43 protein-coding genes and 1 pseudogene (2 of these 44 cut by a window edge) are annotated in these 57671 nt (G+C 62.8%); 24 read left to right on the top strand and 20 right to left on the bottom strand.

All coding sequences use genetic code 11. The features are described from left to right. A protein-coding gene (locus AC15MQ_RS08705) for a LysR family transcriptional regulator (RefSeq protein WP_287654694.1) crosses the window boundary here: on the bottom strand, positions 1–87 show its 5' end (the start). It extends 825 nt beyond the left edge of the window; only the first 87 of its 912 coding nucleotides appear in the window; its start codon is at positions 85–87; its stop codon lies beyond the left edge, outside the window. 116 nt (positions 88–203) lie between these two features. On the opposite strand from AC15MQ_RS08705, the gene AC15MQ_RS08700 reads away from it, so the two are divergent. The 4 genes from AC15MQ_RS08700 (at position 204) to AC15MQ_RS08685 (ending at position 4938) form a co-directional block, all read left to right on the top strand. Beyond that, positions 204–1286, top strand: coding sequence for a class 1 fructose-bisphosphatase (locus AC15MQ_RS08700; protein WP_287654695.1), 1083 nt, complete (start codon positions 204–206; stop codon positions 1284–1286). A 43-nt stretch (positions 1287–1329) separates the two neighbouring features. Next, positions 1330–2205 (top strand): phosphoribulokinase, encoded by an 876-nt coding sequence (locus AC15MQ_RS08695; protein ID WP_287667909.1) that lies wholly within the window; start codon positions 1330–1332, stop codon positions 2203–2205. 57 nt (positions 2206–2262) lie between these two features. Next, complete coding sequence (gene tkt / locus AC15MQ_RS08690; RefSeq protein ID WP_287667906.1) at positions 2263–4296, top strand: transketolase; 2034 nt, start codon at positions 2263–2265, stop codon at positions 4294–4296. 117 nt (positions 4297–4413) lie between these two features. Beyond that, on the top strand, positions 4414–4938 hold the full coding sequence (locus AC15MQ_RS08685) for an OmpA family protein (protein WP_287654698.1): 525 nt from the start codon (positions 4414–4416) through the stop codon (positions 4936–4938). 66 nt (positions 4939–5004) lie between these two features. Here AC15MQ_RS08685 and AC15MQ_RS08680 read toward each other — a convergent pair whose 3' ends face one another. From AC15MQ_RS08680 to icmF, 3 genes are all read right to left on the bottom strand, one after another. Continuing rightward, entirely contained in the window at positions 5005–6306 is a 1302-nt protein-coding gene (locus AC15MQ_RS08680) for an MFS transporter (RefSeq protein WP_287654699.1), read from the bottom strand. 55 nt (positions 6307–6361) lie between these two features. Beyond that, positions 6362–8530, bottom strand: a complete 2169-nt coding sequence (locus AC15MQ_RS08675; RefSeq protein WP_483079898.1) for a bacteriohemerythrin — start codon at positions 8528–8530, stop codon at positions 6362–6364. Positions 8531–8743: 213 nt separating this feature from the next. Next, positions 8744–12010, bottom strand: a complete 3267-nt coding sequence (icmF, locus tag AC15MQ_RS08670; RefSeq protein WP_483079897.1) for a fused isobutyryl-CoA mutase/GTPase IcmF — start codon at positions 12008–12010, stop codon at positions 8744–8746. Positions 12011–12178: 168 nt separating this feature from the next. On the opposite strand from icmF, the gene AC15MQ_RS08665 reads away from it, so the two are divergent. Further along, a complete protein-coding gene (locus AC15MQ_RS08665) occupies positions 12179–13309 on the top strand; it encodes an AraC family transcriptional regulator (protein WP_483079896.1) in 1131 nt (376 codons plus the stop codon). Positions 13310–13346: 37 nt separating this feature from the next. Here the strand turns inward: AC15MQ_RS08665 and AC15MQ_RS08660 are convergent, their stop codons facing one another. From AC15MQ_RS08660 to AC15MQ_RS08650, 3 genes are all read right to left on the bottom strand, one after another. Then, a complete protein-coding gene (locus AC15MQ_RS08660) occupies positions 13347–14624 on the bottom strand; it encodes a GNAT family N-acetyltransferase (RefSeq protein ID WP_483080629.1) in 1278 nt (425 codons plus the stop codon). Positions 14625–14994: 370 nt separating this feature from the next. Then, positions 14995–16173, bottom strand: coding sequence for a CaiB/BaiF CoA transferase family protein (locus tag AC15MQ_RS08655; protein WP_483079895.1), 1179 nt, complete (start codon positions 16171–16173; stop codon positions 14995–14997). Between the two features lie 10 nt (positions 16174–16183). Continuing rightward, complete coding sequence (locus tag AC15MQ_RS08650; RefSeq protein WP_483079894.1) at positions 16184–17344, bottom strand: acyl-CoA dehydrogenase family protein; 1161 nt, start codon at positions 17342–17344, stop codon at positions 16184–16186. Positions 17345–17602: 258 nt separating this feature from the next. Here AC15MQ_RS08650 and AC15MQ_RS08645 point away from each other — a divergent pair, with 258 nt between their 5' ends. Then, entirely contained in the window at positions 17603–18100 is a 498-nt protein-coding gene (locus tag AC15MQ_RS08645) for a YbaK/EbsC family protein (RefSeq protein ID WP_483079893.1), read from the top strand. Between the two features lie 102 nt (positions 18101–18202). Then, positions 18203–19024, top strand: coding sequence for a bestrophin-like domain (locus AC15MQ_RS08640; protein WP_350497766.1), 822 nt, complete (start codon positions 18203–18205; stop codon positions 19022–19024). A gap of 31 nt (positions 19025–19055) precedes the next feature. Here AC15MQ_RS08640 and AC15MQ_RS08635 read toward each other — a convergent pair whose 3' ends face one another. Next, on the bottom strand, positions 19056–20456 hold the full coding sequence (locus AC15MQ_RS08635) for a sensor domain-containing protein (RefSeq protein ID WP_483079892.1): 1401 nt from the start codon (positions 20454–20456) through the stop codon (positions 19056–19058). Between the two features lie 99 nt (positions 20457–20555). On the opposite strand from AC15MQ_RS08635, the pseudogene AC15MQ_RS08630 reads away from it, so the two are divergent. The 3 genes and pseudogenes from AC15MQ_RS08630 to AC15MQ_RS08620 all read left to right on the top strand — a co-directional run. Further along, positions 20556–21116: pseudogene (locus tag AC15MQ_RS08630) on the top strand (IS91 family transposase); the annotation flags it as partial. A gap of 1502 nt (positions 21117–22618) precedes the next feature. Continuing rightward, positions 22619–23185 (top strand): hypothetical protein, encoded by a 567-nt coding sequence (locus AC15MQ_RS08625; protein WP_287654921.1) that lies wholly within the window; start codon positions 22619–22621, stop codon positions 23183–23185. Between the two features lie 340 nt (positions 23186–23525). Continuing rightward, complete coding sequence (locus AC15MQ_RS08620) at positions 23526–28607, top strand: NACHT domain-containing protein (protein WP_483079891.1); 5082 nt, start codon at positions 23526–23528, stop codon at positions 28605–28607. A gap of 351 nt (positions 28608–28958) precedes the next feature. On the opposite strand, the gene AC15MQ_RS08615 is transcribed toward AC15MQ_RS08620, so the two are convergent. Further along, positions 28959–30569, bottom strand: a complete 1611-nt coding sequence (locus AC15MQ_RS08615) for a methyl-accepting chemotaxis protein (protein WP_287663981.1) — start codon at positions 30567–30569, stop codon at positions 28959–28961. A gap of 248 nt (positions 30570–30817) precedes the next feature. On the opposite strand from AC15MQ_RS08615, the gene AC15MQ_RS08610 reads away from it, so the two are divergent. From AC15MQ_RS08610 to AC15MQ_RS08585, 6 genes are all read left to right on the top strand, one after another. Beyond that, complete coding sequence (locus AC15MQ_RS08610; RefSeq protein WP_332337495.1) at positions 30818–31822, top strand: cytochrome-c peroxidase; 1005 nt, start codon at positions 30818–30820, stop codon at positions 31820–31822. Positions 31823–31918: 96 nt separating this feature from the next. Continuing rightward, positions 31919–32611, top strand: coding sequence for a DUF599 domain-containing protein (locus AC15MQ_RS08605; protein ID WP_287654914.1), 693 nt, complete (start codon positions 31919–31921; stop codon positions 32609–32611). Positions 32612–32615: 4 nt separating this feature from the next. Further along, positions 32616–33503, top strand: a complete 888-nt coding sequence (gene rarD / locus AC15MQ_RS08600) for an EamA family transporter RarD (protein WP_287663983.1) — start codon at positions 32616–32618, stop codon at positions 33501–33503. 385 nt (positions 33504–33888) lie between these two features. Continuing rightward, complete coding sequence (ilvB, locus tag AC15MQ_RS08595; RefSeq protein ID WP_483079890.1) at positions 33889–35571, top strand: acetolactate synthase large subunit; 1683 nt, start codon at positions 33889–33891, stop codon at positions 35569–35571. A 3-nt stretch (positions 35572–35574) separates the two neighbouring features. After that, the gene (gene ilvN / locus AC15MQ_RS08590) at positions 35575–35883 is read left to right on the top strand and encodes an acetolactate synthase small subunit (RefSeq protein WP_287654910.1); all 309 of its coding nucleotides are present in this window, start codon (positions 35575–35577) and stop codon (positions 35881–35883) included. A 13-nt stretch (positions 35884–35896) separates the two neighbouring features. Beyond that, complete coding sequence (locus tag AC15MQ_RS08585; protein ID WP_483080628.1) at positions 35897–36847, top strand: LysR family transcriptional regulator; 951 nt, start codon at positions 35897–35899, stop codon at positions 36845–36847. A 21-nt stretch (positions 36848–36868) separates the two neighbouring features. Here the strand turns inward: AC15MQ_RS08585 and AC15MQ_RS08580 are convergent, their stop codons facing one another. Then, positions 36869–37669 carry a hypothetical protein gene (locus AC15MQ_RS08580; RefSeq protein ID WP_483079889.1) on the bottom strand — a complete coding sequence of 267 codons (801 nt, stop codon included), beginning with the start codon at positions 37667–37669 and terminating at the stop codon, positions 36869–36871. A gap of 233 nt (positions 37670–37902) precedes the next feature. On the opposite strand from AC15MQ_RS08580, the gene AC15MQ_RS08575 reads away from it, so the two are divergent. The 3 genes from AC15MQ_RS08575 to AC15MQ_RS08565 all read left to right on the top strand — a co-directional run bounded on the left by AC15MQ_RS08575 (position 37903) and on the right by AC15MQ_RS08565 (position 41522). Beyond that, positions 37903–38493 (top strand): hypothetical protein, encoded by a 591-nt coding sequence (locus AC15MQ_RS08575; protein ID WP_483079888.1) that lies wholly within the window; start codon positions 37903–37905, stop codon positions 38491–38493. An 88-nt stretch (positions 38494–38581) separates the two neighbouring features. After that, a complete protein-coding gene (locus tag AC15MQ_RS08570; protein ID WP_483079887.1) occupies positions 38582–40645 on the top strand; it encodes a M13 family metallopeptidase in 2064 nt (687 codons plus the stop codon). A 13-nt stretch (positions 40646–40658) separates the two neighbouring features. Beyond that, positions 40659–41522 carry a CPBP family intramembrane glutamic endopeptidase gene (locus AC15MQ_RS08565; protein WP_287667753.1) on the top strand — a complete coding sequence of 288 codons (864 nt, stop codon included), beginning with the start codon at positions 40659–40661 and terminating at the stop codon, positions 41520–41522. A gap of 35 nt (positions 41523–41557) precedes the next feature. Here the strand turns inward: AC15MQ_RS08565 and bioC are convergent, their stop codons facing one another. Then, entirely contained in the window at positions 41558–42445 is an 888-nt protein-coding gene (gene bioC, locus AC15MQ_RS08560; RefSeq protein ID WP_350497067.1) for a malonyl-ACP O-methyltransferase BioC, read from the bottom strand. Positions 42446–42583: 138 nt separating this feature from the next. Continuing rightward, positions 42584–43573, bottom strand: a complete 990-nt coding sequence (gene bioB, locus AC15MQ_RS08555; RefSeq protein ID WP_287667755.1) for a biotin synthase BioB — start codon at positions 43571–43573, stop codon at positions 42584–42586. Positions 43574–43796: 223 nt separating this feature from the next. Between bioB and AC15MQ_RS08550 the strand changes: the two genes are divergently transcribed. Continuing rightward, entirely contained in the window at positions 43797–44477 is a 681-nt protein-coding gene (locus tag AC15MQ_RS08550; RefSeq protein WP_483079886.1) for a double zinc ribbon domain-containing protein, read from the top strand. A gap of 58 nt (positions 44478–44535) precedes the next feature. Here AC15MQ_RS08550 and AC15MQ_RS08545 read toward each other — a convergent pair whose 3' ends face one another. The 3 genes from AC15MQ_RS08545 to AC15MQ_RS08535 form a co-directional block, all read right to left on the bottom strand. After that, the gene (locus tag AC15MQ_RS08545) at positions 44536–45429 is read right to left on the bottom strand and encodes an FHA domain-containing protein (protein WP_483079885.1); all 894 of its coding nucleotides are present in this window, start codon (positions 45427–45429) and stop codon (positions 44536–44538) included. Positions 45430–45495: 66 nt separating this feature from the next. Then, positions 45496–46383 carry a tRNA 2-thiocytidine(32) synthetase TtcA gene (gene ttcA, locus AC15MQ_RS08540; RefSeq protein ID WP_483079884.1) on the bottom strand — a complete coding sequence of 296 codons (888 nt, stop codon included), beginning with the start codon at positions 46381–46383 and terminating at the stop codon, positions 45496–45498. A 26-nt stretch (positions 46384–46409) separates the two neighbouring features. After that, entirely contained in the window at positions 46410–47147 is a 738-nt protein-coding gene (locus tag AC15MQ_RS08535; protein WP_483079883.1) for a pteridine reductase, read from the bottom strand. 134 nt (positions 47148–47281) lie between these two features. Here AC15MQ_RS08535 and AC15MQ_RS08530 point away from each other — a divergent pair, with 134 nt between their 5' ends. Both AC15MQ_RS08530 and AC15MQ_RS08525 read left to right on the top strand, forming a co-directional pair. Next, entirely contained in the window at positions 47282–48139 is an 858-nt protein-coding gene (locus AC15MQ_RS08530) for a hypothetical protein (protein WP_287654900.1), read from the top strand. 17 nt (positions 48140–48156) lie between these two features. Then, entirely contained in the window at positions 48157–49335 is a 1179-nt protein-coding gene (locus AC15MQ_RS08525) for a class I SAM-dependent methyltransferase (protein ID WP_483079882.1), read from the top strand. A 56-nt stretch (positions 49336–49391) separates the two neighbouring features. Here the strand turns inward: AC15MQ_RS08525 and AC15MQ_RS08520 are convergent, their stop codons facing one another. Genes AC15MQ_RS08520 through AC15MQ_RS08505 form a run of 4 tightly spaced genes read right to left on the bottom strand, consistent with a single transcriptional unit; the run spans position 49392 to position 54248 of the window. Continuing rightward, positions 49392–50615 carry a multifunctional CCA addition/repair protein gene (locus AC15MQ_RS08520; RefSeq protein WP_350497061.1) on the bottom strand — a complete coding sequence of 408 codons (1224 nt, stop codon included), beginning with the start codon at positions 50613–50615 and terminating at the stop codon, positions 49392–49394. A gap of 18 nt (positions 50616–50633) precedes the next feature. Continuing rightward, entirely contained in the window at positions 50634–51272 is a 639-nt protein-coding gene (locus AC15MQ_RS08515) for a glutathione S-transferase family protein (RefSeq protein ID WP_483079881.1), read from the bottom strand. Positions 51273–51290: 18 nt separating this feature from the next. Next, positions 51291–52256: a complex I NDUFA9 subunit family protein gene (locus AC15MQ_RS08510; protein WP_483079880.1), complete on the bottom strand. Its 966-nt coding sequence runs from the start codon at positions 52254–52256 to the stop codon at positions 51291–51293. A 39-nt stretch (positions 52257–52295) separates the two neighbouring features. Beyond that, positions 52296–54248 (bottom strand): lytic transglycosylase domain-containing protein, encoded by a 1953-nt coding sequence (locus AC15MQ_RS08505; RefSeq protein ID WP_483079879.1) that lies wholly within the window; start codon positions 54246–54248, stop codon positions 52296–52298. A gap of 68 nt (positions 54249–54316) precedes the next feature. On the opposite strand from AC15MQ_RS08505, the gene AC15MQ_RS08500 reads away from it, so the two are divergent. Beyond that, a complete protein-coding gene (locus AC15MQ_RS08500) occupies positions 54317–54916 on the top strand; it encodes a 5-formyltetrahydrofolate cyclo-ligase (protein ID WP_483079878.1) in 600 nt (199 codons plus the stop codon). A gap of 69 nt (positions 54917–54985) precedes the next feature. Here AC15MQ_RS08500 and AC15MQ_RS08495 read toward each other — a convergent pair whose 3' ends face one another. Continuing rightward, on the bottom strand, positions 54986–55828 hold the full coding sequence (locus tag AC15MQ_RS08495) for an HDOD domain-containing protein (RefSeq protein ID WP_483079877.1): 843 nt from the start codon (positions 55826–55828) through the stop codon (positions 54986–54988). Positions 55829–56119: 291 nt separating this feature from the next. Here AC15MQ_RS08495 and AC15MQ_RS08490 point away from each other — a divergent pair, with 291 nt between their 5' ends. After that, positions 56120–57671, top strand: the 5' portion of a protein-coding gene (locus AC15MQ_RS08490; RefSeq protein WP_483079876.1) for a UvrD-helicase domain-containing protein. Its footprint extends 626 nt past the window's final position; 1552 of the gene's 2178 nt are visible here — the first part of the coding sequence; it begins with the start codon at positions 56120–56122; its stop codon lies beyond the right edge, outside the window.

Below are 57671 nucleotides of genomic sequence, written 5' to 3'. Positions count from 1 at the left end.
ATGCAGGTTCTCGGCCGCCCGCGCAAACGAGAGATGGCTTGCGGCTACCGAAAAGATCTGGAGCTGACGGATGGTGGCGTTTCTCATCGATTAGCTTTTCTTAAATCAAATGAACAATACGTTTAACTAGCGCTTTTGCATCAGGCCGCTAGAATCCTAACAGTCCCGAGAACGACAAGACATTCATTTTCTGGAGTAACGCCATGCTATGCGGACGCACCAACGTTAACAAATTCCTGATCGAGGAACAGCGCCGGAATCCGGCGTTGGTCGGCGATTTTTCGATGCTGATCAGCGATGTGGTGCGTTCCTGCAAAGCCATTGCGCAAGGCGTTTCGCGCGGCTCGCTGGCTGGGGTACTCGGTGATGAGGGGCGCGACAACGTGCAGGGCGAAGCCCAGAAAAAACTCGATGTGCTGGCCAATCAGGCGTTCATTCACCATTGCGAGTGGGGTGGTCACCTGGCGGCGATGGCTTCGGAAGAAATGGACGATATTTATCCCATCCCCGCCGACAATCCTCGTGGCAAGTATCTGCTGGTTTTCGACCCCCTCGACGGTTCGTCGAACATCGACGTCAACCTGTCGGTCGGCAGCATCTTCTCGGTTCTGCGCTGCCCCGAGAATTGTAGTGGTGCCGCGCCGGGCACGGACGATTTTCTTCAACCTGGCAACCGTCAGGTTGCCGCCGGTTACGCGCTTTACGGACCCTCGACGATGCTTGTGCTGACTGTCGGCAACGGTACGCACGGTTTCACGCTCGACCGTGATATCGGCGAGTTCCTGCTGACCCACCCGAACCTGCTGATCTCGCCGGATACCCGCGAGTTTGCGATCAACGCTTCCAACGAGCGCTTCTGGGAACCGCCCGTGCAGCGCTACGTGAGCGAATGCCTGGCAGGCAAGACCGGCATTCGCGGCAAGGACTTCAACATGCGCTGGGTGGCATCGATGGTCGCTGAGGTGCATCGCATCCTGATGCGCGGTGGCGTCTTCATGTACCCCCGCGACAGCAAGGACCTGTCCAAGCCCGGAAGACTGCGCCTGATGTACGAAGCCAACCCGATGGCGATGATCGTGGGGCAGGCCGGCGGCCTGGCTTCGACCGGCAACGAGCGCATCCTTGATGTGCAGCCGACCAGCCTGCACCAGCGTGTGCCGGTAATCCTCGGCTCGCGCGATGAGGTCGAGCGTATCGAACGCTATCACCGCGAACATGAAAGCGGCGAGGATCAACCTTTCCGATCACCCCTGTTCTCAACGCGAACCCTGTTCCGGGTCGATTGAGGCGCGCAGCGACGATTTCCCCTAAAGCTACGGAGGCACTCCCATGTCGATCAAAAACCCGGTCATCGCGATTACCGGTTCTTCAGGCGCCGGTACGACGTCGGTGACGCGCGCATTCCAGCACATCTTCAGACGCGAGAAGCTCAACGCTGCGATCATCGAGGGCGACAGCTTTCATCGCTACGATCGCGTGGCGATGCGTGAGACGATGGCCCAAAGAAGCCTTGCCGGCGACCACCATTTCAGCCACTTCGGGCCCGAAGCCAACCTGCTGGCCGAACTCGAGGAACTGTTCCGGGAGTACGGTGAGAACGGCCGCGGCCGTAGTCGCCACTACGTCCACGACGACGCGGAAGCGAAGCTCTACGGATCTCCACCAGGCACGTTCACTGAATGGACCGACTTGCCGGCCGGCACCGATCTGCTCTTTTATGAAGGCTTGCATGCTGCCGTAACCACCGACAGCGTCGATGTCGGCCGTTATGTGGACCTGTGTATCGGCGTCGTGCCGATCATGAATCTCGAGTGGATCCAGAAGTTGCATCGCGACAAGGCCCAGCGGGGGTATTCGACCGAGGCGGTGATGGACACCATCCTGCGGCGGATGCCCGACTACATCCATTACATCTGTCCACAGTTCTCCAGGACACACGTCAACTTTCAGCGCGTGCCCACGGTCGATACTTCAAACCCCTTCATTGCCCAGGACATTCCGTCTCCGGACGAAAGCATGCTGGTGATCCGCTTCGCCAACCCGAAGGGCATCGACTTCCCCTACCTGCTGAGCATGCTACATGATTCGTTCATGTCGCGACCGAACATCATCGTCTGTCCGGGTGGCAAGATGGGCCTGGCCATGCAGATCATCTTCACGCCGATGATCATGCAGTTGATGGACAAGAAGCGCCGCACGCGCTGATGCTGAGCGCATATCATCTTGCTGTTTGATCCCGTGCCCTGTTTGAAGGAGGTTTCCGTGCCCACCGAATCCCGCAAGTTCCGCCGCCGCTGCGCCAACGCACTGCGTTTTCTCGCCATCGACGCCGTCCAGGCGGCGAATTCCGGCCACCCCGGAATGCCGATGGGTATGGCCGACCTGGCCGAAGTCCTGTGGCGGCGCCACCTGAAACACAATCCGGCCAACCCGCAGTGGGTCGACCGAGACCGTTTCGTGCTGTCCAACGGACATGGTTCGATGCTCATCTATGCCTTGCTGCATCTGAGCGGCTACGACCTGCCCATCGACGAACTCAAGCGCTTTCGGCAACTGCATTCCAGAACCCCCGGACATCCTGAACTGGGTATCACCCCCGGCGTTGAAACGACTACCGGACCGCTCGGACAGGGCCTCGCCAACGCCGTGGGGATGGCTCTCGCTGAACGTCTCCTGGCCGAAACCTTCAATCGCAACGGGCACACCATCGTCGACCATTACACCTACGCCTTCATCGGCGATGGCTGCCTGATGGAAGGTATTTCGCATGAGGCGTGCTCGCTGGCCGGGCGCCTGTCGCTGTCCAAACTGATCGTCTTCTATGACGACAACGACATCTCGATCGACGGCCATGTTCAGCCATGGTTTGCCGACGACACGCCGAAGCGTTTCGAGGCCTACGGCTGGCGTGTGGTAGCGCACTGCGACGGTCACGATGTGGACTCGATCGAAGCGGCCATCAGGATCGCCAAGACGCAGACTGGACGACCGACCCTGATCTGCTGCAAGACGATGATCGGCTTCGGTTCGCCGAACAAGGGCGGCACACACGACGTGCACGGTGCCCCGCTCGGCGCCGGCGAGATCGTCAACACCCGTCGCCAACTCGAATGGCCGTTTGCCCCTTTCGAAATCCCGGACGATGTACACGCCGGCTGGGACGCGCGCGCGCGCGGAGAAGCCGCCGAGTACGCCTGGGAGGAGAGTTTCTCCGCTTACCGTGCGGCCTATCCCGAACTCGCGGCCGAGTTCGCACGGCGCATGCGCGGCGAGTTGCCCGCCGACTGGGACGACCGGGTTGCCGCACTGCTCGACCGTGTGGCGGCGCAAACCGGTGCCGTGGCAACGCGCAAGGCGTCGCAGAACGTGATCGAAGCCATCGCCCCGGTCCTGCCCGAGTTGCTCGGTGGCTCGGCCGATCTGACCGGATCGAATCTCACCAACTGGAGCGGCACCCGCCCTGCCAACCGTGAAGCCGGCGGCAACTACGTCAATTACGGGGTCCGTGAATTCGGCATGACTGCGATCGCCAACGGCCTCGCACTGCACGGCGGCTTCATTCCCTACACGGCGACTTTCCTGGTCTTTTCGGACTACGCACGCAACGCCATCCGCATGGCGGCACTGATGAAACTGCGGCAGTTGATGGTCTATACGCACGATTCGATTGGTCTCGGGGAAGATGGACCGACACACCAGCCGATAGAGCACGCGGCATCATTGCGCCTGATTCCGGGTCTCGATGTGTGGCGTCCGGCCGATGCGGTCGAAACGGCGGTGGCCTGGACTGCCGCTCTGGGACGTCACGATGGCCCGTCATGCTTCCTGCTCTCCAGGCAGAACCTGCCGGCACTGCCGCGTACGGCGGCGCAGATGGCGAACATCGTGCGGGGTGGCTACGTCCTGTGCGAAGCCGACGCAGGGACGCCAGTTGTCGTGTTGATCGCTACCGGCTCCGAAGTCAGCCTGGCCCTCGCCGCCCAGAGCGTACTCGGCCAGGAAGGAATTGCCGCCCGCGTCGTGTCCATGCCTTGCACGCAACGCTTTGATCTGCAAACGCCGGCTTACCGCCAGGCCGTCCTGCCGCCATCGCTGCCGATGGTCGCCGTCGAGGCCGGACATCCCGATTTGTGGTGGAAGTATGTCGGACCGGACGGCGCCGTCATCGGTATCGACCGCTTCGGCGAATCGGCACCGGCTCCCGAACTGTACGAATTGTTCGGCATCAACGTGCCGAGCATCGTCGCGCAGGCGCGTCGACTGGTGAGGGAGAGCGCTGCAAGCACACCGGCGTGAGGGTTGGCGGACGGACCATTCCGGGCGATGCGACCAGCCACTCCTGGGCGGGAATCCTTGTTAGACTAGCAGGCTCTGAAACGCACGTTCGCGTCGCCACCTGCCGGTCCACTAGCCATGCTGTCTGCCTGTCGTTGCCTTGCCCCTTGCTGCCTGGCCATCCTCATTCTCACCGCCTGCGCTACCGCCGACAAACCGTCGGCGTCCGGTAATTCAGGGAAGGCGCCTGCGACGCATGAGGCAACACGTCCTGCGCAGGCCGTCAGGCCGGGAACAGGCAAGGCGCTGCCCTTCGCCGATGACGAGGCCCGGAGGACCGTCTACTTCGCCCTCGGCGACACGCTCATCGACTCTGACGGCGTCGAGGTTCTACGCCTGAACGCGCAGCGGCTGAAAGAGGACCCGCAACTGGTCGTGATTCTGGTTGGCTATACGGACAATCTGGGCAGCGCGGCCCTCAACCTTGCCGTGGCCGAGAAGCGCACCGAAGCGGTGAGCGAGAGATTGCGCTCGCTCGGCGTTCCGAGAAACCAGATTCGACGCCAACCTGTCGGCAGCGAACAAAGCAGCAAGTCGAAATGCGACAGTGAATCCTGCCGCTGGAGCATGCGGCGAGTCGAACTGGTCTACGAGCGGCGCTGAATCTTGACGGGCAGCCAGCGACACGAACAGGCCGTGGTGCTGGGTACCGCAGAGTCACGAAGGGGATCAGACGGGCGGCTGCCAGATGTTGCGGCAGCGGGTTTCCCGGATGCTCCACGACGCCAGCGCACCGAAGCTTGCCGTCCCGGCCAGTAGCAACAGGCCAGCCTGGAAATCCTGCGGCGTATACAGACGCGCCCCGGCTGCCGTGACTCCCCCCTGCCAGGTCCAATCCATCACCCGACCCACCAGCGGTTGCAGAATGGCGGCGGCGAGGAAACCGCCCATGTTGGTGACGCTGGTGGACATTCCCGAGAGCAGGGGTGGATTGACTTCCTTGGCGCAGGCCCAGGTCAGGGTAAAACTGGCGGTGACCAATCCCATCAGCGCGAACAGTGCATAACTCACACTCAAGGGCAGCGGACGGCCGGAAAGCCAGACCAGCCAGATCAGGGCATACAGATGGCTACCGACGATCAACACCGGTTTGCGCCGGCCGATCCGGTCCGAGAGCGTGCCGACAAACACGCATCCGACGGCAAAGGCTGCGAAATACAGGCTCACATGCTCGGCTGCAACGGCACGCGTCATGGCGTGTACCTGGGTGAGGAAGGGTGTTGCCCACAAGCCGGCAAAGGCAAAGAAACTGCCGCAGATGCCGAAATTGACGCAGGCCACCGGCCACGTAGCACGATTCTTCAGTACCGACAGCAGACCGGCGAGCACCACCGTGCGGTCGAAGCGCGGCCGCGCGGGCGTGCTCGCCGACGCAGGCGTACCCGGTTCCACGAGTTCCTCGCGCAGCAGGTGCCAACAAGCCAATCCGAGCAGAACCGATACTGCCGCGAGACCCACGAAGACACCTCGCCAACCGGTGATCTGTGCCAGCCAGGAGAGCGGCGCACCGGCCAGCACCGAGCCGAGGTTGCCAACCAGCATGCTGAGACCCACGAGGCTGGCAAAGCGGTGCTCGGCAAACGACAAGGCGATGATCTTGAGCATGGCGATGAAAGTCACCGACACACCGAGTCCGATCAGGGTACGTCCGATCAGCGCCAGATCCAGACTGGGCGCCATCCCGAACAGCAGGCTTCCGGCACCACCGACCAGCCCGCCAAGCAGGAGAATCAGGCGCGGCCCCAGCGTATCGACGAGAATGCCGGTTGGCACCTGCATCACCGTGTAGACGTAGAAGTAGGTCGCTGCCAGCACGCCGAGCGACGAGGCGGTGGTGTTGAACGCCGCGATCAGGTCCGGCGCGATCCCGGCCGGCGCAAAGCGCTGGAAGAAGGACAGCACGTAAGCCGCGACAACCACCGCCAGTGCCAGTGCACGGCGGCGTTGCTGGTCGGCGCGATCGCTGCTCATGTCGCTTGCCGGCGGCCCTGTTCCGCCAGCGCCGCGAGCACCCGGCCGGCGTTCTTCATGCAAGCCCACGGCTGGCCAGATCGCGCGCCAGAGCCCGGTCGACCTTGAGGAAATGGTTCACCAGCCAGTCGCGGATGAAGCCCATCAACTCGACCGAAATGGTTCCGCCGGCGTCGTACTGACGTTTGAACCTGGAGATCTCGTCTACCAGTTTGCGATGCGCTCCCAGGTGCGCCTCGCGGTCCGGATAGCGGTGCTTCTCCATCAGCTTCTGTTCGAAGCCGAAATGATTGACGGTATAGTTCACGAGTTCTTCGAGAATCGAGCCACAGGCCGCACGACCGGCTCCCGACTGCATGGCGGCGTTCAGGCGGTTGGCGATGTCGATCAGCACCTGGTGCTGGCGGTCGATTTCGGCATGTCCAACGGCCAGCGCACTCGACCACTCCATCAGCGGCTTGACTTTGGCGGCCTGACCACCCGCCGTTGTCGGCCGTCTGTCGCCCAGTTCGCCGATCTTGAAGCGCTGCACCATCGAGAACATCTCTCTGGACGCCGCTTCAAGGTCGGCTGCCGATTGCAGTGACTGCTTGATGACGTTTTCGGTCTGTCCGGAAGCGCTCATGACCTCGTCCACGTTGCTGACGATCTCTTCGATCCGCCGCGTCTGGTCGCGAGTCGCCTGCGACAGCGCCTGCATCTTCTGCAGCGTGTCCTGCGCCCCCTCCTCGATGGCATGCAAGGTTTCGGCAGCGTAGTTGGCCTGGGTCACGCCGCTGGCAATCACCGGTGCGGCCGCGCGCATGCCTTCCACCGCACTCTCGGTGTCGCTGCGGATGCCCTGCAGGATGCCGCCGATTTCGCTGGTGGCCTTGCTCGTTCGTTCGGCCAGCTTGCGCACTTCGTCGGCAACCACCGCGAAGCCGCGTCCCTGCTCGCCGGCACGTGCGGCTTCGATGGCCGCGTTAAGGGCCAGCAAATTGGTCTGGTCGGCAATCTCCTTGATCACCTGGGCCATCTGTCCGATCTCGCCGGTACTCGCCACCAGCCGGGAAACCTGGTCAGACGAAACGGCAACCGTGTCCGCGATGGCCTGCATTTCACCGGCGACTTTCGCCGCCACCGCAGCACCGTCATGGGCACGTCGCGCCACTTCGTGCGCGCCGTCCTCGGTGGCATGCACAAGTCCGTTCACGACCTCGACACTCGTCGAAACATCATCGATGGCCGAACGGGTATGACTGACCGCGCTGGCCTGTACCTGCGTGGCCAGATTGATCTCGTTGGACTGTGCGGAGAGCCGCTCGACGCTCGCCTGCAGTCTGTTCGCGTTGGTGAACACGGCCCGCAACATCGCCTTGAGGCTGTCCTGCATGTGCGCCAGAACCGACAGCACGCTCCCTTGATCGCCTGCCCGTAGCGGGATCTCGTGCGTCAGGTCACCTTCGGCGATTCGGTTGGTGACCCCCAGGGCGAGGCGGGGATCACCGCCGAACTCGCTGACGATGCTTTTCCTCACCACCCAGCCGGAGAGCAGCAGCACGACGGTGGCGGCCAGCGCCAGCAGAACGCTGTGCAGGGCTTCCTCGCGGAAGATCCGGTCGACGTCGTCGATATAGATACCCGAGCCGATGACCCAACCCCAGGGTTCGAACTTCTTGACGTACGACAACTTGGTAAACAGCTCGCTGGTCACGCCACCGCCGGCGAGTGGCTTCGGCCAGAGGTACTCGACGTAACCCTCGCCGGCCTTCTCGACCACTTCGTTGAAACTGACGAAGAGGTTCTTCCCGTCAGCCGGAAGCTTTTCGCCGTTCAGGCCGGCCTGCAGGAAGATCGCCTTGTTGAATCGCGCTTCATCGAGCACCTTGCCGTCGAGAGCGGGTACCGTCGGATGCATGACCATCTTCGGCACCGGTTTGCCGAGGTCGTTGATCCAGAAGTACTCGGCTTTTTCGTAGCGCAAGCGTTTCACCGCTGCGATGGCCTGCTGCTTGGCTTCTTCCTCGGTCAACGTGCCCGCTTTTTGCAGGCTGTAGTAATGATCGACGGCGCTGGTCGCCGTCTCGACCAGGTGCCGTGTCTTGACCTGCCGGTCGGAGTAAAGCAGGCCGTGCAGCGACAACAGGCTCTCCCAGACAATCAGCAACATGGCCAGAAGCGCCAGTACTGCCGTCAGCGACAGGCGGTTCATCAGACTCAGGCGACGCAACGCAGCAACCATCTCGACCCCCCCATTGTTTCACCAGCCCAACTGGTAACCAGTGATGCTGTACCAATCAAGCCAAAGATGCAACCATCTGTGGATTCGAGGAGACGCTGGAATGCAAATCACTCCCCGTGGGAACCGCCCAGGGAACCCGCCGCGTTGTCCTCCAGGCGGCACCACTCTCCCGGACGCGCCAGCCGAGCGGGCGTCCGGGAATCGCCCGTTGGACTACATGCTGCGCCGATACTGACCGCCCACTTCATACAGGGCGGTGGTGATTTGCCCGAGCGAACAGACCCGGACAGCATCCATGAGAACGGCGAAGACATTGCCGTTCTCGATGACTGTGTGCTTGAGGTGCTCGATCATCGGACCGGACGCTGCCGCGTTGCGACCCTGGAAGTCGCGCAGGCGCGTGAGTTGCGACTGCTTTTCCTCTTCCGTCGAGCGCGCGAGTTCAATCTCGATCTGGGCGTCGCCCCGCGGATTGCGGAAGGTATTCACCCCGACGATAGGGAACGAACCGTCATGCTTCTTGTGCTCGTAATAGAGTGATTCCTCCTGGATCTTGCCGCGCTGATAGCCGGTTTCCATGGCCCCGAGTACGCCCCCGCGCGCGGCAATGGCTTCGAATTCCTTGAGCACGGCCTCTTCGACCAGATCGGTCAGTTCTTCGATGATGAACGAGCCCTGGTTCGGGTTCTCGTTCATCGCCAGCCCCCACTCGCGGTTGATGATCAACTGGATAGCCATCGCGCGCCGAACCGATTCCTCGGTCGGGGTGGTGATCGCTTCGTCGTAGGCATTGGTGTGCAGCGAGTTGCAGTTGTCGTAGATGGCGATCAGCGCCTGCAGCGTCGTCCGGATGTCGTTGAACGCCATTTCCTGCGCGTGCAGCGAACGCCCGGAAGTCTGAATGTGGTACTTCAGCTTCTGGCTGCGCTCGTTGCCGCCATACTTGTTCTTCATCGCCACGGCCCAGATGCGGCGGGCGACACGCCCGATCACCGAATACTCGGGGTCCATGCCGTTGCTGAAGAAAAACGACAGGTTCGGCGCGAAATCGTCGATGTGCATGCCGCGCGCCAGATAGGTTTCGACATAGGTGAACCCATTGGCCAGGGTGAATGCCAGTTGTGAAATCGGATTGGCACCGGCTTCGGCAATGTGGTAACCGGAAATGGACACCGAATAGAAGTTGCCGATGTGGTTGTGTACGAAGAATTCCTGGATATCGCCCATCATCTTGAGCGCAAACTCGGTCGAGAAGATACAGGTATTCTGCCCCTGATCTTCCTTGAGAATGTCGGCCTGCACCGTGCCGCGAACATTGGCCAGCACCCACACGCGAATCTTCTGGATCTCGTCTTCGGTCGGGTCGCGACCGTTGTCGCTACGAAACTTCTCGACCTGCTGATCCATCGCGGTGTTGAAGAACATCGACAGGATGATCGGTGCCGGACCGTTGATGGTCAGCGAAACCGAGGTGGTCGGCGCACAGAGTTCGAAGCCGTCGAACAACACTTTCATGTCGTCCACGGTGGCGATCGAAACACCGGAGTTGCCCACCTTGCCATAGATGTCTGGCCGGGCATCGGGATCGCAGCCGTAGAGGGTGACCGAGTCGAAGGCCGTCGACAGGCGCTTGGCAGGCATCCCTTCGGAAACCTTCTTGAACCGCCGGTTGGTACGGAAGGCATCGCCTTCGCCGGCAAACATGCGGGTCGGATCCTCGTTCTCGCGTTTGAAGGCAAAGACCCCGGCGGTGAACGGGAAAGCCCCCGGAATGTTCTCCTTCATCAGGAAACGCAGCACTTCGCCGTCGTCCGCGTAGGTCGGCAAGGAGACCTTGCGGATGCGCGATCCGGAGAGTGAGGTGTTGGTCAAGCGGGTGCGTATTTCCTTGTCGCGAATCTTGACCACGTACTCGTCCTGCGCATAGAGTTCGACGGTCTTCGGCCACATGTCGAGCAGCTTCGTCGCCCGGGCGTCGAGTTGCGCATTCTTCCAACTGATCATTTCATCGAAATCGCCGGCGGCCTTGCCCTGTGCCTGGAAGAGGGTTTTGGCCGTCCTCAGTGCCTGCCGCTGGCGAGCGATCTCGGCCTGTTTGGCGGTATGGGCATGGTAGCTGCGCACCGCTTCGGCGATCTCGGCCAGGTAACGCACCCGCTGCGCCGGCACGATCGCCCGCTGGTTCGACGATTGCCGAACATTCACCAGCGGCAGTTTGCCGCGCTTGAACTTCAGCCCCAGCGCCTGCAACTTGGGCACGATGGCCTGATACAGGCCGGTCACGCCGTCGTCGTTGAAACGCGCGGCCATGGTGCCGAAAACGGGCATTTCGTCGGGGCTCTGGGTGAAAGCCTCGTGGTTGCGCTGATATTGCTTGCGCACATCCCGCAGGGCATCCTCGGCGCCCTTGCGGTCGAATTTGTTGATCGCCACAAAGTCGGCGAAGTCGAGCATGTCGATCTTTTCGAGTTGCGAGGCGGCGCCGAACTCCGGCGTCATCACGTAGAGCGAAACGTCGACCAGCGGCACGATCGCTGCATTGCCCTGCCCGATTCCCGAAGTTTCGACGATGACCAGATCAAAACCCGCCAGTTTGCAGGCGGCAATCACTTCCGGCAGTGCCGCGGAGAGTTCGGAACCCGTTTCGCGTGTCGCCAGCGAACGCATGTAGATATTCGGGTGCTCGATGGCGTTCATGCGGATGCGGTCGCCGAGCAAGGCACCGCCGGTGCGCTTGCGCGAAGGATCGATGGAGATGATCGCCAGCTTGACGGTATCACCCTGATCGAGCCGGAAACGGCGGACCAGTTCGTCGGTCAGCGACGACTTGCCGGCACCACCCGTACCGGTAATCCCGAGCGTAGGTACCTTGAGGCCGGCAGCGGCATGCAGGATTTTCTTGCGCAGGGCCTCGGGGTAGGCGCCGTTTTCGAGCGCGGTGATGGCCTGCGCCAGCTTGCGGCGATCACCCGCCTTCAACGCGCTGAGCACGTCCTCAGGATCCTGCGGCGCCAGCGCCGAGAGGTCGAAGTCGGACTTCGCCACCACCTCGTTGATCATTCCCTGCAAGCCCATCGACTGACCGTCCTGCGGCGAATAGACGCGGGTCACACCGTAGGCGTGCAACTCGTCGATCTCGCTCGGGACGATCACCCCGCCACCACCGCCGAAGACCTGGATGTTCTCGCCGCCACCGGCACGCAGCAGGTCGATCATGTACTTGAAGAACTCGACATGCCCCCCCTGGTAGGAAGTGATGGCGATTCCCTGCACATCCTCCTGCAGCGCCGCGTTCACAATCTCCTGCACCGAGCGGTTGTGGCCGAGGTGGATGACCTCGGCACCGGTCGACTGCAGAATGCGGCGCATGATGTTGATCGACGCGTCGTGCCCGTCAAACAACGAAGCGGCGGTGACAAAACGCACCTTGTGCTTGGGCTTGTAGGGCAGAAGCTTCTTGGCGATGGAAAGGTCGGTCATGTCGTTCGCGCTCCATGAAAATCAGAAAGGTCGTGGTTGCCGGGAAATGCACGGGGACATACATGGTAGGAAGTTGACGGCAAGAAAGCCATTACCCAATACGCCGCCGTCAATGTAAATATTGCCAACTTGAAATATGCTGTCAATACACCACCTTGCGAGAGGCCAATGCCATACCCTGAGAAGACTGCCAAGCCCGCGGCCAAAGACGGTGCGCCGCCAACCGCCGCAGGCCCGGCCCCGGCGCGCGCCACGGTGGCCATTGCCTTCGTGCAAGGGATGCTGGCGGGGCTTGAACACGCCGGCCGTGACACCACCGCGCTCCTTGAACATGCGCACATTCCGACGCAGGTGCTGCGCGACCCGCAGGCGCGTGTGCCCGTCGATCGCTATGCCGAGCTCTACAACCTGATCAACCGCGAACTCGACGATGAAGGCTTTGGCCTGTTCTCGCTGCCGATACGCATGGGCAGCTTCGAGTTCCTGTGCCGCAGCATCATTACCGCGCCGACGCTGGCCGACGCCATCGAACGCAGTGTCCGCTTTCTGCGACTGCTGCTGCCCGACCTCGCAGTCCATTTCGAAAGCCGGCCGGGGCAGGAGCAGGCCTGCCTGTGCATTACCGAGACCCGGCCGTTGCAGATCGGGCGGGTGTTCGCCTTCGAATGGCTGCTGCGCCTGCTGCACGGTCTCTTCTCCTGGCTGGTGGGGCGCAGCATCGTTCTCGATTCGGTCGCCTTCCCCTACCCGCGGCCACTGCATGCGGACGATTATGCGCTGATCTACACGGCGAACTCGACTTTCGACGCCGCCGCGCTGCGCGCGCTGTTTGCCGCCAACCTGCTCGACTTGCCTGTCCGGCGCGACGAAGCGGCGTTGCAGGGTTTCCTCGAAGGCGCTCCGGGCAAACTGAGCACACTCTATCGCCGTGACCGTGAAATGGTCCTGCGCGTGCGCAAGGCCCTGCGCGACGCGCTGCCGGCGTCCTGTACGCTCGGTGACGTCGCCCGCGCCTTGTATTTGTCGCCACGCACCCTGCATCGCCGCCTGGAAGACGAAGGATCCAGCTTTCAGGCGATCAAGGACGCCTTGCGCCGCGACCTGGCCACCAATCGCCTGGCCAAGACCCGCCAGCCGGTGGCCCAGATTGCCGCTGAACTCGGTTTTGCCGACACGGCGGCTTTCTACCGCGCGTTCCTGCGGTGGACCAGCATGGCCCCTGCGCACTACCGCCGCAGGCTGCAGGCAGCGACCGGCGGGGCGATGAACACCGCACAGCAGATTCCCAAGCCGCCCTGAAACGCGCGGGAGGGACAGCGGCGACGACCGGCGGACCTCAACGGTCGGTCATGAAGCGGGTGGCGTTTTCAAGGTCGGCGTGGGTACTGCCACTGTACAGGGCATTGACGAACTTGCGCCAGATCAGGTCGGGTTCGCCAAGACGGAAGCCGTACATGCCGCCGTTCGACTCCCGGGACGCCGAAACCTGGATACGCGAGACTTCGGCGGGTCCCAGCTGGATCGTGACTTCCCCCCAGACGTCGATCGGAACGGCAGTCAGTGCGTGCGCCTGGAAACCGTAGCGCGAAAGCTGCACGATCTCGAGGGCGACCTTGCTCTCCTTGCCGTCGGCACCGACCACTGAAAACCGTGCCGGACAGCGTACCGAAAAACGCCGGTGTCGCCTGCGCACGCTGCGATCCTGCTCGCCCTCCGCAATCACCGGCAGCACCGCTCGGTACGCCGGCAAATCGTAGATCGTATGCAGCAGGCACTTCTTGCGATCGCTCAGCTCACTGAAGACGCTGGTGCGTACATTGAAAAAGTAATCGAGCAGATCGGGGGTCAGTACCGGGTCGTTGGTGGTGTAAAAGCGGCGCGCCGGCATCTTGATGTTGGGCATCTCGAGCTGCCAGAAAAATGCATGCAGATTCCGCCGCGGCGGCTTCGACGCATAGTGTTTGCGGAAGATTTCCGGAGCGGCCCGCAGGTCCAGGGTTGCACCTACCGCCGGCGCACCATTCACAAAGTCGTAATTTTCGACCACATTCTGCGTCAGGCGCTGGAAGAAGAGCAGCGACTCGTACATCTGGATATGGCTGGGGTTGACGGCGATCACCAGATGCCGAACATCGAAGAAACTGGTGCAGTACTCGCGCATGAACTTCATCAGCGGAAACAGGATGCTGCCGCCGGTGCGGCGGAAACGCTTGTGGACCGCCAACGCCGACACCTCGGCAACATTTCCCTTCTTCTCGCGGATTGCCGTCAGATCGAAAATCCGCTGCAGCGGAAAGCCGAGAACGCTTTCCCTGATCAGCGACAGCGTCCCGACCACTTGCCCATCGTATTTCGCGCACAAGGTCGTGGTCGTCGGCAGGGCATGGTAAATGGTGACCCGCATCCCGGAAGGATGCGGCTTCATGAATCCGCTGCCGACATAGGCGTCGTGCAACAAGGTGAAGCACGCCTCCAGTTCCTCTTTCGTCTCGGCAATCTTCAGTACCAGCCGCTCGTCCGGCGCCGGGTCACAGTCGACAAAGTTGCGGTAGACCGCGAAACGCCGTTCGCGTGGGAGAAAGTTGAACAGCTTTCTCAGCGTCCCGCCCAGCATCTTCCGCACCGGCAGGATTAGCCTTCTGATCCTCACCATCCCATCCCCTCAGCAACGATTACGGTCCGAAATGCACGCTCTCCCCATCGATGCACGAAAACCCCCGGCTTTTCCTCCCAAAGACTGCCGGAACCCAATTAGTCTGGTGCAAGTGTACTGTACCCAAAATCCGGAAGAAAAGCGCAGAACAGCTTCACACCGCCCGGCAGGTCTCCTCCAGCCATCCCATCTTATCAAAGGGCAGCACCGCCACGGCGAATGTTTGACTCCTTGCGACAAACAACTGCCATCCCGATCGTCGGGCGCGCATTTGCCGCACCCAACGGAAGCCTTTGCGCGGGAAAAAGGGAATCCGCGGTTGCGGCTACATTCATATGGCCCCGATGGCACGCAAACGGGCAATCTCCGGCGGTTCCCAACCCAGTTCGCCTAGGATGGCGTCGCTATGTTCGCCCAGAGCAGGCACCGCATCCATCCGCGGCGTGAAGGCATCGACCTCGCCGGGAGGCAGCAGGGCCGGAATCGGGCCGGCCGGAGTCTGCACATGGATCCACCGCCGGCGTGCCGCCAGTTGCGGATGTTGCCAGACATCGTGCATGTCGTTGATGCGTGCGTTGGCAATCTGCGCGGCGTCCAGCCTGGCGATCAGTTGTTCCGAACTCAGGCCCGCGAAGCAGTCGACGATCAGCGGTTGCAGTTCTTCGCGGGCGGCCGTGCGCAAGGCGTTCGAGGCGTAGCGTGGATCGCCCGCAAGATCGGGACGTTCGAGAACCTGGATGCAGAACACCTGCCACTCGCGTTCGTTCTGCAGGCCGAGCATCACCATCCTGCCATCGCCGGCCGGGAACGGACCATACGGATAGATCGTCGCGTGCGCGGCACCGGCTCGCGGTGGCGGCGCCGCTCCTTCGAATGCGTAGTACAGCGGATAACTCATCCACTCGACCATGCTTTCAAGCATCGACACCTCGATGTGGCAACCACAGCCGCTCCTGCCGCGCTGCAGCAGCGCGGCCAGGATGTGGCTGTAGGCGTACATGCCGGCCGCGATGTCGGCAATCGAGCAACCGGCCTTGGCTGGCGCGTCTGGCCCACCGGTGACCGAGAGGAAACCTGACTCGCTCTGGATCAGCAAATCATAGGCCTTCCTGTCGCGATAGGGCCCGTCGCTACCGTAACCGGAAATGTCGCAGACGATCAGTCGCGGATGTTTCGCGTTCAGCGCCGCGTACGACAAGCCAAGACGCGCGGCGGCGCCCGGCGCCAGATTCTGCACCAGGACATCCGCCCGATCGAGCAGGCCAGCCAGGATGCCGGGTGCCTCGGCGTGCTTGACGTCAAGCGTCAGACTCTCTTTCGAGCGGTTGGTCCAGACGAAATGCGAAGCCAGACCGCGCACGCGCTGGTCGTAAGCGCGCGCGAAATCGCCACTGCCGGGGCGCTCGACTTTGATGACCCGTGCCCCGAGGTCGGCCAGTTGACGGGTACAAAATGGCGCCGCAATGGCGTGTTCGAGGGTGACTACGGTGATGCCATCCAGTGGACGCATGCGGCAAGCCTCAGAAAGAGCGCGGTAACCCGAGCAGATGCTCGGCGACGTAGGAGAAGATCAGGTTGGTCGAGATCGGCGCGACTTGATACAGGCGCGTTTCGCGAAACTTGCGCTCGATATCGTATTCGTTGGCGAAGCCGAAGCCACCGTGAGTCTGCAGGCAGACGTTGGCCGCCTCCCAGGAGGCTTTGGCGGCAAGGTACTTGGCCATGTTGGCCTGCGCGCCGCAGGGCTGCTGCGCATCGAACAGGGTGCAGGCCTTGAAACGCATCAGGTTCGCCGCCTCGATTTCGATGAATGCCTCGGCGATCGGGAACTGGACCCCCTGGTTCATGCCGATCGGCCGGTCGAAAACGATGCGCTCGCTGGCGTAGCGGCTGGCGCGTTCGATGAACCAGTAGCCGTCGCCGATGCACTCGGCGGCAATCAGCGCGCGCTCGGCGTTGAGGCCGTCGAGGAGATAGCGGAAGCCCTGGCCTTCCTCGCCGATCAGGTTCTCGGCGGGAACTTCGAGGTTGTCGAAGAACAATTCGTTGGTCTCGTGATTGACCATGTTCGCGATCGGTTGCACCGAGAGGCCATTGCCGACCGCGTCATGCAGATCGACGACAAAGATCGACAGGCCTTCGGATTTCCGGGGCGCCTCGGCAAGCGGCGTCGTGCGCGCCAGCAGGATCATCAGGTCCGAGTGCTGTACACGCGAAATCCAGACCTTCTGGCCATTGACCAGGTAACTAGCGCCCTTCCTGACCGCGGTGGTCCGGATGCGGGTGGTGTCGGTTCCGGTACTCGGTTCGGTGACCGCCATCGACTGCAGGCGCAGTTTGCCGGCGGCGATCGCCGGCAGATATTTTTCCTTCTGGGCGCGGCTGCCGTGGCGCAGGAGCGTGCCCATATTGTACATCTGGCCATGCACGGCGCCGGAATTGCCGCCGCAACGGTTGATCTCTTCCATGATCACGCTCGCCGCGGTCAGTCCCAGGCCCGAACCGCCGTAAGCCTCGGGAATCATCGCCGACAACCAGCCCGCTCCGATCAGCGCATCGACGAAAGCCTCGGGATAAGCGCGCTGCGCGTCGATCGCCCGGAAATACGCGTCCGGGAACTGACGGCAAAGGGCACGCACGGCATCGCGGATTTCCTGGTGTTCGTCGGGACGGTCGAGCATCGCTGTCTCCTGATCTGGCGTTGACTTGCGCCGGCAATTGCTGGCTACGGTCGGCGGCTAGCGCACCCGTCATTATCGCTGCTGGGCACCGCTGACGCAGTCGCCAACAATGAACCTTCGACGCGCCTGAAGGCACTTTCCCGGCGGCAGTACCACGTGCTGTCGCCGGCTTGGTGTGCGATACTCCTGCCGTTACCCACACGCAGCCCGAATGCCCCCCGGCGGCGCGCGCCGCCGCCCGAGCCATGGAAGGTACCCATGCCGCCTGAAAACAAACTCCCCGATGCGGCGCAGCGAGTTGCCGACCTGCTCGCCAGGAATGGCCACGCCGGACCGATAGTCATGCTGCCGGCAACCGGCAAAACATCTGCCCAGGCGGCAGCCGGCCTTGGGTGCACTGTCGCCGAAATCGCCAAGTCCATCGTCTTCCGCCGTCTTGCCGACGACACGGCGGTGATGGTCGTCGCCAGTGGCGCCAACCGTGTCGACGAGCAGAAAATCGCGGCGCTGGTCGGGCCTCTCGGCAAGGCCGACGCCGCCTTCGTGCGCCAGCACACCGGCTACTCGATCGGTGGCGTTTGTCCGATCGGACACCTCAGGGAAACGATCATTCTGGTCGACCAGGACCTGCTTCGTTTCGACAGCGTCTGGGCGGCTGCCGGCCACCCGCACGCTGTTTTCAAGCTGACGCCACGTGAACTGTTGGCCCTGACCGGAGCGCAGGCGGTCGATGTCGCCTCACGGCACTTGGCGTGAGCCCTGTGAAACACGCCAAGAGCAACCTGCGCATCGAACGGCGCCAGGCAACTGACGGCGTCATCCGGCACGCCTGAGCCGTCCTCCCCCCGCCCGACGCCCATGCTTCAGACCAGTTGGCAAACCTACGATCACTACGGCTACGCGATGGCCGCCGTGCTCGGCACGTTTGCCGCGACAGCAGCCCTGCAATGGTTGATCCAGCGGTCGCGCTGGGCGCCGTGGGCGCGTTCGCTGCATGGCGTTGCGCCGCCGTTCATCAACATCATCGGCGTGCTTTTCGCTCTCACCCTCGCGTTTCTGGCCAATGACACCTGGAGCGCACACGACCGCGCACTGCGTGCCGTCTACAAGGAAGCCGATTCGCTGCACAGTCTGGCGACACTGTCGCAGTCACTCCCGACTCCGCTCAGGGCGCAATTGCGCGCCGCCCTGGTCGGTTACGCCTCGGCCAGCGCCGCGGAATGGCAACTATTGGCCCGACGCGCCGAAAGCCGCGAGGTCGTCGAGCGTGCCGACGCCTTGCTGGTGCTGCTGGCCAGCAGCGAGATCGCTACGGCAGCCGGGGCGAACGTACAGGCGCTGATGCTGCGCAAGGTCAGTGAAATTCGCGACGAGCGTGATCAGCGGGTAGCGCTCAGCCAGACTCACGTCAATCCCCTGAAGTGGCTCGGGATGGCTTTTCTTGGCCTGCTGACCCTGCTGTCGATCGCCGTGGTGCACGTCGACCGGGCACGCGCGGCACTGGTGTCGATCGTCCTGTTCGCGCTGGCTGCCGCGCCCACCGCGGCGATCGTCCTGATTCAGGGCAACCCCTTCCAGGCGCCAACCGACGTGACACCAGCGCCCATCGAAGCGGCCGTGGCCGACATGTCGGAATGTTCTGGACAGGCAACGGCGTTCCGCCCGGCAGCACCCTGTTGATTCGGCTGTCGATGGCGGTCTGACGCGGCGGCTACGGCACGTGAATGTGGTAGGTATTGCGTCCGGAAGCCTTGGCAACGTACATCGCGGTATCGGCGTGGCCCAGCAGACTGGCCTGATCCGGGCCATGCTCCGGGTACAGCGCAATCCCGACGCTGCAGCCCACCTGCACCATCTGTCCGGCGACTTCGAACGGACGGCTGACCTCGGCGATGATGCGACGAACCACACCCTCGACGGCTTCCACAGACTCGGGAGCTGACAACATGACCACAAACTCGTCGCCACCGATCCGCGCAACGGTATCGACCTCGCGCACGGTCGCCGTAAGGCGGCTGGCGATTTCGCGCAGCAGGGTGTCTCCTGCCGCATGCCCGAGTTCGTCATTGATCGGTTTGAAGCGGTCAAGGTCGATGAACGCGACGGCGACCGCACGTTCGTCGCGCGCAGCCTGTGAGAGTGCCTGTTTCAGGCGCTCCTCAAGCACCCTGCGATTGGCCAGCCCGGTCAACAAGTCTTGCCGCGCCTGGCTTTCCAACTGGGCTTCGTATCTTTTTTGCTCGCTGATGTCCTGCAGCGTTTCGACGGCGCCGATCACCCGCCCATCGGCACCGTGCAGCGGTGCGGCCGTAAAATACAACCACCGCCCACCGCCCGGGAAATTGGGGAAGTGATCCTTGGCTTCCCAGGCGCCCGCCATCAGGGGGGAAGGCTGGTACTTTCCGGCATAGAACTTCGCCACCTCCCCAGCCGCGGCATCCAGAACCAGGTCGGCCATCACCGGCCGTGGTTCGGGATAAAATGGCCACCAATGCTGCCGGGAGCCGATCATCTGTTCCGACGGCACGCCAGCCATCGACTCGCAGGCCCGATTCCAGTGCGTGACCCGATGCTCGGCGTCAATGACGAACATCGGCACCGGGCAGCCTTGCACGATTTCCGACAAGAGCACGGCCACATCGCGCGCCGTCCGTTCCGCCTCCCGCTGCGCGGTGATGTCGCGAAAGGTTTCGACGGCTCCGACAATGCGACCACTATCGTCGCGCAGCGGCGACGCGGTGAAAGCCAACCACTTGCCGCCGGCCGGTAGCTGCGGGAAGAAATCCTCGAACTCCCAGCCATTCTCAATCAACGCCGAGGGATGATACTTGCCCGCGTAGTGGCGTTCGAGATCCTCTGCACGGCAGCCGGTCAATACCAGATCAGCCATCACCGGCCGCTCGCTCGGATAAAACGCCGACCATGCGCCAGTTCTGCCGATCATGAAGCGGGCGGGAATCCCGGTCAGCCGCTCACAGGGAACATTCCATAAAATGACGCGGTGCTCGTTGTCGACGGCGAACATCGGGATGGGCAAGGCATCGACGATGTGCTTCGCCAGTATTTCCGCTACCCCAGCCGCAAAGAGGCTTTCGCCCGTCGCGTCGGTCATGATCTGTGCCCCGTTCTGATGTGCATGGTTCGGGGCAACGACAGACCCCGCGAGTCGGGAATTATCGCCCGTGTTGACCGACAGCGCCAAGATTCGAGAGTCTTCCACTCGTGTCTCAACCGGCATTGCCCGCAATGCCAGACCCGGGCGAAGGAGGCGTGGCTTGCCGCACGGCGTCGCGAAGTGCTGCCCGTGCCTTACTTTCACCTGGTGTTCACGCTGCCGCATGACCTCAATGGCCTGATTGCCGCCGCGCCACGGCCGCTTTACGAGACGCTGTTCGCCGCGGTGTCAGCAACGCTCACCGAGTTCGCCGCCAGCCCGCGACATCAGGGCGGCGTGTCGGCGTTCTCGCTGGTCTTGCACGCGTGGAAGCAGGATCTCGGCCGGCACGTCCATCTCCATGCGTTGGTGGCGGGTGGGGCGCTGGCGGCAAACGGCGAATGGATCTCGCCGAAAAAGGGCTTCCTGTTCCCCGTCAGCGCTCTGTCGTGCGTCTTTCGTGGCCAGTTCGTTACCGGACTCAAGGCCTTGCGTAGCGCCGACCGCTTGCCTGGGCTGATCGCCACGCCGGCCGATTGGCAACGCTTGAGGCAACGACTCTACGTCCATGACGGGGTGGTCTATGCCAAACAACCGCTGGGCGGTCCCGAAGCGGTGCCACCCTCCGGCCACAACGTCAACCTCCGAAGCTGCGGGGGCCTCCGGGATGATCGATCGCGATTCCGGTCTTCCGCAGCAGTCGGACGGCGGCGCCATCCGCGGAGTCGTTCGGCTTCGCAGTAAGCGATCGCTCGCGCAAACTTCGTGTCACTTGTGCCGCCGCGGCCAGTCGGCTGTCTGCCAGCCTGGCTGCCCATCGGCGGGTGTGATCCTGACGCTCGACTCTATGCTAAACGATTGACTCCGCGTCGATCTACCTTACAATCCCCATAAGCACCGCCCTGGTGGCGGTTCAGTCCAACAAGGTTTATCTGCTGCGCGCCGCCTGCGATTGGTCCGCACGCCTTCTGGGCGGCAGATAAACGCTATTGGTTAGCGCCCATCCCTGTGGGACTACGGAGACCGCCGTGCTACCTGAACTAAATCGCCAGGCGACGCCCAACTGGCTTATGAGACCCAAATTAGCGCATGAGCCAATTCCTATCGTGGACCTCCTTCGAGGATCCGTCTTCTATCCAGCAAGCGCTATGGACGGTCGCCCTGTTAAGTACCTTGGCGGATATAGGCACAGCTTCGTTTATGCAGATTGCAGTGTTACACAGGTCTCGTTGAGAACTTACTTGGATACGTTCAAAGGCTACCGCCTTTACTATTCACGTTCAGTCGCAAGGGGGGAACTTAGTTTCAAATCTTTTCAACCAGTTCCGCTCGAAGCGAATGACGGCAATCCAAGGAGCCTGCATGTTCGGCCAGACTTCTCGCCGTATTCGATCTGGGCTGTGTACGAGCGTCAATCGGGGTTTGATGAAGATCATGGCCCGGAAAGGTTCAGTTTGCTCTTTGTTGGGTGCGAGGGTGCAGCTACGTTTCAATCTCTCTATTATTCAAATCAGTGTTCACCGTCTGCTATTGTGCTCATCAAGTGCGATGCATTCACGGGTAACTGGACGCAGTTTTACAATCCAAAGAGAATACTGGCTCGCAGCGTAATGCAGAATCCGCACGGAATCCCTGATTACCTGTTTTGTGACCACGGGCCAGAACCTCCGTGGCCTTGGTACACAACCCTCCAAAATAAGGTCGTTTCTGCCTTAAATTATGATGGAAAGACACATCAGCGACTTCACTTGTGGGGGCGTGGCGCAAGATCGATGGCTACCACATGATGTCCGTTTGGTTGTGCTGCGCGCTAACGCTGCGCTTCAAAGGACGCTGCGCGATTAGGCCGCGCTGCGCCCCTGAGCTTGGACGTTAGGCGTCATGCAATCACTCGATACCAGCGCTCTGCACAGTCTCCGCTTGACGATCTTCGACAACGCAGAAGAGTTGCACAAGGAAGCAAACGATTGACTCCGCGCCGATCTACCTTACAATCCCCATAAGCACCACCTTGGTGGCGGTTCAGTCCAACAAGGTTTATCTGCCGCGCGCCGCCTGCGCTTGGACCACACGCCTTCTGGGCGGCAGATATACGCTATTCGTTAAAACTCACACGCGTCATGAATGTAGGTCCCTGGAACTGGCTTGAGTTGGTGAAACTCGCTGTGGGCATCATGACGCCCCTGTCTGTGGCCGCGTTCGGGTGGTTCATTAGCCGGCGGCTCAAGCGCTTTGAACTACTGCAGTGGTCGAATCAGAAGTTGATCGAAAAGCGCATTGCTATCTACGACCAAGTCGGGCCTGCACTGAATCAGCTGTACTGCTTTTACGCCTGGGTAGGCAATTGGAAGGAAACCACGCCAGCGGAAGTCCTACGCCTCAAGCGAGACCTTGATCAGAAGATGTACGTCTATGGGCACCTCTTCGATGGCGACTTGCTTCGCAGCTATCGCGAGTTTATGCACACCCTTTTCGAGACTTTTCAGGGTGCTGGCGAAGATGCCAAGATCAGATCGCTGGTGCGCGGGCCAGACGGGGATCGGTCGAACCACACCTCTCATCCCTGGCATGCGGAGTGGGAGGACAGGTTTGCTACGTCAGCGCGCGCCGCATCTTTGGAGGAAGTGCAGCAGCGGTACGATGCGCTCATTCGAGAGTTCTCTGAGTCATGGGGAGTGCGGGAGTGAGTTTTAACATGGCAGTCGACTCGGACACGCTGCGGCAAGGGGCCGCGCGGCGCCCTCGCAAATTGTGCACCGCGCGGCCCCTTGCCGCAGCGTGCCGGTCACTTCTACGTTATGCGGTATTGAACGCACATGGCAGTCGCCCTTTGATGGCCCGCTATAGGACAAGACCGAATTCACCGTAGGAGCACCACCATGCCAATGAGACATCAAGCGTTCTTGCTACTCTTGGTCCGTGGAACCATCGGACGGGCCGTGAAACCACTCGCATGAGATCGTCATCGAACTAGGCTTTAAACGGCTTTCCCCGACTAGCGAAACAGTGGAACATTTGGTGGATTGCATGGATGGCCCAAGCCAGGAACGAGTTTCAAGTCCGATCTCCACCGGCGGCGAGGGCGTGTTCTTCGAGCAACACGTCGCGGCGTACTGGCTAGCGCAGCTGCTCGTCCGCAGCATCCCGCCGATCCTGACCGATACCAGCGTTACCGAGGTCCATCTCCAGACCGAGCATCTCGGCTTCAATACGGACGACGTCCTCGTCGTCTGTGCGCGCGCAGGCGCGGCAACTGCGCGCCTCGTCGGGCAGGTGAAGCGCAGCTTCACCATCAGTGCTGTCGACGACGAATGCAAGAAGGCCATTGGCGACTTCTGGAAAGATTTCAAGAAGGCCGACCCTTTCAATCCCCAGCACGACCGCTTTGTTCTAGTGACGCTGCGCGGCACGAACACGCTCCTTGAGAATTTCGTCGGGCTGCTCGACTGCGCCAGAGGCGCGGCTGACGGCGAGGAGTTCGTAAGACGGCTGTCCCTCGCCGGTCTTATCTCGAAGAAGTCCGTCCATCAGTGCAACGAGCTTTGCGAGATCGTCAGCAAACTGGAAGGGACGCCCGTCACCGCCAAAGACCTGTGGCCATTCCTGCGCGTGCTGCACGTCCTGAGCCTCGATCTGCACACCTCCACGCGCCAGACCGAGGCGCACATCAAGACGCTGCTCGCCCTCAAGTCAACCGATCTGGATCCTGTCGCGAGCGCGAAGGCCGCGTGGGACGCCCTTCTGAACTTCGCAAGCGAGGCCGGACCGGCCGCGCGGAGCCTGAAACGCGCCGACCTTCCAGCCGCTCTCGTCCAGGCGTACGGTGAGGTGGGCGCGACCGAGCAGCGCGTACTGACGGCACTGAAGAGCCACACTGACTTCGTTCTCCGGAAGATCCGCACCACGATCGGACCGACCTTCCACCTGCGGCGCCCCGGCATCGTCCAAAAGGTGCTTGCGGCTATCGAGGCGAAGCAAGTCGTCCTGATAACGGGGCCAGCCGGCAGCGGCAAATCCGTCATCGGGAAGGAAGCGGTGGCCTTTCTCTCCCGCGAATTCTTCGCCTTCGGGTTCCGGGTGGAGGAATTCGCCGTCGCTCACATCGACGAAACACTCCACAACAGCCAGATCCCGGCGCGAGCCACCGAGCTTCAGGCCATCCTCGGCACGCAGGGCCGCAAGGTCCTCATGATCGAGAGCGTCGAACGCTTGCTCGAAAAGCCGACGCGCGACGCGTTCAGCGACCTCTTGACGCTCGCCCAGGGCGACAATGGCCTCGGTATCCTCATGACCTGCCGCGATTATTCCGCGGAGCAGGTGCAGGCCAGCTTTCTTCAGGCGGCGGGGATTGATCACGCGGTCATCGAAGTTCCGCCGCTCGACGACACCGAATTGCAGGAGATCCAGGCCGCCTTTCCGTCGCTGGCAGTGCCGTTCGCTAACCCCGCCCTGTGCGAGATCCTGCGCAACCCGTACTTCATCGACAAGGCATTGCAGATCCCGTGGGATGCGGGACGTCCGCTTCCGGAGAACGAGCGCGATTTCCGCGCCGTCTTCTGGCGGCAGATCGTGCGCGCGGACCAGAATCCGGCCGACGGCATGCCGCGCCTGCGTGAAGTGGCTTTGCAAGAGCTGGCGGTGCGCAGGGCGCGTGCCCTGTCGGATTACGTGCCAGCTATGGGACTCAATGCCGCAGCCATCGCCGTCCTCAAACAGGACTCCGTCGTTGTTTCGCCCGACACCAGTGCTTTGCTCGTGGCCACGGCGCACGACGTCCTCGAGGACTGGGCCATCCTGCAATGGATCGAGGAACAGCATCTCACGGATGAGACAGCGTTCAAGGCATTGTCGTCAGCGATAGGGCCGCATCCTGCGGTGCGCCGCTCGTACCGGAAGTGGGTTGCCGAACTGGTCGACCGCGACGCACACGCAGCGGACCGGCTGTTCAGCGCGGCCATCGCACAGGCCGACGTGCCCGCCCAGTTCCGTGACGATACGTTGGTCTCGCTGCTCAAGGCACCGTCGGCGTCAGAATTCCTGACTCGGAACGAGGCCGAGTTGCTCGCCAATGACCGCGCCATCCTCAGGAGGGTCATCCATCTCCTGCGCGTCGCCTGTGTGGAGTCGCCCGCGTGGCTTGCCGACGTGCGCGGCCACAGCTCGATCCTGAGCGTGCCGGAAGGCGCGGTCTGGGCAACCGTCGTGAGACTGGTGCATCGCAGCATCGGCAGCTTCGGACCGGAAGACACACTGCTGCTTCTCGCATTGATCGAGGATGCCGTGCGCGGCGTCAGCTGGTGGGCACCTGACATCGACGGGGCCGAACATGTTTCCGGCATTGCCCATTGGCTCCTCCCGCGCTTTGACCACTACATGGGAGGAGACACGCGCAAACGCATTCTGAAGGTGATTGCGAAGATCCCGAAGGTTGACCCCGCGCGCTTCGAAACCGTCCTGCGCGGGCAGATCAGGGAAGGACGCCGCCGCGATCCTGTCGCCGAGGAGTTCCGCGACATCCTCCTTGCGGGCCTCGACGGTGCGGCCGCCGCGCGCGACCTGCCGGACGTATTGATCTCCGTCGCACTGGATACCCTCCTCGCCACTGAGGAATATCTTCGCGCGGAACCCTATGGCCGCTCATCCATCGACATTGACCTCTGCTTCGGCATCAAGGAACACCTGCGCCATGACTTCTTCCCTGCCAGCGCCTTCCGGGGGCCGTGGATCAACCTGCTCACGCACCATCCGAGAAAGGGCCTCGACTTCCTGATCCGGGTCTTCAATCACAGCGCCGAGTGGTACGCGCATCCTCGTCTCCGTGACCGCCTCGAACCCGCCTGGGGGGTCGAGCTCACGTTTGCAATCGGGACCACGCGAAAGCAATGGGTGAACCCGCGCCTCTGGGGCCTGTATCGCGGCATGACCGTCGGGCCTTATTCGCTCCAGTCGCTGCTGATGGCCTTCGAGAAGTGGTTGCTCGACTACGCCAAATCCCATCCTGAGGGGCTCGACGCGGTGCTGCTCGAGATCCTCCAGCGCAGCGATTCCGCCGCGCTCGCAGCCGTCGTCGCAAGCGTGGCGACCGCTCACCCTCACCGGTCAGGCGAGGCGCTTCTGGTGCTGCTGTCGGTGCAGGACTACATCGAGATCGATCGCAGCCGCATGGCCGGCGAACACCAGACTTCAAACCTCACGGGATTGTTTCCGACCCTCCGCGCCGAAAACAAGATCTACGAAGAGGAGCGGAAGAAGTCGAACGCGCTGCCGCACCGCAAGCACGACCTTGAAGCGGCCATCGCAAACCTGCAACTGGGCTCTCTGGCCCCGCGGGTTCAAGCCATCATCGATCGCTACATCGCGGCACTGCCCGCGCCGGATAAGCGCAACAAGCGGGACCTCACATGGCAGCTTGCCCTTCATCGGATGGACTTTCGGCAGTACGACGTGGCCGATACCCAGCCAGCAGTGGACGAGACGTCGGCGAGGGACGGCGAGGCCCCTCCGAAGAACTACATCCGCCTCGAACCCAAGCCTCCCGCTCCGGAAGTGCAGCAACTCATTGACGAAAGCACAAAGAGCCTAGGCGAAAGGAATGCCCGACTGGGTGTTTACATGTGGGGCCTCCAGACCTTCCAGCGCGAGGCCGGCTCTGCCGACCCTGCTCTGTGGCGCGAGAAGCTGGCAAGTGCCAAGGGCATGGACCGCACCGCGGAACATCCGGATAACAGCCGCAACGCTCCGGGATTTGTGGCCGCCGTCTGCGTCCGCGATCACTGGGACGAGATGTTGCCGGAAGAGAATGAGTGGTGCATCGATGTCATCTGCTCCGAAATCTCCAGGCACGCGGACCAGTGGGGAACCATCGACCGCGTGCAGCGGTTCTCGATGCTTGCGGATCGTCCGTGTGCTTTCGTCGTGCCGCTGTTGCTCTCCAAGACCCTGACAGAAACCCAGACACCACGCGTGCGCCAGGCCTTTATTGCCGCAGTGACCCATCCGATCGACGAGGTCCGCTCGTACGCCACCTGGGGCATCGACAACAAGTTCTGGGTCACGAACCCCGCCCTTGCCCTGCGCGCCGCCAACGCCATCGCGACCGAGGCCGCGCTTGCCGACCGCAACTGGAACGCCGAGGAGAAGAAGCGCTACGACAAGCGGCGCACGCCGGACTCGATCTCCGCCGCCGCAGCTGAAGACGTCCGCCAGTGGTTCTGGACCGAGGGGGAAATCGCCGCAGATGCGCACGTCAGGTTCGACATCACTGAGAGATTCGGAGCCGAGGCGAACGCGAAGGTTCTCGCGATCCTCGGCCAGGTGCCCAAAGAGCCTTTGGCGGTGGCCGCACACCGACGCGCCGGCGAAGTCCTGGTTGAGTGCTGGAACCGTGAGCACGATCGTTCTCCCGACCAGCGCGATAGGAACTTTCACAGGGAGCAGGCAATATCCGACCGCATACAGCAATTTGCGATGCGGGCGTCAGACGCCGATGCCGAGCAAGTCCTCCAGCCGATGCTCGACGCCGTCGACCGGCATCCGCGCGAAGTCCACAACGTCATCCAGGGGTTCACGACCAGCGAAGACAGCAATCCCAACACACCGCACTACTGGTTCTTGTGGAACCTGTTTGCCGAGCAGGTCAAGCGCGCCAAGTGGCTCGCGCACCTCGACAGGGAGCATCCGCACGGCAGCGAAGTGCTGTCGACGATCTTCCTGACTGCGTGGTGGAAGGACAACGTGCGGCACTGGCGGAGCCTGGAAGGCTATGCCCACAACGTCGACGGGCTCTTCGACGCGCTGCCGCCGGTCTGGATCGTGCTGTACAGCTACATCCGTTTCCTCTACCACATCGGCGAGCGTTCCATGCCTGCTGCCTTTGTGCGCATCGCGAACGCGCTTAGGCGCGGAAGTCCGGCCGACATGCTGCGCGAGTCCAACACGGTCTTCATGCTCGAAGTTCTTCTCCAACGGCATGTCTACGCACGGCCGCTGGAACTCAAGCGCGATCCGGCCCTGCGCGAGGCGATCCTGTATGTGCTCGATGTTCTTGTCGAGAGCGGTTCTTCCGCCGCGTTCAGGATGCGGGACGATTTCGTTACGCCGGCTGCTTGATGCTCCCCACTTTTGGCAAGGAACTGGCTGAAAGATGCGTCGTGGGCTGTCTCAACGATTGTCGCCAAGCACTCGGAGAACTGCTCGTAAGGCGGTCACCCTCTGGTCTCTTCGGGTCGAAAGTGGACAACCATTGGCTGCATCAACCAAGATGCCGTATAACGAATAAGGATAGATCGTGCGAAGCCACGATCTGATCCGTTTGTTGGACGAGCCCGTGGGGAATGGCTGGCCGAATCAAACTAACGGCGCCGCAGGACGAAGAAACGCGAATTCAATGCTGGCCGACACAGTGGCGTCGATTCTCGATGCCTGCTGATTTCCAGCCCGTGCCAGGCAGCTAATGCGTGTTCAGACCTGGAACTTGCCGACTGCCTGGTCGAGTTCTCTGGACAGTTGTTCGAGCCGGCGCACATCGCCGGCGATTTCGGCCAGGGTGTTGCGGTTCTGCTCGGCCATCTGCGCCACTTGCTCCACATTGTGGGTAATCGTCGTGCTGGCGACGCGCTGCTCTTCGGCGGCTCCGGTGATCTCGCTGATTTCGCCCTCAACCTTGCCCAGTTCCTGCGTGACCAGGGACATGGCCGCGCAGGCCTTTCCGGCCTGGGCGACCGTCTGGTCGACGGCGGCCAGGCTCTGGGTCATGCCTTGTACCGCCGCAGCCGACCGAGAACCGATCGCCGCGACCATGGCGGAGATTTCCTGTGTCGATCGAGTGGTACGTTCGGCCAGTTTTCGGACTTCGTCCGCAACCACCGCGAATCCGCGTCCCTGCTCGCCGGCGCGGGCCGCTTCGATGGCCGCGTTGAGCGCCAGGAGATTGGTCTGGTCGGCGATTTCCCGAATCGTGTGGACAATGGCGGTGATCCGCCGCGACTCATCCCCCAGCGCGCCGATGACCTTGCTCGCGAGATTCACCGAGTCGGCCACGCGGCCGATTTCCTCGGTGACCGCGCGGACTTCCTCGCCGCCATGATCGGCAAGTGCGCCCGCTTCACGGGCGTGGCTCCGGACCTTGTGCGCGAACTCGGCGGTATGGGTGATTGTGCTGGCCACCTGTTCGACCGATGCCGACATCGAGGCCGCCGTATCGCTCTGGGTCTGCGATATCTCGACGACATGGGCAGCATCGACGTCCAGTCGTTTGGCCGCCGCCAGCACGGCGTCGGAACCTTGCCGGATCGCCCGAACGGTTTCCCGCAAGCTCTGCTGCATGATGCCGATGTGGGCGAGCACGCTGCGCTGGTCGCCAGGATTGATCTGCAACTCCTGCGTCAAATCGCCCGCGGCCATCCTGCCGGCGATATTCCCCGCAAGCGCCGGTTCGCCACCCAGCAGCTTCATCAGTACCCTCGACAGCAACAGATACGAAAGCAGCACCGTTACCAGCGCCAGAGCGCCGACACCCATGCTTGAGCGCAGCATCCAGGTGCGCGTTTCCCGTTGCGCCGCTTCACTTCCGGCGCCCAGTGTTTCGAGTTCACCGGCCAGGGCGTCGAGTTGTTTGGTGACTGTTTCGACAGCGCTGTCGAAGCCATTTTCCCCCTTCATGATCGCGTTGCCGGCCTCGCGCCCCTGACCGACATAGGCGCGGACCATGTGCTCGCCAGTGTCGTAAAGCGGCTTGAGCGCCAGTTCCAGATTCCTGATGGCGCCCTGTTTCTCGGGCAGCAGTCTGGCCAGGCTTTCGAGTCGGGACAGCGCCCGGTCACGCTCCCGCGCGGCCTCCGAAAAGCTGGCCTCGCCGACGGCCGCGGCATCGCTCATGAACTGCTGGATCTGCACGACATGGAAACGCGTATCCTTGAACGCCAGGATGCCTTGTTCGATGCGCAAGGCCTCCTCCGAGGCGGCGTTGAGCGAAGCGTTGCTGTTCCAGACGATCAGATTTCCCAACAGCAGCAGCGCGCCGACGAGCGTCGCCGAGAGCATGAGGATTTGTTTGATTGACAGTTTGTACATGAGGTTTGCGCTCGAAAACAAAGAGTTCCGGAGGCGGATGGCGCCACCTGGCAAGGGATCAAGTGGGAAGTGGTGAAGGTGACAGGTGTTTTCTCGACGCGCAACGTTTGAAACGTGCCCAACCCGGAAACCATTTTACAGGAATGGTCGGCGACCGCAGGAACGCGGCCGAAACTTCGTTCCGCCAGTGCCCCGCAGCTTGACTCGATGTTACGCTGTTGCCGGTGATCAACCCAGAAGGAGAAAAGATGAAAGCGATATCCAGGCGTTGGCTTCTGGCGGCCGGCATTGCCGCCGCACTGATCGGCTGCATCACGGTACCGCAGGATGGCGCCGGCTATGCCCGCTCGTCGGCCTTGCCGGCGCCGCCGGATCCGGCCGATAACCCGACGACGCCCGCCAAGGCGGCGCTCGGCAAGCAACTGTTTTTCGATGCGCGGCTTTCCGGCGACGGCAGCATGGCCTGCCAGGGTTGCCACTTCCGTCATCTCGGATGGACTGACGGGCTGGCGCTGTCACGCAAGGTCGGCGGTGGCATGAACACCCGTCACACCCCCAGCGTCTACAACACCGGCTACTACACGGCCTGGTACTGGGACGGGCGCGCGACGACGCTCGAAGGCCAGGTCACCGCCGCCTGGAAAGCACAGATCGGTGCCGACCCGGTCAAGGCTGCTGCGGTTATCGCCGCTGTTCCTGGCTACCAGGTCGAATTCCAGAAGGTCTTTGGCGCCCCGCCGGACGCGGACAACATTGCCAAGGCGCTGGCCGCGTTCCTGCGCACCCTGAACAGCGGCGAAGCGCCGTGGGACCGCCATGCCGCCGGCGACAAGACCGCCGTTTCGGCCGCGGCAGCGGCCGGTTACGAGTTGTTCGTCGGCAAGGGCGGTTGTGTCGCCTGCCACAAGCCACCGTTGTTCAGCGACAGCCAGTTTTACAACATCGGGCTGGAAGCCGGCAAGCCCAAACCCGATGTGGGCCGGAACGCGGTGACCAAGAACCCCGCGGACCTGTCGGCGTTCAAGACACCGACGCTGCGGTCGGTCGGCATTTCCGGGCCGTACTTCCACGACGGCAGCGTCACCAGCCTGGAGGGTGCCGTGCGCTACATGGCTTCCGGTGGCCGGGCGGACGCCAACAAAAGCACGCTGTTGATCGACCGCAAGCTTTCCGACCAGGAGATCGGCCAGATCGTCGCCTTCCTGAATACGCTGACCAGCGAGGAGCGTTTCGAGCCTCCGAAGCTGCCGTAAGCCGACCCCGCGCCGCCGGCACGTCGCGCAGCGCGCCACGGTGCCGGTGGCGCCGCGCTGACCTGGACGGCTGCGCGTTCTCTGGAGCATGGGCGGATGCACGCACTCCACCGTCTCTCGACCGCCGACTGGCTGGCCCTGTTCGTCTTCATTGCCTGCTGGGCGGGCTATGCCTGGTTCTCCGAGCATAGCCGCTGGGCTTCCGCGGGACTGATCCGCAGCGGCCACGGCTTCCGGCTCGAATGGGCCTATCGCATGCTCGAGCGCGAGGTGCGGGTGACCGACTCGACGCTGATCGGCAATCTGGTGACCAGCGTCACTTTCTACGCCAATACCACGATCTACATCATCGCCGGTCTGGTCGCCGCGCTCGGCGCGGCGGACAAGCTGCTGACCTTCACCGTGGACATGGCGTTCGGCGGTGCCGGCAACCGCGAACTGCTGGAGATCAAGCTGATGCTGGTTCTGGCCAGTTTCGTCTACGCCTATTTCAAGTTCACCTGGTCGCTGCGTCAGTTCAATGTGCTCTCGATCCTGGTTGGCGCGGCACCGCTCGGCCAGCGGGATGAGCCGGCCATCGAGAGTTATGCCCGACGGGTGGCGGCGGCCAATAATCTGGCCGGCGACGACTTCAATCGCGGCATCCGCGCCTACTATTTCGGCCTGGCCGCATCCGGCTGGTTGCTCAGCCCGCTGAGCCTGGCCGTGCTTTCGGTGCTGATCCTCGTGGTGCTCTATCGGCGAGACTACCGCTCGGCGGTACTCGACGTGTTGCGCGAGACGCACTGAAGCGGTGACCGGCAACCGCCATCTGGCAGGGATCGTTTTCGGCCTGCTTGCCTATGCGATGTGGGGATTCTTTCCGCTGTTTTTTCGCCAGCTCGCGCACGTTTCGCCGATGGATGTGTTGAGCAACCGCGCCGTCTGGGCCTGTGTCTTCGTCGGCGTGCTGCTGAGCCTGCGTCGGCAGTGGCACAAGGTGGCGGCTGTCTTCAGGAGTGCGCGGCAGGTGCTGCTGTTGCTGATCGCGGCCCTGTTGATCGGTACCAACTGGCTGGTCTTCCTGTGGGCCGTCGCCAATCAGCAGGTCGTCGCCTCCAGCCTCGGCTACTTCCTGACACCGCTGGTCAACGTTCTGCTCGGACTGCTGGTCCTCAAGGAACGGCTGAACCGGCTGGAATGGCTTTCCGTCGCCCTGGCTCTGGCGGCGATGGCCAACGAGATCGTCGCCATCGGTCATCTGCCCTGGGTGTCGCTGGTTCTCGCCGGTACCTTCGGCACCTACGGCCTGGTGCGCAAGCAATTGCCGGTCGACGCGGTCTCCGGGTTATGGCTGGAAACCCTGGCAATGCTGCCGGTTTGCGCGCTGTATGCGCTGTGGCAGGCGCCGAGCGGCCATGCGGTGTTCACCGGTCACGATCCGGCGACCACGGTCTTGCTGGTGGGGTCGGGCGCGCTCACCGCACTGCCGCTGCTGGCTTTTGCCGCCGCCACGCAGCGGCTCGATCTGGCCAGCGTCGGCATGCTGATGTACATCAACCCGACGCTCCAGTTCGTGACCGCGATCTGGGTCTTCGGCGAACCGCTGCGGCGTGCGCAACTGCTCAGCTTCGGGTTGATCTGGCTGGGCCTCCTGGTGTTCAGCTACAGCGCGTGGAGAAAGTACCGCAGGCCGGCGTAGGCGCGGCGCACGGGTCGGCGATTCCTGACCACCATGGTCTGGAATCGCCGGCATCGACATGCTAACATTGCCCTCTTTGCGGCCCCGTCCGTGCCCTGATGTTTGGGTCTCACGTATGGCTGCAGGCTGACTTTCCCCGCTCGCATCTTCCAAGGTGATCTGCAAGACAACAAGCGCATTCAGGCTGGCAGGATGAACTCTTGCCGCGTGTGCGCCTCCAACTCCCCGCAAAGTCGTAGTGCGCAGCGCGCATGGCGCTTTCGGCGCCAGATGAACGACCACCGATTTCAGAAAGCCTCGCCGGTGCAAGCCGTGCGACGCTTGCGCTTTTCCGGACCCAAGCCTGGCGACACCGCAGGCGGCAGTCCTATCGAAGGAGATTGATTTGCCCAAGCAACCACGCGAAACCCTTACCGGCGCACAGATTGTCGTGCGTCTGCTCGAACGACAGGGCGTTCGTACGCTGGCCGGCATTCCCGGCGGCGCCATCCTGCCGATCTACGACGCCTTGTCGAAGTCGGAACTGATCCACCATGTCCTGGCCCGGCACGAGCAGGGGGGCGGCTTCATCGCACAGGGGATGGCGCGCGCCACCGGTCTGCCGGCCGTATGCATGGCTTCCTCGGGTCCCGGTGCCACCAATCTGCTGACGGCGATCGCCGATGCCAAACTGGATTCGATTCCGCTGGTGGCGATCACCGGGCAGGTGCCGCGGGCGATGATCGGTACCGATGCCTTCCAGGAAGTCGATACCTACGGCCTGAGCATCCCGATTACCAAACACAACTTCCTCGTCAATGCCGCCGTCGACCTGCTGGAGATCATTCCGCGCGCCTTCCGCATCGCGGCTTCGGGTCGTCCCGGGCCGGTGCTGGTCGATATTCCGAAGGATGTGCAGAATCAACTCGTCGAGGTCGCCGAATGGCCCGCGCCGGGTGGTGCCGAACAGGTTCCGCCACCGGCCGCCGCAGCGGTCGAACGTGCGGCGGCGATGATCAACACTGCCGCCAGGCCGATCCTCTACCTCGGCGGTGGGGTGGTGCATTCCGGGGCCTCCGGGCTGGCCGTGGCGTTCGCCGAAAAGTGTCGGTTGCCGACGGTCATGACCCTGATGGCCCTTGGAGCGATGCCGGTCGATCATCCGCTCTCGCTCGGCATGCTGGGCATGCACGGGGCGCGCTGTACCAATCTCGCGCTCGACGAGTGCGACCTGCTGATCGCCGTCGGGGCCCGCTTCGACGACCGGGCGACGGGCAAGGTGGCCGGCTTCTGCCCGCAGGCACAGATCATCCACATCGACATCGATCCTTCCGAACTCGACAAGATCAAGACCGCGCATGTGGGCATTGCCGGCGACGTGCGCACAGTGCTGGAGATGCTCCTGCCGGCGCTGGCAGTCGTCGAGCGGGACGACTGGCTGGCACGCGTGGCCAGTCTGAAAGCGGCCCAGCCTTTGCGCACGCCGGGCATCGATGACCCGCGCACCCCTTACGGCCTGATCCGCGCGGTCGCCGATTGCCTCGACGATGCGGCGACGATTACCACCGACGTCGGTCAGCACCAGATGTGGGTGGCGCAAGTCTACCCCTTGCGCCGACCCCGGCAGTGGCTCACCTCCGGGGGTCTCGGGACGATGGGCTTCGGCATGCCGGCGGCCATCGGCGCGGCCCTGGCCGAGCCGGAACGGACGGTGGTCTGTTTTACCGGCGACGGCAGCATTCTGATGAATGTCCAGGAACTGGTGACCGCCGCCGAGGAGAACGTCAACGTCAAGATCGTGTTGATGAACAACTCGTCGCTCGGCCTGGTTTTCCAGCAGCAGACGATGTTTTACGGCGAGCGCATCTACGCCTCGAAATTCAAGGGCATGCCCGACTTCGTGCGCGTCGCCGAGGGTTTCGGTGTGGCCGCCATCGACCTCGACCAGGAGGTCGAGCCGCTGGCCGCGTTGGCCAGGGCCCTGTCGACGCCCGGTCCGATGCTGATTCACGCCAGTATCGCCATGCACGAGCAGGTATTGCCGATGGTGCCGCCGGGCGCCGCCAACAAGGAAATGATCGGAGGCTGAACGATGAATTCGATTGCAAGAAGTGAAAACCAGGCGCTGGCGCGCACGGTGCTCGAACTGGACGTCAATAATCACCCGGGAGTCATGTCGCACGTCGTCGGCCTCTTTTCGCGACGGGCGTACAACGTCGAAGGCATCCTGTGCATGCCGGTAGGGAGCGGCGACACCAGTCGTATCTGGCTGCTGGTCAATGAGGACGAGCGCCTGGACCAGATGGTGAAGCAGGTGGAAAAGCTCGAGGACGTCCTGGCGGTGCGCCGTCATGGTGCCCAGCATGAGGTCTTCGTGCGGCTGGAGGAATTCTTTCTTTAATCGAACTTTGAAAATCAGGAATTTGCAGGATCTCCGCGTCTTCGTGCTGGCTGCTGACAGCGGGAGTCTCTCAACAGCGGCCCAGATGCTCGAATTGTCTCCTGCAGTAGCCAGTTCCAGCCTGAAACGGCTGGAATCCGATCTGGGCGCGATTTTGCTCGTACGCTCCACCAGGAGCCTGCGCCTGAGTCCGGAGGGAGAACGCCTGTTGCCGGCAGCCCGTTCCACCCTGGCTGAATTGAGCGCTGCGCTTGAGGATATTGCCCACGTGCGCAGCAACCTGCGCGAGGAGTTGCGCATTTCGATGCCCTCGGACCTTGGGCGGAATCATCTGCTGGCCTGGCTCGACAGCTTCCTGCTTCAACACCCTGACGTCACGTTGCGCACGCATGTTTCCGATCGCCCGGCAGACCTCTACCGACAACCGTTCGATATTGCCATTCGCTATACGCACACGGCGGATTCAGGGTTGGTCGCGCTGCCCATCCGGTCCGGCAACCGGCGTGTGCTCTGTGCAGCGCCGAACTACCTGGCGCGGCACGGCGTACCGACGGTTCCGGAGGAACTGTCTCGACACAATTGCCTGCGATTCCGTCTCGGGAACGCCCTGCACGAGCATTGGCGCTTCAGCCTGGCAGGGCAAAAGATTACGGTAACCGTCAATGGGAACCGGATCGCTGATGACGGTGATGCCGTGCATCGCTGGGCCCTTGCTGGCCACGGCATTGCCTACAAGTCGGCGCTGGATGTCGGCCGAAGCATTGCCGCCGGCCTTCTGGTACCGCTGTGTACCGAATGGACGACCGAGGCGGCGCCATTGTCGCTGGTCTGTGCCGATCGCCGCCAGCTGTCGCCGCTGGTCATACTGTTGCGCGACCATTTGCGGCTGTGCTGCGAGAGCCTGGTCGATGGCTTCAAGACCACCTGGCCATTCTCCACCGTTCAGTCATTGCCGACGCCTTGATCCAGAGCTTCGTCCTGCAGTCTACTTCCGACAGGCAGTCGCACTGGCCTCACCGACATAGCTGACCCAGGTATCGCGCGAGACAACCTCCACGCACTGGCGAGTGCTGTCGTTCCAGTACAGCCACTGATTGTCGCCATTGTTCAACTTCCGCTCGTTGGCCAGGCTGAACCCGCGACGCTCCAACTGCCCCCAGGTGTAGGTGGTCTCACTGTTGGACAGATCGCTGACATTCACATAGGCCCGATTGCCGCCGCGCGACCCGTAATCCGAGCGATAACTCGTTTCCTGGCGGCGTTGATCCACCCCCTTGGTATAGCCGTCGCTGTACTCTTTCGAGTCCTCGTAGTTGTGGAAGGGCTGGTTGTGCAGGCCATCCCGATAGCCGCGTTCAAACTGTGCCGTCTGACGTTCGTCGAGGTCACGGTCTTCCCGATGGTGGGACTTTGAGGCCAGCGCAGCCAAGCCCAGCAGGGCTGCGGCACCGATTGCGACAGCAGCCACCTTGCTGCCGCTATGGTCACGTTGATCGCAATCGCTGTTGCCTACGGCCTTGATCTGTTCATATCGGCCATCACGGGTGCGTACGCGCACGCAACGCTTGTCGCGATTGTTCCACCAGTAGGTGTAAGCGGCATCGTCGCCTTTCGAGGTGTGGTGACTGACATAACCACGCTCTTCCATTTGCGATTCCGCGTCGCGGCCACGCATGTCGACCAGATCGGACAAATCGCCGGGGGTCTGGGCCGCTGCGCCATTGCTGCCGACGATCATCGACACGGCAACGGTGAGGACTGTCGTTCGCCTGAATGACCGAAACATGGTGTGGGTTCCCGTAGTGGTTGATCAGAGGTAGACGCCTGCTGGAACGGACTGCGTTGGCGTCGCGCCGAAGTATCGGCGAAAGCAGCCGACGTACCAACCGCCAACCCGATGAATCAGTTTCACCAAAATATTGAGAAATTCCACCTGTTGCTTCGGATAGTATCCGAGTGTTAACCCACGCTTCCCGGCATGTGAACCCTCCCCCAACCCCTTGAACCAAGGTCAATCTCATGAAACATAGACGACTCGCCGCCCTGGTCATCGCGGCCCTGGCCAGTACCTCCGCGCATGCGATCGATGCGAAGTATCGGAAGCAACTCGAACGATCCGGTTGCACCCAGGTGAGCGAGGCACAAGGTTGCGATATCACCAAGACCAGGGCGGAAAACGCCAAGACCGGATTCGGCAGCGCCGCTGCCGATGCGCACGGCGGAATCAACTCGACCTACGCTCAACAGCTCGAACGTTCGGGTTGCACGCAGCTTACCGAGAACCAGGGTTGTGACCTCCACAAGACCAAGGCGCAGAATGCCAAGGCCGGATTCGGCGGCAGCGCCGCCGGCACTACCGGCCAGACGCCGTATGCGGGTCAATGGGTCGCCATCGGCCCAACCGGTGGCACGGTGGCCACCATCCGGATCGATCCGCAGGAGCATGTCTGGGTCAATGGCAAACGTGTCAATGCCAAACGCAGCGATGGGGCACTGGTCTTTCGGCAGGGCTTTGTCACCTACACCATCCAGGGTGATCGCCGCCTGAAGGGCGAGGACACCTGGCGCGATTCCGACGCCGGTTCGACTGGACCTATCTACGCCGAGTAACTGGCCTTATCCGGCGTGCCTGAGTTCGGGAAGGACCATTGGGTCACCGATGCCGGGGCAAGCCGATGGTCGTTCGAGAGGAGGATTCATGACGCGTTTAACCACGATTGCACTCGCCCTGGCGGCTGCCCTTGCGTCCAGTACAGCGACTGCACAGGAAGTACCGACCTTCGGTTTCCCGGCGGGATTTTCCCCGCGGAAGATGGATACCAGTGCCGATCCACGCAAGGACTTCACACGCTATGCCGCCGGCAAATGGTTCGATGCCCTGGTGATTCCCGACGACAGCGTGCGTATCTCCGGCCTCGATCTGATGAGCAAGCGCACGGATGTCGCTGTGCGCCAGACGGTTGAGGAGGCCGCGAGAAAAGCCCCGACCGCCGCGCAGGGCAGCCCGGCGCAGCAAGTGGGCGCCCTCTATGCCGCGGGCCTCGACGAGGCGCGCCTCAAGGCACTCGGCAATACCCCCCTGCAGCCACAATTCCTGCGCATCGACGCGATCACCGACAGGAATGACGTGGCGAAGGAACTGGCCCGCCTGTCGCTCGTCACCAACGAGATGCTCGTCATGGGCGGCACGATCACCGTCGGTATCCGCGACAAGACCCGATACATTGTCGCTGCCGGCGACGGCGGCCTGGGTTTGCCGAACTTCGAGGATTACCTGAAACCGGAAGCAGCGAGGTACCGCGAAGCCTATCTCACTTTCGTGGCCGAACTGCTGGTGCTGGCCGGCATCCCGCAGGCCGATGCGCAGGCCTTTGCCGTCAAGGCGCTGGCCATGGAGAAGCGGATTGCCGCAACGCGCCAGCCCCTGGCCGAGCACAAGGATCCGGACAAGCGCTTCGTCGAAATGTCCTATGCTCAACTCAAGGAACTGACCCCGGGATTCGACTGGGATGGCTACTACGCGACCATTGGCATCCCGCTGCCGACGGAAGTGACGGCGATCGAGGTGAATTCGATGCGCGAACGCGCCGCCATCCTCGCGGAACTGTCGCTCGAAGACACCAGGATGCTCCTGAAGTGGGAATACCTGCGCAAAAGCCTCGGTGGCCTGTCACAGGACTTCGCTCAACCGGGTCTCGAATTGACCCGCGTCTATTTTGGCGAGGGTTTTCAGTTGCCACCGCTCTCGAAGCAGGTTTTCAACACTATCGCCGCCAAGCTCGGTCACCCGCTGGGGCAGCTTTATGTCGAGAAGACCCTCAGCCCCGAGTCGCGGCGCGCGGTGGAGGACATGGTCGGTCGCGTGCGCGCCGAATTCCGCGTCCGCCTCGAAAAGAACCACTGGCTGACGGCAGCGACCCGGAAACAGGCGCTGGACAAGCTCGACAAGGTCAAGATCACGGTGGGCTATCCGGACCAGTGGATCGACTATTCATCGGTGGACGTGCGTCCCGGCGACTACTTCGGCAGTCTGGAGCGCATCACCGAATTCAGCTCGCGGCGCGATCTCGCGCGATTTGGCGGCCCCATCAGGGAAGACGAGTTCGTCGATCCCCGTTCGACTCTACCGACGGTGATCAATGCGGGCTACAATTCGTTGCGCAATTCGATCGAAATTCCTGCTGCCTTCCTGCAACCGCCGACCTATGACCCGAAGGGCGATCCGGCGACCAATTTCTGTGCCATCGGTGCCGTCATCGGCCATGAACTGACGCACGGCTTCGATTCCGGCGGTCGCCTTTATGATGAAATCGGACGTGCCCGCAACTGGTGGGTGAAGGACGACGAAGTCAAATTCGTCGCCCAGACCGGCAAACTGGTCAGGCAGGCGAATGCCTACCAGGTACTGCCCGGCCTGCACGCCAACGGCGCGCTGGCCGTCACCGAAAATCTCGCCGATGTCGGCGGCATCGCATTCGCTTATGGTGCGCTCGAAAAATACCTGCAGGCCCATCCGGAAGAGAACCAGGTGATCGATGGCCTGACCCAGGAGCAGCGCTGTTTCCTGGCCTGGGGGCAGATGTGGTCGGACAAGGCGCGCGCGGGCTATCTGCGCCAGGTGACGGCGACCGACGCGCATGCACCCGGCGGTTATCGCGCCTATGCAGCCGCGCAGCACGAGCCGGGGTTCTACAAGGCATTCGGCATCCGCAAGGGTGATCCGATGTGGCTTGATCCCAAGGATCGTGTGCGCATCTGGTGAGGATCGTCGAATCATGAGCCTTCATCAGGAATCTCGAAATACCGAACTGAGCACATCGAGACGCAAGCCATCTGTATGGATGGGGATTCTGCTGTATTTGGGTTATCTCGCCGTCTTCTTCTCCACATGGACTATCAATGGCGTCGATTACAACCGGATCGGCGAGAATGCAGAAACGACGAAGCTCTGGTATGCGTTTCCCACATTGTTTGGATGTGCCTTTCTGGTGGTTGCCATCAGCATCCTGGGTTGGTGGCGCATCGTTCTGTTCGACAAGTCGAAATCCGGCCCCCCATGGGTCTGGATTCTGCCTGTCGTGATGGTCGCCATCATTCTGAACAACTTCTTCGGGATGCCGTCCGGCAAGCTTTCGGCCGAGCTGGTTGTATGGTCGTCGTTAGGAGCCGTGGGAGTCGGATTCGGCGAAGAGATGATCACACGGGGAAGCATGATCGTGGGATTGAGAAGCCGGTTCGGCGAAGGCAGGGTATGGCTCATCAGCACCTTGCTGTTCTCGGCGCTGCATGTTCCCAACGTGATCTTCGGGTTGCCGATGTTGGCAATGCCCATCCAGGTGCTATTGACCTTCATCATGGGAAGCGGCCTCTATGCCATGCGCCGCATGTCCGGAACTTTGATTTTACCGATGGTTCTTCATGGGCTGTGGGATAGTTCGTTGTTTTTGAATGTTGCCACGGGAGGAATGCCTTCCAATGTTCAATTCGCCGTCTATCCGCTGGCGATTGCCTGCGTGATCGCGGTATTGCTGAACAGTCGGAATGCACGGTTGCCGTCGTATTCCCTGGCAGATTTTCCAACCAAGGGGAATCCAGAACCGAAAAAGCACGAGAAAGGGGCCAGGGCCAATGAAGCGTAGCCCAAGCTACGATCCCGCTAAGCGAGCTTGCCGGATCAGCGCAGTCGTTCTTTGGGGTCGAAACGGACGATCGCCCGCCCGTCGGCGGTTTTTTTCGGTGGCGTCTTCCAGGCGTGTCCGTACACCACTTCGACGGTTGCCGGCAGGCGGCCGTCGTTGAGCAATCGCTCATACGCGGTCCGCGCCTCGGTCCATGCCGAACGTCCCATCAGGCCATGCCGACGCGCCCGCATCGCGCATGCGGAACCGCTCTGGCGCAGGTCGGTGAGCAGGTCGTCAAAACTGGCATAAGTCATGGTCAGCACCTCCGCGTCCATCACCGGATCGGCGAAGCCGCAGGCGACGAGCATGTCGCCGTAGTCGTGCATGTCGGTAAAGCGCTGGGTATGCAGGTAGCCATCGCCAAAACTGGCGCGCAGTTCCTTCAGGGTGTCCGGGCCGAAGGTCGAGAACATCAGCAGCCCGTCGATTTCGAGCAGTCGATACGCCTCGCGGAAACCCTGCAGCGGATCGTCGAGCCAGTGCAGCAACAGGTTCGACCACAGCAGACCGATCGACTGCGGCTTGAAGGGCAAGGCTGCCGCGTCCGCCGCCAGCAGCGCCGGCCGCCTGCCGGGCAGAAACGGCAACAGCCAGCGCAAGCGCGAGCGCTGTTTCTGCCCGATGCGCAGCATGGCCTCGCTGAGGTCGACGCCGATCACCGCAGCCTTCGGATAGCGTTCGTGCAGAGCGGTGAGACTGGCGCCAGTGCCGCAGCCGAGATCGAGAACACGCTGCGGTTCGAGGCGCACGTAATCCAGCCGTTCCAGCATGCGCCGGCCGACTTCGCGCTGCAGAACCGCGACCTGATCGTAGGTCGCGGCCGCGCGCGCAAAATTCCGTCGCACCTGGCGCTGGTCGAGGAATTGCGCGGCAGTCTTCATAGACGATCAGTAGAGTGTTCCAGCCAAACCCTTAACACTCGCGGTGAAAGCGATGGATCGCCGGGGTGGCTGGCCTGTCTGCTCGCGACGCGCTCAGGCCGAACAGCCTGGCTCCGGGCATTGCACGGCAACCAGCGACTAGATCGGCCGCAGCCCGAGTTTCTCGAACAGCGCTTCGTCACGGTCGGCTTCCGGGTTACCGGTGGTCAACAGTTTGTCGCCGTAGAAGATCGAGTTGGCGCCAGCCAGAAAACACAGCGCCTGAACTTCTTCGGGCATCGCCTGGCGCCCCGCGGAGAGCCGTACGAAACTCGTCGGCATGGTGATGCGCGCGGCAGCAATGGTGCGCACGAACTCGAAATTGTCGATTGGCGCTACGTTGGCCAGCGGCGTACCGGGAATGGGTACCAGATTGTTGATGGGTACCGATTCCGGCGGCGGGTTGAGGTTGGCGAGCTGCGCGATCAGCGCTGCGCGGTTCCGGCGTCCCTCGCCCATGCCGATGATGCCGCCGGAACAGACCTTGATTCCGGCCTCGCGCACCTGCCCCAGCGTATCGACGCGGTCGGCGTGCTGGTGGGTGGTGATCACCTGCCCATAGAAGGAGGCATCGGTATCGAGGTTGTGGTTGTAGTAGTCGAGTCCCGCTTCCTTGAGTTCGCTGGCCTGGCCTTCCTTGAGCATGCCCAGGGTGACGCAGGTCTGCAGCCCCAGGCCCTTGACGGCGCGAATCATTTCGCTCACTTTCGCCAGGTCCTTGTCCTTGGGACCACGCCAGGCCGCGCCCATGCAGAAGCGCGAGGCGCCCTTGTCCTTGGCGGCCTGCGCCGCGGCGACCACTTCGTCGAGCGGCAGCAAGGCTTCGCGTTCAGTGTCGGTGCTGTAACGGGCAGACTGCGAGCAGTAGCCGCAGTCTTCGGAACAGCCGCCGGTCTTGACCGAGAGCAGCGTCGAGCGTTGAATCTCGTTGGCGTCGAAATGCTCGCGGTGCACCTGCTGCGCACGAAAGATCAGATCCATCAGCGGCAACTGATAGAGCTTTTCGACTTCGGCGACGGTCCAGCGGGCGGCTTGGCCCGCTGCGGCGGTATCGGGGGTGAGCGCGGCGGCTTGAGGGATTGCGTTCATGAGTTGTAGACCTGAGAGTTACCGTGAACGTCGCGTCGGCGACTCACGAAGATGAATCTCCCTTCTTCCGGATGCGGGAGAAGGGTCGGGTTGAGCGGGACGGGTATGACCTGTATGCTCGAGGGGGCTGGCAAAGTCGTGTCTGCTGGAATAATGTAAGGTCCGTCATCACGGATTCTTGACGAGCACTGCACGGGTGTCAATCTTAACTCAAAGCGCCGCATTGGTCCGCAGATCGTGCGCACGACTGCTGGCGCAGGACTGCCTGCTGTGCGGCGCTGAAAGCGGCAATAATCTGCTCTGCCCGGCCTGCGAGAACGACTTGCCGCGACTCGCGACGGCACGCTGTCCACGCTGCGCGCTGCCGACGCCCGGTGGCGAAGTCTGCGGCCGTTGTCTCGCGAGGTTGCCGCATTACGACGCCACCCTGGCCGTTTTTCGTTATGGTTTTCCGATCGACAAGCTGGTTCAGTCGTTCAAGTATGGACATCGCCTGGCGCTCGGCAGCTACTTCGGTCGGCAGCTCGCCGCACAGACTGGGCGCTGCGCGGCGGACCTGCTCATCCCCATGCCGCTGCATCCCCAGCGCCTGCGCGAGCGTGGCTTCAACCAGGCGCTCGAACTGGCACGCCCGGTCGGCAAGGCCTGGCGCATGCCCGTCGACGTACGCAGTTGTTGCCGAATCCGCCATACCGCCGCCCAGGCCGACCTTCCCTGGCGCGAAAGGGCCGGGAACGTTCGCGGAGCCTTCGCTTGCGCGGCGGATTTCACCGGCAGGCGGCTGATCCTGATCGACGACGTGATGACCACCGGCGCGTCCCTCAACGAATTGGCACGCACCGTCAAATTGCATGGTGCAGCCGAGGTCACGCTGCTGGTGCTGGCCCGCGCCTTGCCGCCGTGATCTCCAGGAACGATCGGCGAACGCCGGCAATGCGGCAGCGGGTCGGCGGCGCCACGACTCAAAGATGTTCGAACTCGGCGATGTCCGCGTTCGGGTGGTTTGCCGAAGAGGCGAAGGAGATGATGCCGCTGCCGCGCAGCACGAACTCCTCGTGCCTCAGAAACAGTTCGCGCTCGCCGCTGACGGTGATGAAAGTCCCGTTGGTACTGAGATCGCGCAGCACGAAGTGCTCGCCACGCCGTTCGATGCGTGCGTGGTGGCGCGACGCGCGGCGATCACGAACGTTGATATCGCACGCCGCATCACGTCCCATGACCAGTGTCGGCCGTTGCCTGTCGAGCAGTTTCACGTCCCCGCCATAACGTACGCAAAGTCGCAGGTCGCGCTCCGGGGCCGGCCTTGGCGGTATCACCACCGGCGCTGCCGCAGCTCTCGGTTCCAGCCAGGGCACTTCGAAAACCTGTGTTTTCGTCGGCAGCTCATGGGTGTCCAGGTGCTGCAGGTGGCGGGTCGACGATTGCAGATGCGGCGACAACAAGGCCCGCGCTTCGCCGCTGGTCAGCACCTGTCCGGCGACCGCCAGTTCGGCCAGGCACTCGGCGGTATTGACGCAGTCGCCAAGGAACTCGCCCCCCTGCTCGAACACCGTGCCGTGCTGAAAACCGATCCGGATGGCGAGTTGCATGCCTGAAACAGGCGGCAGGTCGGCGATGCGCCGCTGCATGGCGATGGTTGCCTGGCAGGCATCGTTGGCGTTCGCGAAGATTGCCGTGAGGTCATCGCGGCGGCTCCGCACAACACGACCGTGGAAACCGTCAATGCCGCGCAACATGCGTTTCATGCAACGATCGATGGCATGCAGCGCCTCGGCGCCGCCAAGCTTCTCGAACAGACGCGGAGTCTCATCAACGACGGCGACGACGACTGACAGCGTCCTTTCCTTGCTACTCATGAATGCCACTCTCCCGGCTGCCGGTTAGCGGCCAGCGCTGCGCTTCAGCAGGCGCGCTCGATCGTGTCATGCGCTTACCACCGGCAAAGGGAATGCTGCCGGTGCTGAAACAACATCGTCATGCGGCTGCGGGTCGAACACGGTATCGCCGCCAGCCATCGCCGTCAGATCCGCGTCCGGGCGCAAGCCCTTGAAGTCGAACAGGGCATGATCGGCCAGATGTGAGGGAATCACTTTCTGGAGCGCAGAAAACACCGAGAGCGTCCGTCCGGGGTAGCGTCGATCCCAGTCTCCCATCATTTCGCGAATCCTCTGGCGCTGCAGATTGTCCTGCGAGCCGCAGAGATTGCAGGGGATGATCGGGTACTCCATGGCGCGCGCGAAACGCGCGATGTCCGCTTCACTACAGTAGGCCAGGGGTCGGATCACCACGTGTGCGCCATCGTCGGTGACCAGTTTGGGCGGCATCGCCTTGAGTTGGCCGCCGAAGAACAGATTGAGAAACAACGTATGGACGATGTCGTCGCGATGATGGCCGAGGGCGATCTTGTTGGCGCCGACTTCCTTGGCAGTCCGATAAATGATGCCGCGCCGCAGACGGGAACACAGCGAGCAGGTGGTCTTGCCCTCCGGAATCTTGCTCTTGACGACACTGTAGGTGTCCTGTTCGACGATGCGGTACTCGACCCCGATGGCCGCCAGATAATTCGGCAGCACGTCAGCCGGGAAGCCCGGCTGCTTCTGATCGAGGTTCATGGCGATCAGACGGAAATTCACCGGCGCACGCTCGCGCAGTGCCATCAGTATCGACAGCAGCGTGTACGAGTCCTTGCCGCCGGAAAGGCAGACCAGGACGGTATCCCCGTGCGCGATCATGTGGTAGTCGGCGATCGCCTTGCCGACCTTGCCTTCAAGCCGCTTTCTGAGGCGCAGCAAGGTGTTTGACAGTTCCAAGGAATCCTCTCTGATGGCGTGACAGACTACAGATGCGCGGTACGGCCGCCATCGACGTTGATGACCTGGCCGGTAACGTAGGCCGCGTCCTCGAGCAGGTAGCGTACCGCGTGCGCGATGTCCTGCGGACAACCGGCTCGTTGCAACAAGGTATGCGCCAGGATCTCGGCGCGCGCGGCGCTGTCAAAGAGATCACTCTCCGGCCACAGGATCGGACCCGGCGCCACGGCGTTGACGCGTACCAGCGGTGCCAGTTCAATGGCCAGGGCCCGCGTCAGTCCGAGCAGGCCCGCCTTGGCGGCGCAATACAGGGGATAGCCGGCGAGCGGGCGTTCAGCATGAATGTCGGTGATGTTGACCACCGCGCCGCGGGAGGCCGCCAGGTGCGGCGCGGCCGCCTGCGTCAGAAACAGGGGGGCCTTGAGGTTGCTGTCGAGCAACTCGTTCCAGGCGGCCACGTCGATGCTGCCGAAAGGGGTCGGGAAGAAGCTGGAAGCGTTGTTCACCAGGGCGTCGAGGCGACCGAAACGGTCGATGGTCGCGGCGACCAACTGCGGCGAGGTTTCGACCTGCCGCAGGTCGGCCTGCAGGCAGGCCGCCGAAGACGGTCTTGCCAGATTCAGTTCGGCAACCAGAGCCACAGCCGCTTCCGACGCCAGATGGTAGTGCACCAGGATGTTGGCTCCGGTGGCATGCAGCACGCGCGCGATCGCACTGCCCACCCGTCTGGCAGCGCCGGTTACCAATATCGTTTTGCGGTTCATCTCCAGATCCAGGCCAGCACCAACAAGAATTTGATTTTAACGGATTCCTGCCACAGCCTTCGGAAAAAGCAGTCCTTTCGGGCGCCAGCGCGCTAAACTGCGAGGAATTCACGTGTAGGAATGGGAGATCGTTGATGAGCAACCTGGACAGACCACTCGACGCCGACGAACTGATCACTCTTGCCGAGCGAATCGCCCAACTGCCGGCAGCCGATGCCGAGTGGGTTGACATGCTGCTGCGGGAGTTGCTGCGCGCGCGCGCGCGCGAAGCGGAACTGCTTGCCGAACAAGCCAGCGTCCGGCACGAAACCGAGGCGCACAGCGGCGAACTCGACGACCAACTGGCGCAGGTCGCTCTCGACACCGCCGAGTGGTTGCGAACGTTGTGGAACGTCGGCTACATGGGGGCTGGCAGTTTCCGTTCGCAACCGCGCTCGGCCTTTCCGGCGATCGACCTCGAAGATGTCAGGAAGTCCTCGCTTTTCGCGCGCATTCGCCAGGGCAAACATGCCTTGCCATTCCCGCCGCCGACCCGGCAAGGCCTGCCCTGGCACGAACTGCTGGAGGACCCGGGGCAGCGGTCGCATCGCGTCGACGCCGAGGTCGTTCGCGAGGAAACGGGCCTGGCCTTCGGTGCGATCATCGAAGGCTGCGCCGAGTGGCAGGTGATGGAAGAGTGCGTCGAGAACAAGGAGTTCGTCGTGCAGCACCAGGGCAAGGGGCCGACCTATCGGCTGCGTCTGGGCGACGGCGCGACCGCTCGGTTGCGCCGCGAGCCACCACATACAACGCGCAAGATCCACCTGCAGGGGCACGGCGGTTTCCACAGCTACACCCTCGAATGGCCGGCCGATGGCGACGACGGGCGCACCCAGTACGTGCCTTTGCGCGCCGCGACCTGGACGCGCGCCGAATCCGAGGCCGAGCACTGGCTGGCGAGTACGCACCCGGAATTGTACGGACAGGTCCGCTTCGAAATCTGTGAACTCTGAAGCATGACCTGATCGGCATGCTGATCGCCCGAACCCCAGGCGCTCTGCCACTTCCGACGGCGGATGCCCTGGCCTGTAGTGCCGCGTTGTGTTCCCGAATCGTCGCCGAAATCGACGCGGCCGGCGGCTGGATCGGTTTCGATCGCTTCATGGACTTCGCGCTCTACACGCCCGGCATGGGCTATTACGCGGGTGGGGCACACAAGTTCGGCGCTGCCGGCGATTTTCTGACCGCGCCGGAACTTTCTGATGTCTTCGCTCAGGCGCTCGGCGCTCAGGTCGCGCAGCTACTCGCGCTCGGCGCACCGCAGATCATCGAGGTCGGCGCCGGCAGCGGGCAACTCGCCGCCGACCTGTTGCTCGAACTCGAACGACGCGACCGGCTGCCTGAACGCTACTGCATTCTCGAACTGTCCGGCGAATTGCGCGCGCGCCAGCACGCAACGCTGAGCACGCGCGTTCCGCAGTTCCTCCCGCTCCTCCGCTGGCTTGAGTGCTTGCCCGAGGATTTCGACGGTCTGGTATTGGCCAACGAAGTCCTCGACGCGATGCCGGTGCACCTTGTGGTGTGGAATGGGGAAGGCATTGCCGAGCGGGGAGTGGCCGTTGACAGCGGGCAGTTCACCTGGCGCGATCGTCCGGCCGGCGGGCGCTTGCGTGAACGCGCACAGGCGCTGGCCGCCGCATGCGCGATCGCGCCGGGTTATCTCAGCGAAATTTCGCTGCTCGCTCCAGCCTGGATTGCACAATGGGCAGCGATCCTGCGGCGTGGTGCGCTGTTGTTGATCGACTACGGTTTCCCGCGGCACGAGTATTACCATCCGCAGCGCGACGCCGGGACGTTGATGTGCCACTATCGCCAGCATGCGCACGGCGAGCCCTTCTACCTGCCGGGCCTGCAGGACATTACCGCGCATGTCGATTTCACGGCCATCGTCGAAGCCGGCTGCGAGGCCGGACTTGAGTTGTTGGGCTACAGCACGCAGGCGAGCTTTCTTTTCAACTGCGGGCTGACCGAGATCCTGGCCCGCACGCCGGCGAGCGAACCGCTGCGCTACCTGCCGCTGGCGAGCGCCGTTCAGAAGCTGATCTCACCTGCAGAAATGGGCGAACTCTTCAAGGTCATCGCCCTGGGCAAAGGCATCAGCGAACCCCTGCTGGGTTTCGCGAACGGAGACCGCAGCGCGACCTTATGAACCTGGTCCGCCGCACATCCTCCTTGGTCAACGCCGGACCAGTCAGCCCGAAAGCCTCACCGCTGCGTTGACGACAGCCCGGCCCGCACCGCCGCGACACGCGCCGCGTGCACCCGTGCGGCAATGCCGGCTCGGTCGTCGCAGGCGCGCGCAATCGCTGCGGCGTCGACCCCGCGCAGCAGCGCCAGGGCCTGACGGAAAAGCGCCGGTGAACGATAGGGCACGTCCTGCCAGCCGCGACGACCATGAAAGTCGCAGGCACAAGCCGCGAGGAGTTGTTCGAAGCGGGCAGGTCGGCGCAAGGCGTCGGTGGCTTCGAGAAGCCTGACGATGGTTGCCGGAGCCAGTTCCGGTCCGCGATGGATGTCGCCATGGTAGCGTGCCACCAGCAGGGCCAGATCGCGGCAGTCGACCGGGACCTTGAAGCGTGCGCAGACTGCGCCGACCAGGTCGACACTGCGGGCCTCATGCCCCGGATGCCGTGGCAGATCGGTAGCGGGCGTCGTGCCTTTGCCGAGATCGTGGAGCAGCGCCGCGAAGCGAACCGGCAGCGCGCAGCCGCGCTGCGCCGACTGGTCGACGACCATCATCACATGCACCCCGGTGTCCACCTCGGGATGGTAGTCGGCGCGCTGTGGAACGCCGAAAAGGCGATCGAGTTCGGGGAGCAGGCGGGCCAGTGCCCCGCATTCACGCAGGATGGCGAACATCCGTGAAGGGCAGGCTTCCAACAGACCCTTGGCCAGTTCCTGCCAGACGCGTTCGGCAACCAGGTGGTCGAGTTCGCCGCCGGCGACCATCGCCTGCATCAGTGCCAGGGTTTCCGGTGCGACGCTGAAATCGACCAGACGCGCGGCAAAACGGGCGACACGCAGCACGCGCACCGGGTCTTCGCCGAAGGCCGGACCAACATGCCGCAGGACGCGCGCTGCCAGATCGTCGACACCGCGGTAGGGATCGATCAGCGATCCATCGGCGGCGCGGGCGATGGCGTTGATCGTCAGGTCACGGCGCGCCAGATCCTCTTCGAGGCTGACTTCCGGCGCGGCATGAAAGGCAAAGCCCTTGTAGCCATGGCCGGTCTTGCGCTCGGTACGTGCCAGCGCATATTCCTCATGCGACGTCGGGTGCAGGAACACCGGGAAATCCTTGCCAACCGGCTTGAAGCCAAGCGCCCGCATTTCTTCGGGCGAGGCACCGACCACGACATGGTCGCGATCCTGCACCGGCAGGCCGAGCAACTCGTCGCGAATCGCGCCGCCCACCGTGAAGATCTGCATGTTGGCTGTAGCCGGTGCCTAGGACGTTTCGGCGAGCGCCCCGGCCTGCCATTCGGCCATCGCCGGCAAGGTCAGCATGCTTTGCAGCCAGGCTTGCGAAGCCGGCGGCACACCGACACCGTAGGTGAGAAAACGCCACACCACCGGGGCATACATGGCATCGGCAATCGAGAAAGCGCCGAACAGAAAGGGTCCGGACGTTGCAAAGCGACTGCGACAAGCCTCCCAGATGGCCACGATGCGCCGGATGTCGGCACAGACTGCCGGGCTTCGCGGCTGGCCCGGCCGGCTGGCGCGAACATCCATCGGCATCTCCTGGCGCAGTGGCAGGAATCCCGAATGCATCTCGGCGCAGAGCGCGCGGGCCTCGGCTCGCTGGGCCTGCGCGGCGGGCCACAACGCGGGCGCGAGCTCGGCGAGGTATTCGCAGATCGCCAGCGAGTCCCAGATCAGCAGACGTTTGCCACCTTGCTCGTCGATCAGACAAGGCACTTTGCCCGATGGCGAATACTGGAGAATTTCTTCCTTGGTGCTGCTTCGGTCCAGGCGAATCGCGACCTCGGTGAACGGCAGTCCCGCCTGCCTGGCGGTCAGCCAGGGCCGCAGGGACCACGAAGAAAAGTTGCGATCGCCGATGACGAGCGTCAGCATGAGCATGCTCTCCCGGTCATTCGCTCAGCGACCGGCCCGGTAGCGATAGCGGTCAAGGCGAGGCTGTGGCATTTCGATCGACGAAAGATAACCTGGCGCCACCGCCTCGAGTGACGTCGGATGCCAGCCGGGATAGTTGCGCGCACCGTCGCAGACGCTGTCGACTTCCATCGAACGCAGATTGTCGGGTGACAGCGGCGGATTCGGCAACAGCCACAGCAGGCCGGCCTGCAGGTAGGCCCAGCCGCCGGTGCCCAGGTCGATGATCCGGGGCGATTTGCCGACCAGGCGAGCGGTGTATTCGACCATCTCACGCAAGGTATAGACCTTGGGGCCACAGAGGTCGTAAGTCTTTCCGAAAGTGGTACTGTCGCCCAGGCAATTGACGAAAGCCCTGGCGACATCGCCGACATAGACCGGCTGGAAGCGCGCCTCGCCGGCGCCCAGCGGCAGGACGGGGAAGAGCCTGATCAGCTTGGCGAAGGTGTTGAGAAAGGCGTCATCCGGACCGAAGATCACCGAGGGACGGAAGACCGTGACCGCCAGGTCATCGGCAGCCGCGTCGATGCAGGCTTCGCCCTCGCCTTTCGAACAGAGGTATTCGGAAGGCGCGTTGATCGCCGCCTTGAGCGCGCTCATGTGCACCAGGCGGCTGACGCCGCTTGCCTTCATCGCGGCGACGATCTTGCGTGGCAGATCGACATGCGCTGCAGCGAAACCCTTGCCGTAAGGCAGCCGCGAATCGCTGTCGTGCAGTATGCCGACCAGGTTGATCACCGCGTCCTGCCCCTGCATCAACTTGACGAGCGTCTGCGGATCCTGAACGTCGGCCTCGACCATGTCCACCGTCGGCAGCATGATCAGCTTCTTGGTATTGTCGCGATGGCGGGTCGGTATCGTCACCCGGACGCCGCGTTCCGAAAGGCGGCTGGCAATCCAACCGCCGACAAAACCACTACCGCCGATCAACAACACTTTCTCGAGTTCCATGGCGTCCTACCGGTGAAGTAAATGTTTGAAACCGTAATTTTAAGGCAAATCCTCACCCTTGACCTCGCCGCCGCTACGCGCAGCGATGACACCCAGGCGGTTCTTGAGGGTTTGCGGCTTGCCGTCGAAGAGGGCCGAGTAATACAGCGAATTGCTCATCACCTTCTTCACGTAGTCCCGTGTTTCGCTGAAGGGGATGGTTTCCGCATAGATGGCGCCTTCCAGCGGGCGATCGGCACGCCACTTGCGTGCCCGACCCGGTCCGGCGTTGTAGGCCGCCGAGGCCAGCACCGGGTGGTTGTCGAGGCTTTCGAGGACCAGGCGCATGTAGGTGGTGCCGAGCAGGAGATTGGTTTCGGTATCGTTGACCCGGGCCTGGTTGAAATCCTTGAGACCGATCTTGTTGGCCACCCACTTGGCCGTGGCGGGCATCAGTTGCATCAGGCCGGAAGCACCGACGTGCGATCTGGCGCTGGTGATGAAGCGACTCTCCTGGCGCATCAGGCCGTAAACCCAGGCATCATCCAGAGCCTGGCTGCGCGCTGCCGGTCGCACCTGGTCGCTGTACGGTGCGAGATAACGCATCGAATAGTCGTGTTCACTACGGGTGCGGTCGGCCGCGGCAATCGCGCGGTCGTAATTGCCCGAGCGCAGGGCGATTTCCGATGCTGCCAGGAGTTCACGGTCGCTCATTCGCCGCAGGGCCCAAGTCCACTCCCTGACGCCTTCCGTACGCAGGTTCAGGCGAAAGAAGGCCAATGCGCGCTGCACGCCCGGACTGGCACTGATCTGCAGCAGTTCCTCCCGGCTTGGTGGTGCCGCCTTGGGCGGTGTGCTGGTCGGCCGTCCGAGTTCGTCGTTGGCCAGATTGCCATAGAAATCGGGCTGTCCGGCGATCTTCGCGAAGAGCGCGTTGGCCTCTTCCAGTCGGCCGCCAGCGCGGTACGCGCGCCCCAGCCAGTAGGTCCAGGCCGGCTGCGCGGCGAGCGCCGGCGGCATTCTTTCGATCGTCGCCCGGACGCTGCCCCAGTCGTTCGCCCGCAGGGCGGCGCGTACCTTCCACTCCGCCACCTCGTCGGACAAGGGCGCGTCGCCGGCCTGGCGGTACCACTCCATGGCCTCCGGCATGTGCCGCTGCGCCGCCTGCCAGCCGACCTGACTCCACGCCCAGGCCTTTTCGCCGGCGTTCAGCGCCGGCGCGATTCTTGACAGTTGCTCGGCAGCCACGCGCGGGTCGTTGCGCGCGATGCGCTGGATCGCCAGCACCGCCAGTTCGCGCTGCATACGACTGGCCGAGAGGTCGCCCGGCAGCCTGCTCAGCCAGGGCAGGGGGGTGTCGATGACCGTCTGCGCCAGTTTCTTGTCCGGCGTCTGGCTAGCCGGGAGATAATTCATGCTGTACAGCGCGGCGGCCATCTTGTTGGCTTCGAACTGGCGGCGAATGCGCGCCCAGACGGCATCGGCCAGCACGCGCTTCTCGACGATCAGCGCTTCGAGTACGGGGTAGCAGGGCTCGGGTGGTTCGAGCAGGGTCGCCCAAAGTGGCAAGGCGTCGTCGAGCGCCCGCGCATCGCCCTGTGCCCGTCGGCTCTGCAGTGCATAACAGGCCATTTCCTGATCGGGTTGCGCGAGTCGTGGATACTCGGCGTCAAACAGCGTCCATTGCTGCTTCCGGCCCTGTTGCCGTAGCCAGTCAAGGCGCAGCTTCTCGGCCACGTAGGTGTTTTCATGACGGGTCAGGAAGGCGCCGACTGTGGCCGGGTCGCTGTCCTTCAGGTCGAGGAGCAAACGCCAGTACTCGACGTAGGCTTCAAGCTCATAGCCCTGGAGTGCCGCCGCCATGCGCTCCAGTTTCGCCCGGTCGCCGGCGCGGACCGCGTCACGCGCTGCCAGGAATTGCTCGTCGCTGCTCAGTGCCAAAGCCGCGGTCGGGACCAGAAACAGTTGCAGGAGGAGCGGGAGGGCCAGGAGGAGCGTATGGCGGAGCTTCATGGTAAGCTGAATTTCTCGAAAAACACCGATTTTGAGCATATCACATGGCTGTCGGGTTGACGCTTGGAATGAGCGTCGAAGTTCTGGACGAAGAAATCCTTGCCAACCGGCGAGCATTGCGCCAGGCGCTGCTCGAGCGCCGACGGGCCATGCCCAGAGATCAATGGATGCGCCATTCGACCCGGATCTGTGAGCTTCTGCAGGTCGGCTTTCCGCAGTTGACGGCGATGCGGGTGGGTTTCTGCTGGCCGCTGCACCAGGAGCCGGACCTCAGGCCGCTGATCGACGACTGGCTGCAGGAGGGCCGCGCCGGTTTCAACGCGTTGCTGCCCGTGGTCATCGATACGCGGCAGGCGCTCGCCTTTCGCAGCTGGTCGCCAGACACCGCGATGACCGTCGACCGGCATGGCATTCCAGCGCCCGCAGCGGGCGATTTCCTGTTGCCGCAGGCGCTGCTGATCCCGGTGAATGGCTTCGATGCCGCAGGTTACCGCATCGGCTACGGCGGCGGCTACTTCGACCGCACGCTGGCTTCGCTGCGCCCGCGTCCGCTGGCCATCGGCGTCGGTTTCGAAATCGCCCGGCTGGCGTCGATCCGTCCCGAGCCGCATGACCAGGTGCTCGATGCGGTGGTTACCGAAGCCGGTATCTTCCGGCCTGTCCGGTGAGGGTCTGCCAGCAAATGGCGGTGACACCGACTGCGGGCCGCTGCGGCAGCGGGGGAGCAGCCCTTGCGCTCAGGCGAACCTCGCCGTCAGGTCTTCCCGCAGATCGCAATACTCACCGTCGGTCAAACCCAGGTGCTCGAGTGCTTGACTACCCATTCTTGCCCAGGCGCTGGTGTCGCGCAGGCGAATGTTTTCGTCATGAAAACATTCGGCCAGCACGTTGATGGCGATCAACGTTTGTGCTCTCGGACTGACCCCCTCCCTGTCGGTGAAGGTCGCCGGGTCGTGGTGATAGAGAATGCCTTCGCAGATCGCCTCGGGTAGAAACCACCCCTTGGCCACCAGATAGCCAAGCGTCGCGTGGTCAGTGGTGTGCCGTTCCCTTTCCACGGCGGCGAAGGGTCGGTCGCCGGAGTTCTCCGCCAGCAGCAGGGTCTGCGGGTAATCCGGAAATTTCTGGGTCAGGATCGGGATACCCACGTCATGGAAGAGGGCGAAACAGTAGGCGTCATCGCGGGGTCCCCTGGGGATGGTCTGGGCGATGCGGCTGGCGATGCCGGCGACCTGCTCGGCGCGGTCCCAGAATTCTTCCAGAGTCCTTCCCTGCCCAGTTACCGCCTTTCTGAGTATCAGACCGGTAACGATCTGGGTGGCGGTGCGCATGCCCAGAATGGTTACCGCCTGGGCAGCGGAACTGGTCCGCTTGGCGAGTCCGAAGAAGGGCGAGTTGACGGTTTTCAGAACGGCTGCGGTGAGCCCGACATCGGCCTCGATCAGGCGGGCGACAATCCGCGGGTCGGGGTCGTCCTTCCTGAGTTCGCTCTCGATTTGCAGTAACACCTGCGGCCTGGAGGGTATCGCGATCCCCTTCAGCGTCTTTTCGATCACATCCGCGGCTATCGTCTTGCTCATCTCTTTTTCTCAATCGCTACCGGACCATGAGGCCTTCGATGCACGAACGCTGGAGCCGGATCGTCGCCGGCCAGCCTGCATGGACCATGTCGTCAATCGATGATTATCACACCAATCGCGCAGCACGGGCGCTTTGGGGGGCAGCGCATTGCAACCGAGTGTGCGGAAATTTACAGTCCGGGATGCGACTTGCAGGCCCTGACGGCCACGTCGGTCGGCTGCGTCCTCCCGGCCCGTCGGGGCCTGCGCGGCGGCTATAATCGTGGACCGATTACCAGGAATACCTGATCCATGCCCGATCTGCTCGCGAATCTCAATGCGCCTCAGTTGGCCGCCGTCACGCTGCCGCCGCAACATGCCCTGATCCTCGCCGGGGCCGGCAGCGGCAAGACGCGGGTACTGACCACCCGCATCGCCTGGCTGATCTCGACCGGACAGGTCGGGCCGCAGGGGATCCTGGCGGTGACCTTTACCAACAAGGCGGCCAAGGAGATGCAGTCCCGCCTGGCGGCGATGCTGCCGATCAACACCCGCGGCATGTGGATCGGTACCTTCCACGGTCTCTGCAACCGCTTCCTGCGCGCGCACTGCCGCGAGGCCGGGTTGCCCGCGCAGTTCCAGATTCTCGATGCCGCGGACCAGTTGGCGGCGATCAAGCGCCTGCTCAAGAACCTCAACGTCGACGACCAGAAGTTTCCGCCGCGCGAACTGATGCACTTCATCAATGCCCACAAGGAGCAGGGGATTCGCGCCGCACAGGCCGAAGCCTACGACCAGTTCACCAGTCGTCGCGTCGAGTGGTACGCCGAGTATGAAGCGCAATGCCAGCGCGAAGGGGTGGTCGACTTTGCCGAACTGCTGCTGCGTTCGTACGAACTGCTGCAAAGCAACGAGCCGCTGTGCCACCACTATCAGGCGCGCTTCCGGCACATTCTGGTCGATGAGTTTCAGGACACCAACCGCCTGCAGTACGCCTGGCTGAAGCTGCTGGCCGGTCGCGGCGGCGTCCCTCCGGAAGGCGGCGGCGCCTGCCTCTTCGCAGTGGGCGACGACGACCAGTCGATTTACGCCTTCCGCGGCGCCGAGATCGGCAACATGCGCGACCTGCAGCGCGAATTCGAACTGGCGAACGTGATTCGCCTGGAACAGAACTATCGCTCGCATGGCAATATCCTCGACGCCGCCAATTCGCTGATCAAACAGAATCGCGGCCGCCTCGGCAAGAATCTGTGGACCGAGGCCGGCGCCGGCGAACCGATCCGTGTCTTCGAGGCCTTTTCCGACGTGGATGAAGCGCGTTTCATCGTCGAGGAGATTGGCGAACTCGTGCGCGCAGGCGCCCCGCGCGATCAGATGGCCGTCCTGTACCGCTCCAACGCACAATCGCGGGTGCTCGAACACCAGTTGTTCACCCTGGCAGTGCCGTATCGTGTGCATGGCGGCCTGCGCTTCTTCGATCGCCAGGAAGTCAAACATGCCCTGGCCTACCTGCGCCTGATCGCCAATCCCGACGACGACACGGCCTTTGCCCGTGTCGTGAATTTTCCGACGCGCGGGATCGGTACGCGCAGCATCGAAGCCCTGCAGGAAGCGGCGCGTTGCGCCAATTCGAGCCTGTACAATGCGGCGGCGAGTCTCGCCGGCAAGGCGGGCACGTCACTCGCCCGCTTCGTCCGCCTGATCGAGGACTTGCGCAGCGAGACCAGGGATTTGCTCCTGCCCGAGGTGATCGACCGGATCATCGACCGGAGCGGTCTGCGCCAGCACTATCTGACCGACAAGGAAGGCCAGGACCGACTCGAGAACCTCGACGAACTGATCAACGCGGCCACGGGCTTCCTCC

It is taken from the genome of Candidatus Accumulibacter propinquus (assembly GCF_056856495.1).
The sequence above is the reverse complement of the archived record's forward strand: the minus strand, read 5'-3'. Positions and strand labels throughout refer to the sequence as shown.

Coding starts and splice junctions, on each gene's coding strand:
- AC15MQ_RS08700 (WP_287654695.1), top strand. CDS start 204: ATGCTATGCGGACGCACCAACGTTAACAAATTCCTGATCGAGGAACAG.
- AC15MQ_RS08695 (WP_287667909.1), top strand. CDS start 1,330: ATGTCGATCAAAAACCCGGTCATCGCGATTACCGGTTCTTCAGGCGCC.
- AC15MQ_RS08685 (WP_287654698.1), top strand. CDS start 4,414: ATGCTGTCTGCCTGTCGTTGCCTTGCCCCTTGCTGCCTGGCCATCCTC.
- AC15MQ_RS08680 (WP_287654699.1), bottom strand. CDS start 6,306: ATGAGCAGCGATCGCGCCGACCAGCAACGCCGCCGTGCACTGGCACTG.
- AC15MQ_RS08675 (WP_483079898.1), bottom strand. CDS start 8,530: ATGGTTGCTGCGTTGCGTCGCCTGAGTCTGATGAACCGCCTGTCGCTG.
- icmF (WP_483079897.1), bottom strand. CDS start 12,010: ATGACCGACCTTTCCATCGCCAAGAAGCTTCTGCCCTACAAGCCCAAG.
- AC15MQ_RS08665 (WP_483079896.1), top strand. CDS start 12,179: ATGCCATACCCTGAGAAGACTGCCAAGCCCGCGGCCAAAGACGGTGCG.
- AC15MQ_RS08660 (WP_483080629.1), bottom strand. CDS start 14,624: ATGCTGGGCGGGACGCTGAGAAAGCTGTTCAACTTTCTCCCACGCGAA.
- AC15MQ_RS08655 (WP_483079895.1), bottom strand. CDS start 16,173: ATGCGTCCACTGGATGGCATCACCGTAGTCACCCTCGAACACGCCATT.
- AC15MQ_RS08650 (WP_483079894.1), bottom strand. CDS start 17,344: ATGCTCGACCGTCCCGACGAACACCAGGAAATCCGCGATGCCGTGCGT.
- AC15MQ_RS08645 (WP_483079893.1), top strand. CDS start 17,603: ATGCCGCCTGAAAACAAACTCCCCGATGCGGCGCAGCGAGTTGCCGAC.
- AC15MQ_RS08640 (WP_350497766.1), top strand. CDS start 18,203: ATGCTTCAGACCAGTTGGCAAACCTACGATCACTACGGCTACGCGATG.
- AC15MQ_RS08635 (WP_483079892.1), bottom strand. CDS start 20,456: ATGACCGACGCGACGGGCGAAAGCCTCTTTGCGGCTGGGGTAGCGGAA.
- AC15MQ_RS08625 (WP_287654921.1), top strand. CDS start 22,619: ATGAATGTAGGTCCCTGGAACTGGCTTGAGTTGGTGAAACTCGCTGTG.
- AC15MQ_RS08620 (WP_483079891.1), top strand. CDS start 23,526: ATGGATGGCCCAAGCCAGGAACGAGTTTCAAGTCCGATCTCCACCGGC.
- AC15MQ_RS08615 (WP_287663981.1), bottom strand. CDS start 30,569: ATGTACAAACTGTCAATCAAACAAATCCTCATGCTCTCGGCGACGCTC.
- AC15MQ_RS08610 (WP_332337495.1), top strand. CDS start 30,818: ATGAAAGCGATATCCAGGCGTTGGCTTCTGGCGGCCGGCATTGCCGCC.
- AC15MQ_RS08605 (WP_287654914.1), top strand. CDS start 31,919: ATGCACGCACTCCACCGTCTCTCGACCGCCGACTGGCTGGCCCTGTTC.
- ilvN (WP_287654910.1), top strand. CDS start 35,575: ATGAATTCGATTGCAAGAAGTGAAAACCAGGCGCTGGCGCGCACGGTG.
- AC15MQ_RS08580 (WP_483079889.1), bottom strand. CDS start 37,669: ATGTTTCGGTCATTCAGGCGAACGACAGTCCTCACCGTTGCCGTGTCG.
- AC15MQ_RS08575 (WP_483079888.1), top strand. CDS start 37,903: ATGAAACATAGACGACTCGCCGCCCTGGTCATCGCGGCCCTGGCCAGT.
- AC15MQ_RS08570 (WP_483079887.1), top strand. CDS start 38,582: ATGACGCGTTTAACCACGATTGCACTCGCCCTGGCGGCTGCCCTTGCG.
- AC15MQ_RS08565 (WP_287667753.1), top strand. CDS start 40,659: ATGAGCCTTCATCAGGAATCTCGAAATACCGAACTGAGCACATCGAGA.
- bioC (WP_350497067.1), bottom strand. CDS start 42,445: ATGAAGACTGCCGCGCAATTCCTCGACCAGCGCCAGGTGCGACGGAAT.
- bioB (WP_287667755.1), bottom strand. CDS start 43,573: ATGAACGCAATCCCTCAAGCCGCCGCGCTCACCCCCGATACCGCCGCA.
- AC15MQ_RS08545 (WP_483079885.1), bottom strand. CDS start 45,429: ATGAGTAGCAAGGAAAGGACGCTGTCAGTCGTCGTCGCCGTCGTTGAT.
- AC15MQ_RS08535 (WP_483079883.1), bottom strand. CDS start 47,147: ATGAACCGCAAAACGATATTGGTAACCGGCGCTGCCAGACGGGTGGGC.
- AC15MQ_RS08530 (WP_287654900.1), top strand. CDS start 47,282: ATGAGCAACCTGGACAGACCACTCGACGCCGACGAACTGATCACTCTT.
- AC15MQ_RS08525 (WP_483079882.1), top strand. CDS start 48,157: ATGCTGATCGCCCGAACCCCAGGCGCTCTGCCACTTCCGACGGCGGAT.
- AC15MQ_RS08520 (WP_350497061.1), bottom strand. CDS start 50,615: ATGCAGATCTTCACGGTGGGCGGCGCGATTCGCGACGAGTTGCTCGGC.
- AC15MQ_RS08515 (WP_483079881.1), bottom strand. CDS start 51,272: ATGCTCATGCTGACGCTCGTCATCGGCGATCGCAACTTTTCTTCGTGG.
- AC15MQ_RS08510 (WP_483079880.1), bottom strand. CDS start 52,256: ATGGAACTCGAGAAAGTGTTGTTGATCGGCGGTAGTGGTTTTGTCGGC.
- AC15MQ_RS08505 (WP_483079879.1), bottom strand. CDS start 54,248: ATGAAGCTCCGCCATACGCTCCTCCTGGCCCTCCCGCTCCTCCTGCAA.
- AC15MQ_RS08500 (WP_483079878.1), top strand. CDS start 54,317: ATGAGCGTCGAAGTTCTGGACGAAGAAATCCTTGCCAACCGGCGAGCA.
- AC15MQ_RS08495 (WP_483079877.1), bottom strand. CDS start 55,828: ATGAGCAAGACGATAGCCGCGGATGTGATCGAAAAGACGCTGAAGGGG.